The sequence below is a fragment of the Streptomyces sp. NPDC052225 genome (assembly GCF_040679615.1).
Taxonomy (GTDB): domain Bacteria; phylum Actinomycetota; class Actinomycetes; order Streptomycetales; family Streptomycetaceae; genus Streptomyces.
The window spans coordinates 1-57,671 of the sequence record NZ_JBFAVD010000031.1 but is presented as its reverse complement, the minus strand read 5'-3'; the positions used below and the strand labels follow the sequence as shown (position 1 = coordinate 57,671).

Below are 57,671 nucleotides of genomic sequence, written 5' to 3'. Positions count from 1 at the left end.
GATCAGACCCGCCCCGCCGAACATCTGCTGGAACACGGTGACGACCAGCACCCACGAGAAGAAGTGCGGCAGATACATGATCGCCTGGGACAGGGCCCGCACCCGCGGCCTGATGATGCTGTTGATGAGCAGCGCGAGCGCGATGGGGATCGGGAAGAACAGCAGCAGCTGGATGACGAACAGGACGAGCGTGTTCTGCAGCGCGTTCCAGAAGTCGGGGTCGTCGACCATCCGCTGGAACTGCTCGAACCCGACCATCGGCGAGTGCAGGATCGCCGTGACGCCGTTGGAGGAGACGTACGGGTTGTAGTCCTGGAACGCGACGACGTTGCCGATCAGCGGCAGGTAGTTGAAGAGGAGCAGCAGCCCGATCGCGGGCAGCGTCATCAGGACGAGGGTGCGGTCGCGGCGCAGCCGGATCCGCCGGTTGGTTCCGCCGTCACGCGTGGCCGGGCGGGCCTTGTCCTCCTTGCGGCGCGCCCGGCCACGGACGGCCTTCTCGGCGGTCCGGGGCGGTCGTTCGGCTTGCAGGGCCATCAGGCCGCGCTGCCGTTCTCGTCGAGGATCTTCTTGTACCAGTCGCGCAGCTTGTCGCCGCCGTGCGACTTCCAGTCACTGATCGCCTGCTGGACGTCGGAGAGCTTCTTGTTGCCGCGCACGAAGTCGTTCTCGAGCTGCTCGAACTTGTCCTCCAGGGTGGCGTACCGCGAGGGCTCGATGATCGTCATGCCGTAGAACGGCGTCTTCTTGACGAACACGCCCATCCGCTGCTGCCACTCGATCATGCCCTTGGTGACCTCCGGCAGGTCCGGGTAGGCGAAGAACGGCGCGGGACCGCCCAGCATCTGCCAGGCGCTCGTCACCTGGGCGTTCCCCTTCTCGGTCTTCTTCGGGACGCCGTCGGTGATGGTGTAGTGGACGCCCTCCTTGCCGTAGTACGTGAGCATGTGCTCCTTCGTGCCCACGGGCGCGGCCGAGTAGTTGGCCGCCGCCAGCGCGTTCTTCACGGTCTCCTTGGACGCGTCCTTGCGGATGAACGCCCACACGTTGGACGGCGTGCCCGCGTACAGCGTCGGGTCGCCGCCGTCCGCGCCGAAGATGTCCATGGCGGCCATCTCGAAGTCGGGGAACGCCTTGCTGCCCTGCATCTCGGCGGTCTTGCCGTACCAGTAGGCGATGTCGCCGTTGCACATCAGCACCTTGCCGCTGGTGAACCGGAGGAGGCCGTCACCGGTCTGCGCCTTGGCGTCGGGGTGCACGACACCGGCCGCGAACAGCTTGCGGGTCCACTCCAGGGCTTCCAGGTACTCGTCGGTCTCCAGGCGCTTGACGAGCTTGTCGCCCTCCAGCTTCCAGCCGAGCGCCTTCTCGCTGCCGCCGAGCGAACCGAAGAAGTTGAACGACGACCACTTCATGTCGTCGCAGCCGTACACCCCCGCCTTCTTGTCCGTCATCTCCTTGGCGAGGTCGAAGAACTCCTGCGGGGACTTGGGTACCTGGTACCCCTTCTTCTCGAAGAGGTCCTTGCGGTAGAAGGGCGCGATGTTCGGCAGATACGAGTACGGGTACGGGATGCCCCGCAGCTTCCCGCCGAAGATGCCGCGCCGCCAGGAGTCCGACGGCATCGCCGCGAGGTTCGGGTACGCCTTGACCTTGTCGCCCGCCACGTACGGGCCGAGGTCCAGCATCTTCGCGGCCAGCGCGGCGGGTATCTTCCCGGACAGCTCCCAGCCGGGGACGATCATCACGTCGGGCAGCGAGCTGGAGGCGAGCACCGCGCCGATCTTCTCGCCGTAGACCATGCCGTCCTGGTTCTGCCAGGTCACCTTGACGCCGCTGGCCTCGTTCATGGCCGTGTAGTACTCGCAGTCGGTCTTCGGCGGCGGCCCCCAGAACGGCGCCATGATCTTCACCTCGGCGCCGGTGCCCAGCTTCTTCGGCACGGACGTGGCGAGCTTGTCCAGGTCGACCTTGGCCGTGTAGCCGGCGCAGGAACCATTCTTCGGCGCGATGTCCGGGCTGACGATGTTGCGCGCGGCGAAGGTGGGCAGCAGCTTCTTCGCCGACTTCTCCGATGTGGTCCCCTCGCCCGAGTCGGTGCTCCCGCCGCACGCGGCGAGCAAGGGCATTCCGCCCGCCACGGCCGCGGCGGCGACAGCGGTGGAGGCGAGGAAGCTTCTGCGGCTGGGGGCGGAAGCGGAGGGCTGGTTCGGCGTCATTGCGGTAACCCTTCGGGGACTTCGCGTCGCGCAAATGTCGAAGCGCTTCGATGTTGCAGCGAGGTTAAGGGAGCGCTCCCATGCCCACAAGACTGGTGCACAGAATTCCTGAACGAGCTTTCGCTGCCGCCCACTTGACACCTGACAACCCGAGTACGGAGCATCGAAGCGCTTCGAAGACCTTCCGATCTCCATCGCCAAGGGACCCGCACGTGACCGAAAGACACCCGTTCCACCCCGACTCCGCACCGGCCGTGGACAAGCGCGTCGACGACCTTGTGGACCGGCTCACGCTCGACGAACGCATCGCGCTTCTGCACCAGTTCACCCCCGGCGTGAGCCGGGTCGGCCTCGCCGCGTTCCGCACCGGACAGGAGGCGCTGCACGGCGTCGCGTGGATGGGCAGGGCCACCGTGTTCCCGCAGGCCGTCGGGCTCGGCGCCACCTGGAACGAGGGCCTGGTGCGCCGCGTCGCGGATGCCGTCTCCGCCGAGGTCCGCGCGATGCGTGAGCACGACGACCGCGTCGGCCTCAACGTCTGGGCGCCGGTGGTCAACCTGCTCCGCAACCCCCTGTGGGGCCGCAACGAGGAGGGCTACTCCGAGGATCCGTACCTGACCGCCGCCATCGCCACCGCCTACACGCGCGGCCTGCGCGGCGACCACCCCACCTACTGGCGCACCGCCCCCGTCCTCAAGCACTGGCTCGCCCACAACAACGAGACCGCCCGGGACACGTCCAACTCCTCGGTGCGCCCGCGCGTCCTGCACGAGTACGACCTCAAGGCGTTCCGCACCCCGGTCGAGGCGGGCTCGGTGGCCGGCGTCATGCCCGCCTACAACCTGGTCAACGGCCGCCCCAACCACGTATCGCCGTATCTGCGCGAGCACCTGCGGACCTGGACCGCGCAGGAACTGCTCGTCTGCTCCGACGCGGGCGCGCCCAGCAACCTCGTCGACTCCGAGCACTACTTCGACACCCACGAGGAGGCCACCGCCGCCGCGATCGTCGCGGGCGTCGACAGCTTCACCGACCACGGCACCGACTCCACGGTCATGACCGGCCGGATCCGGCGCGCCCTCGACCAGGGGCTGCTCACCGAGTCCGACATCGACACCGCGGTGCGCCGCCAGCTCGACGTGCGGGCGCGGCTCGGCGAGTTCGAGGACGGGGACCCGTTCGCGGACGTCCGCGCCTTCGACACCGAGGAGCACCGCGCCCTCGCCCAGGAGGCCGCCGAGCAGGCGATCGTGCTCCTGAAGAACGACGGGCTGCTGCCGCTCGCCGACGACACCCGGATCGCCGTCGTCGGCCTGCTCGCCGACGAGTGCAAGTCCGACTGGTACAGCGGCACCTTCCTCCACCGCTCGACACCGCTCGACGGGCTGCGGGAGCGGTTCGCCGACGTGGTCCTCGCGGAGGGCGCCGACCGGGTCCGACTGCGGTGTGCGGACGGTGAGTTGACCGTCCCCGAGGCGCCCGCCGCCGCGGACGCGGAGCAGGACGGCGACGGTTCCGCCCTCGACCCGGCTCTCCTCGCCGGACGCACCGACCTGCCGCCGCTCACCGTCTCGCCCGACGCGGGCAGCGAACTGGCGCTCGTGGACTGGGGGAACGGGGCGCTCACCCTGCGCGCGCCCGACGGCCGCTACCTGTCCGTCGCCGAGGACGGCTACGTACGGGCGTCCGCCGAGCAGCCCGGGGGCTGGATCGTGCAGGAGACATTCGAGCTCGAGCCCCATGAAAGCGGTCACCTCCTCAAGCACACGGGTACGGGCCGGTATGTCGCAGTCGCCGCCGACGGCGTGAAGGTTGCCGACCAGGGCACGGAATTCTTCGTCGACTTCCTGGAGCGCGGCGAGGACGCCGTCGCGCGGGCCGCCGCCGACGCGGACGTGGTGATCGTCGTCGCGGGCAACGACCCGCACATCAACGGCCGCGAGACCGAGGACCGCACCACCCTCGAACTCCCGCCGCACCAGGACCGGTTGTGGCGCGCCGCCCGCGCCGTCAACCCGAACACCGCCCTCGCCCTCGTCTCCGCCTACCCGTACGCCGTCCCCGACGCGGACGCCGCCCTGCCCGCCCTGCTGTGGACCGCCCACGGCGGACAGGCCGCGGGCCGCGCGCTCGCCCGGGCCCTCGCCGGGGACATCAGCCCCGCCGGACGGCTCCCGCAGACCTGGTACGCCGCCGACGGCGACCTCGCCGACCTGCTCGACTACGACGTCATCGGCTCCCGGCAGACGTACCTCTACTTCGAGGGGGATCCGCTCTACCCGTTCGGACACGGCCTGTCCTACAGCGCGTTCACGTACGACGGCCTGTTCGTGCGGCGCGCCGACGACACCCTGGAGGTCACCTTCACGCTCACCAACACCGGAGCCCGCACCGCCGACGAGGTCCCGCAGCTCTACGTCCGCCCGGTCGGCATGTCCGTACCGCGCCCGCGCCGCCAGCTCGTCGCCCACCGCCGCACGACGCTCGCGCCCGGTGCCTCCGAGCGGGTCACCCTCACCGTGCCCGTCACCGACCTCGGCCACTGGGACGTCGCCCGCGAGCGGTGGAGCGTCGCCTCGGGGACGTACGACCTGCTCGTCGGCGCCTCCAGTACGGACATCCGCCTCACCACGTCGCTCACACTCGACGGCGACGATCCTGCCGCCCGACCGGTCCGCGAGCGGGGCCTGGAAGCGGCGTCCTACGACGAGCAGCACGGCACCGAGATCGTCGACCGCGCGAAGACCTCCGGCGACGCGGTGACCCGCCGCGCGGACGCCCCGTCCGCCGAACTCCTCTACCGCGCCTGCGACTTCGGCCCCGACGGCGTGAGCGGCGTACGCGCCGAGGTCGCGGGGGAAGGCGTCCTGGAGATCGGGGACGGGTGCACCCTCACCGTCCCGGCAACCGATGGCCCGTACACCTACGTCTCACTGGATGCCGACTTCACCGCGACCGGCGTGCAGGACCTGCGGGTCCGGCTGCGCGGCGCACTCCGCATCGCCCGGCTCACCTTCATCTCACGGGGGACCACCACATGAAGTTCACCGACGGTTTCTGGCTGATGCGCGAAGGGGTCCGCGCCGCCTACGCCACCGAGGTCCGCGACGTGCGGGCCGGCGAGGACCGGTTCACCGCCCATGCCGCCGTACGGCATGTGCGCGGCCGGGGCGACACCCTCAACTCCCCGCTGATCACGGTCGATTGCTTCTCGCCCGCCGAAGGCGTCATCGGCGTCCGCTTCACCCACCACGCGGGCAAGAAGCACCGCGGCCCCGACTTCGAGCTCGCGGCCGCCGACAGCGCGGCCCACGCGCGCGTCACCCGCGAAGGGACCGTCACCGAACTCACCACAGGACCGCTGAGCGTCCGCCTCGACACGGCGGGGGAGTGGGGCCTTGAGTTCCACGACACGGCAACGGGCCGCCGCCTCACCGCGGTGGAACGCAAGGGCACCGCCTTCGCCACCACGCCCGACGGCGCCCACCACATGATCGCCCAGCTCGCCCTCGGCGTCGGCGAGCACATCTACGGCCTCGGCGAACGCTTCACCCCGTTCGTCAAGAACGGCCAGACCGTCGACATCTGGCAGGCCGACGGCGGCACCAGCAGCGAACTCGCCTACAAGAACGTGCCGTTCCACCTCTCCTCGCGCGGCTACGGCGTCTTCGTCAACCACCCCGGCAAGGTCGCGTACGAGATCGGCTCGGAGTCCGTCGGGCAGCTCCAGTTCAGCGTCGAGGACCAGTCGGTCGAGTTCCACGTCGTCGCGGGCCCCACGCCGAAGGACGTGCTGCGCCGCTACACCGCGCTCACCGGCCGCCCGGCGCTCCCGCCCGCCTGGTCGTTCGGGCTGTGGCTGACGACGTCCTTCTGCACCGAGTACGACGAGGACACCGTCACCTCCTTCGTCGACGGGATGGCCGAACGCGCCATCCCGCTCTCCGTGTTCCACTTCGACTGCTTCTGGATGCGCGAGTACCAGTGGTCCGACTTCGCCTGGGACCCGGACGTCTTCCCCGACCCGGCGGGCATGCTCCGCCGCCTCAAGGCACGCGGCCTGCGCATCAGCATGTGGATCAACCCGTACATCGCGCAGAAGTCCCAACTCTTCGACGAAGCACGGGAACTGGGGTACCTGGTCCGCCGCCCCAACGGCGATGTGTGGCAGTGGGACCTGTGGCAGCCCGGCATGGCCCTGGTCGACTTCACCGACCCGGCCGCCCGCGACTGGTACGCGGGCAAGCTGCGCACCCTGCTCGACATGGGCGTCGACAGCTTCAAGACGGACTTCGGCGAACGGGTCCCCACCGACGTCGACTGGCACGACGGCTCCGACCCCGAGCGCATGCACAACTACTACACGCATCTGTACAACCGCACCGTCTTCGCACTCCTGGAGAAGGAGCGCGGCAGCGGCGAGGCCGTCGTCTTCGCGCGCTCCGCGACCGCGGGCGGCCAGCAGTTCCCGGTGCACTGGGGCGGCGACTGCTTCGCCTCGTTCACGGCGATGGCCGAGTCGCTGCGCGGCGGCCTGTCCCTCTCCCTGTCCGGATTCGGGTTCTGGTCGCACGACATCGGCGGCTTCGAGGGCACCCCCGACCCGGCCGTCTTCAAACGCTGGCTCGCCTTCGGCCTGCTCTCCTCGCACAGCCGTCTGCACGGCAACGTCTCGTACCGGGTGCCGTGGGAGTTCGGCGAGGAAGCCGTCGACGTGGCACGGCAGTTCACCCTCCTCAAGCACCGGCTCATGCCGTACCTGTACGGGGCCGCGGTCGAGGCGCACCGCACCGGCGTCCCCGTGATGCGCCCGATGCTGCTCGACTTCCCCGACGACCCGACGTGCCGCACGCTCGACCGCCAGTACATGCTCGGGCCCGACCTCCTCGTCGCCCCGGTCTTCACGGCGGACGGCGACGTCGAGTACTACCTGCCCGAGGGCACCTGGACGCACCTCCTCACGGGCGAGCAGGTGCGGGGTCCTGCCTGGCGCAGCGAGCGCCACGGCTTCGACAGCCTCCCCCTGTACGTCCGCGAAGGCGCGGTCCTGCCGCTCGGCGCGGACGACCAGCGCCCCGACGGCGACTGGCTCGACGGCCTCACCCTCCTCGTCGCCCCCGGCGCGGACGACGTGAGCGTGACGGTGCCGGGCCTCGACGGCAGCGCGGCCGCCACGTACCGGGTGCGGCGTGACGTGGACGACGGGACGCTGTCGGTCGAGGTGACCGGGAGCGAACGCCCTTACGAGCTGAGGGCGTTGTAGCTCGCCAGGTATCACGCGGAGGACGCCGCGGCGTCCTCCGCGCTCAGCCGGGGCCGCGCGCCGGCCGACCGCAGGCGCGCGGTCGGGGCCGGATCGGCGGGCCGTCGCGTGTGCCAGTCCGTCACCGCCTGGTACGCGGCCGCCACCTCAAGGAGCCGGTCCTCCTCGTACGGCTGACCCCCGAGGATCACGCCCGTGGGGATCCCGGCGGCGGAGAACCCGACGGGGAACGCGATCTCCGGAAGGCCGAGGATGTCGAAGGGGACGGGCCCGGCCTGCAAGAGCACGTCGCAGCGGGCCATGACCCCGTCGAGCACCTCCCGCAGCAGATGCGTCTTCGCCCGCTGCGCCGTGATCCACTCGTCGCCGGAGATCATCAGTCCTTGCAGCCAACTCAGCAGCGACACACCGAACTTGGCCGGGTCCTCGCGCAGCCAGTGGCGGAACGGCTCGGTGCGCTCCGAGAGCCGGGCCGCGTTGAACGCACCGGTGAGCAGCGCCCAGTCGTCGGGGTAGGTGACGTCGACCAGGGTCACACCGGAGATCCCGTCGAGCCGGTCGAGGAACGCCTTGCGCAGCCCCTGCGCGTCGCCCGTCAGGAAGTCGGCGGGCACCCCGATCCGGGTCGCCCGCCGCATCCGTACGGCACCGTCCCGCCCCACGACCGGCGTCGCCGCCCGGACGAGGTCCGGCACGGCGGGCAGCCCGAGCGTGCGCGGGTCCTGGGTGTCGGGGCCGGCCAGGACGGACAGCATCAGCGCGGCGTCCATCGCGTCGCGCGCGAGCGGCCCCGCGTGGTCACGGGTGAACGACAGCGGGATCACCCCGTGGATCGAGACGCGGCCCATGGTCGGCTTGAGCCCGGTGAGGTTCTGCTGGTTCGACGGCAGCACGATCGAACCGCCGGTCTGCGTCCCGATCGACGACACCGCGAGGCGCCCCGCGACCGCGCACGCGGGTCCGGTCGAGGAGCCGCCCGGATCGACCGAAGGGTCGTTCGGCGTCCAGGCGTTGACGGTGGTCACGGTGCCGTTCGGTGTCGTCGCGCGGGTCGTCGCAAGGGGCCCCATCTGCCCCTTGCCGAGGACGATGCCGCCCGCGGCCTTCAGCCGGGCCACGGCCGTCGCGTCGTGGTCGGGCACGAAGTCGTCGAAGATGTACGAGTTGCAGCGCGTCGGCACGCCGGCCGTGAAGTAGTTGTCCTTGACGCACAGCGGTATCCCGCGCAGCACACCCCGCGGCCCTTCGCCCCGGTCCGCCTTGCGCGCCGCGGCGAGCGCGGCGTCCGCGGTCACCTCCGCGTACGCCTGGTACGTCGCGTCGTAGCGTTCGATGCGCTCCAGATGGGCCTGGACCAGGTCGACGGCCGTCATCCTCCCGCGCCTGATGAGGACGGCGGCCTCGGCGAGGGTGGCTTCGGAGGGGTCGCTGCGGGCGGCGTCCCGGACGTCGACGTCCGGGAGTCTCGGCGCCGGCGAGGCCGAGGCCTGGGTGGCGGCGGCGACCGTGCCGGTGGTCACGGCAGCGGTTGCGGCTGCCGAACTGGCAAGAAACGTACGCCGGTTGAGCGCGCGGGCCGTGCTCATCGCTCACCGCCCCGCGCCTCGTCGATCGACGGATGGATGAGCGGCACCGCGCCTTGCTGGGCGTATGCGGGGCTCGACGCGGGCGGGGCCCACGAGGCCAGCGCCGCGGGCGTCGACGCCACGAACGAGCGCAGGGACGCGAGCACCTGCGCCCGCGTCGGCACCCCTGTCTCCGGGTCGGGCCGCTCCGGCAGCTTCTCCACGTCGAACCCGGCGAGAGCGAGCCGCGCCCGTATGTAGGCGTCCAGCTGCTCCTGGCTCAAGGGGTCCACACTCACGGCTCCTCCAAGATCGCTCACAGGTAGGCGGACTTCATCACCCGCACGTGAAGTTCCCGTTGAGCCCGTGCTTCACGGCGGTTACGCGCCCCGAGGTGTGGACGCGACAAGGAGGTAAGTAAGGTGAGCCTTACCTAATCAATCAAGGAGTGGAGATGGCCGAGATGTCTCACCCGGCGATGCCCGCGATGCCTGCGAAGCCCGCGGCGCCCACCGGCGCCGAGCGAGCGCGGACGATGCTCGCCGCCGCGGGCTCCGTCGCGCTCACGACGACCGCCGTCGACCACCGGCTCGACCAGGTCGTCGTGCACACCGTCGACGCCGCGTCCCGGCTCGTCCTGCTCGACCCGGCCGACGACCTGCTCACCGCCGAACTCGCCGCCGCGTCGCACGCGGGACTCGCCGCCTACGTGGAGGTCACCGACGTGGCGCCCGTCGCCGTACGGGACCGGGTGCGGGCCCGCCTCACGCTCAGCGGGCGGCTCACCGCGGCCGGGCCCGGCACGCTCGTCTTCCGGCCCGCGCAGGCGGCGATCTCCGAGGACGACAAGGTGCGCACCCTCGACGCCGCGGCCCTCGCCGCCGCCGCGCCCGACCCGCTCGCCGCGCACGAGGCGGAGATCCTCTGCCACCTCGACACGGGCCACGCCGACTTCCTCGTCGAACTCGCCGAGCTCCGCCACCCGCGGGCCCTGTCCGGCGTGGAGTACGTCCGCCCCGTCCTCCTCGACCGCAAGGGCATCGTGCTGCGCCTGGAGAAGAGGGACGCGCACGAGGACCTGCGCGTCCCGTTCCTCGCGGAGGCCCGCGCCCCGCACGAGGTGGGCCACCGCATCCAGGAACTCCTCGACCCGGCAGCCGCGCACACCCCCCACTGAGGTTTCCCGGCCATGACGACGACCCCCGGACCGCTGTACTCCCTCCGGGGGCGGTCGCGGTTCGGCCACCACCCGCAGCCCGGCCTCCTCGACCGGCGCCGCGAGCTGCTCCGGACGCCATCGGCACTGCGGGTGCAGTCGGCGTGCGTTGTCCATGGAGACCACCGTCAGGATGTGTAAAGGCTTGTAAAGGCGGTATTTGAGAAGGGGGTCCGAAAGGGTCCCTGCTTTCCCTTTCTGACGCTGTGTCATCACGCAGCGTGGCGGAAGCAACTCCTCCGTAGGTGTGATGCGTTGTACAGAGTGAATCTGAGAAATTGCTCAGGAGTGTGACGCCGGAGAGTCACCATGCGCTTGACTTGGTGCACCCCCAACTAGGAGTACTCATGCGACCGTTCGCCCTGAACTATGCCCGCCCCACGCGAGAGGCAGAGGTCAGCGCGGTGTACACATACGACTCCGCACTGCAATTGAACGTGCTGGCCGACGGCGCAGTGGCCGCACGTGACTACGCAGTGTTGCGAGAATGCGCTGCCACGACCTCCACCGCGGGTTCCAAAACCCATTTCGACGACTGAACGGCCGCTCGGAAATGACGGTGCTGATCCTGACGAGCGAACAGGATGTGACGGCCGACATGGCGGTCGTCGAATTGAACGCCGGGGGAATCCCCGTGCTCAGACTCGACCCGGCCGAACTCCCGGGCGGTGTCGGCGTGTCCGGCGAGTTCGCGCACGGCGCGTTCCACGGCCATCTCTCCGTGGGCGGCCGTGTCGTGAGCATGGGCGGACTGCGCTCCATCTGGGTGCGCCGCCCGGGCACGCCCGCGAGCCGGGCGGGCGCCGCCTCCGCCTGGCTCACCGAGGAGGCCACGCAGACGCTGTACGGAATGCTGCGCTGCACCGACGCGCGGTGGATGAACCACCCCGACGCCGCGCGCCAGGCCCGCCACAAACCCTGGCAGTTATGGCTGGCACGGGCCTGTGGGCTGCCCGTGCCCGCCACGCTGATCACCACGTTCCCGCGCGTCGCCCGGGAGTTCACCGAGCGCTTCCCCGACCTGGTCGTCAAGCCGGTCTCCGGAACCCACCCCGGGGACAACGGGCTTGCCGTGCCGACCACCCGGGTCCGCCCCGGTGAGGACTACCGCGACGTCGCGCATGGTCCGACACTGCTCCAGCGTCGCATCCGCAAGACCGCCGACATCCGGCTGACCTGTGTGGGCGAGCGGATGTTCGCGGCGCGCTCCGCGAGCGGGCAGGACGCCGACGACATCGACGACATCGACGGCGTCGACGGCATCGTGGATGTGCGCTTCAGCCCCACCGCGGGCCCCTGGCGCCCGGTGCCCGTCCCGCGCCGGATCGCCGATGCCGTCCACGCCTATCTCCTGCGGGCCCAACTGGCGTACGGCGCCTTCGACTTCGCCGAGGACAGCGACGGCATCTGGTGGTTCCTGGAGTGCAACCAGTCCGGCCAGTTCGGCTTCGTGGAGATCGAGACGGGGCAGCCCATCGGCCGCGCCGTGGCGCAGTGGCTCGCGGGAGAGCCGCTGGGCCCGCCGCTCGACCCGGGGGAGGAGGGTGAGCCGACGCTCTGCCCACCGCCTTGATCAGGGAGCGGCCGGCACGGTACGAGAGGGTGAAGCGTCCGCACGTCCGACTCGCCGAGGGAGCCCACCGTATGACCGCCGTCGCCACCACCCGGCAGGGAACCGTCCGCGGCCGCACCGAGGACGGGATCGCCGCCTTCCTCGGAGTGCCGTACGCCGCACCGCCGTTCGGCCCGCGCCGGTTCGCCGCGCCCGCCCCCGCGGAACCGTGGGCCGGGGAGCGGGACGCGACCGCGTACGGTCCTGCCGCGCCCAAGGCCCCGTACGCGCCGCCCTTCGACGCGCTCATCCCGGAGACGTCCGAAGCGGGCGAGGACTGCCTCAACCTCAACATCTGGACCCCGGAACCGGGCCCCGGCGCGGGGCTGCCCGTGATGGTGTGGCTGCACGGCGGCTCCTTCTCGAACGGCTCCGCGAACTCCTCGGGCTACCGGGGCGACGCCTTCGCCCGCGACGGCGTCGTCTTCGTCGGCGTCAACTACCGCCTGGGCACGGACGGTTTCCTGCATCTGCCGGGCGCGCCCGACAACCGCGGCCTGCTCGACCAGATCGCGGCGCTCACCTGGGTGCGGGACAACATCGCGGCGTTCGGCGGCGACCCCGACCGCGTCACCGTCTTCGGCGAGTCCGCCGGGGCCGTGGCGATCGGGCAGCTGCTCGCCGAGCCCCGCGCCCGCGGCCTGTTCCGCCGCGCCGTGCTCCAGAGCGGCGCCTGCCACCATTTCGTACGGCCCGAGACAGCGCGCAAGATCGGGGAGTCGATGGCGTCGCGGCTCGGCGTCCCGTACACGGCGGAGGCGTTCGCCGAGGTTGCGCTGCCGGAACTCATCGCGGCGCAGGACGCGTTGCGCGGCGACTTCGCGCGCCGGCCCGACCCGGCGGTGTGGGGCGACGCCGCGCTCAACGGGATGGTCTTCGAACCGGTCGCGGACGAACTCCGCCTGCCGGGCCCCGACCTCGGCGTCGACCTCCTCGTCGGCTCCAACCGTGAGGAGAACCTCCTGTACATGGTGCCCACGGGCCGGCTGCTCACGATCTCCGAGGGCCGTCTCGTCCGCGGCGCCCAGGCCTACGGCGCCGACCTCGACGGCTACCGAGCCCAGCGTCCCGGCGCGAGCCCCGGCGAGCTCCTCCAGGCGATCGTCACCGACTGGTTCTGGCGCATCCCGGCCATCCGCCTCGCCGAGTCCGTCCCCGGCAGCCATCTCTACGAATTCGCCTGGCGCTCCCCGCAGTTCGACGGCGAACTCGGCGCCTGCCACGCACTGGAACTCGGCTTCGTCTTCGACCGCGTCGACGACCCCGACTACCTGCCCATGACCGGCAAGGACGCCCCGTCCGACCTGGCCCGCACCATGCACGCCGCCTGGGTCTCCTTCGCGGAGACCGGCGACCCGGGCTGGCCCGCCTACGACCCGAAGGCCGACCGCGCGACGATGGTCTTCGACGCGCCGCACTGCGGTACGGAGTCGGACCCCCGAGCGGCCGAGCGGGAGTTGTGGACCGGGGTGCGATGACAGGCCCGACCGGAACACGGTCGCTGCCGCGCGGCGAGACCTGATCGGCGACTTCCGCGAGCACGCGGTCGGCCAACCACTTTCCCTGCGCCTGCGCCATTTCACGCCCGGCCCGGGCACGGGCGGCCGTTCCTCCAGCCGCGGGCCGGCCTCCGGGGCCGGGCCCGGACGTCCGCCGCCACACCGCGGCCATGAAGCCGCACAAGGCCCTGGGCCCGCCGCTCACCCCACCGACGGCGGCACACCCCTGGGGCCTGTCCGGCGGATCGGGTCGCATCACCGGCGGCCCGCGCTTCAGCGCTGGTGAGCGGTGTCCGGCACGCCGCAGGTCGGCCTGCCGGACGCCGCGAGGCCGTCCGTCGGACGACGGCGGGAGTTTGAAGACAGGCCCAAGCGCTGTCCGAGAGCTGCTGCCTCCGGACCGGCGGGTCCACCGCCCGCCCGAACCGGCCCCGGACGGTTCGGCTCGGGCGGGCCGGACCCCCTGACCGCCGGCGGCCGCCGTGGCGCGCGGCCGCCGCCCACATTTTGCTGGACTGTCACTTCCGCCCCCTTTTCCTCAGCCCCGTTCGTCTTGAACACTCCCGTTGCCCCTCTTCGTGGACCGATCACCACCGAGGCAACAGGAGACCCCCACACTCATGACCGAACTCAATCGGCGCCGCTTCCTCCAGATCGCCGGAGCCACCGCAGGGTTCACCGCCCTGTCCGGGTCCATCGACCGCGCCGCCGCCATCCCGGCGGCGCGCCGCAGCGGCACCGTCCAGGACATCGAGCACATCGTCGTGCTCATGCAGGAGAACCGATCCTTCGACCACTACTTCGGCTCCATGAAGGGGGTACGCGGATTCGGGGACCCCCGCCCCGTGACGCTGCCCAGCGGCAAGCCGGTGTGGAACCAGAGCAGCGCCGGCAAGGAGACCCTGCCCTACCACCCGGACGCCGACGACCTCGGCATGCAGTTCATCGCGGGTCTCGACCACGACTGGGCGGGCGGCCACAGCGCCTTCAACAACGGCAAGTACGACAACTGGATCCCCGCCAAGGGCCCCGGCACGATGGCGTACCTGACCCGGGACGACATCCCGTTCCACTACGCCCTCGCCGACAAGTTCACGGTCTGCGACGACTACCACTGCTCGTTCATCGGCGCGACCGACCCGAACCGCTACTACATGCTCTCCGGCTACGTCGGCAACGACGGCACCGGCGGCGGCCCCGTCCTCGGCAACCAGGAAGCGGGCTACGGCTGGACCACGTACGCCGAACGCCTGGAGAAGGCGGGCGTCTCCTGGAAGGTGTACCAGGACGTCGGCGACGGCCTCGACGCGGCCGGGGGCTGGGGCTGGATCAACGACGCCTACCGCGGCAACTACGGCGACAACTCGCTCCTCTACTTCAACACGTTCCGCAACGCCAAGCCCGGCGACGCCCTGTACGAGAAGGCCCGCACCGGCACCAACGCCAAGGCGGGCGACGGCTACTTCGACGTCCTGAAGGCCGACGTGAAGGCGGGCACGCTCCCGAAGATCTCCTGGATCGCCGCGCCCGAGGCGTTCTCCGAGCACCCCAACTGGCCCGCGAACTACGGCGCCTGGTACATCTCGCAGGTCCTCGACGCCCTCACCTCCAACCCCGAGGTGTGGAGCAGGACGGCCCTGTTCATCACGTACGACGAGAACGACGGCTACTTCGACCACGTCGTGCCGCCCTACCCGCCGGCCTCCGCGAGCCAGGGTCTGTCCACCGTCGACACCACCTCCGACTACTACAAGGGCAGCGCCTCCTACGCGGCAGGCCCCTACGGCCTCGGCCAGCGCGTCCCGATGATCGTGGTCTCCCCGTGGTCCACCGGCGGCTACGTCTGCTCGGAGACCTTCGACCACACCTCGATCCTGCGGTTCATGGAGAACCGGTTCGGGGTGAAGGAGACCAACATCTCGCCGTGGCGCCGCGCCATCTGCGGCGACCTGACCTCCGCCTTCGACTTCTCCCTCAAGGTCACGGACCCGGCGGACCTGCCCGACACCACGGCCTACCTGCCGCCGGACCGCGACCGCCACAGCAGTTACGTACCGAAGCCGCCGGCGCAAGGTGTGCTCCCCAAGCAGGAGGCAGGCTCGCGGCCGAGCCGCCCGCTCGCGTACGCGCCCTACGTGGACGGCCTCGCGGACGTCTCGACCGGCAAGTACAAGCTGACGTTCAGCGGCGGGGACCGGGCGGGCGCCGCCTTCCAGGTCCGCTCGCAGAGCCGCACCGACGGCCCCTGGACATACACCACCGAGGCCGCCAAGTCGCTCTCCGACAGCTGGAACTCGGTCTACTCGCAAGGGAGTTACGACCTCACGGTGCACGGCCCGAACGGCTTCCTGCGGGCCTTCAAGGGCAACAACAAGGCCGTCGGGCCCGAGGTCGTCGCACGGCACGACGCCGCGACCGGCAATCTGCTCCTGACCCTGAAGAACCCGACGACGGCCGATGTCCGCCTCACCGTCACCAACGCCTACGGCGGCCAGGCGCGGACGTACACGGTGAAGGCCGGCGCCACCGCCCAGCAGACGGTCGACCTGAGCGCCACCAAGCGCTGGTACGACGTGAAGATCGTCCTCGAGGGCGACGCCGGGTATCTGCGCCGCCTCGCCGGACACGTCGAGAACGGTCAGGCCGGCGTGAGCGACCCGGGCCTCGCGACCGTGTGAGCCGGAACGCCCCTCCGCCCCTGTGGGGGAGGAGGGGCGTACGTCACATCGTCGGGCCCGGGGGCATTCATGGGGCGCCGCGATAGTGTGCCCCGGTGACGACGCAATCGAACACTCCTGCCGGTTGGTACCCGGATCCGCAGGGGACGCCCCAGACGCTGCGGTGGTGGGACGGGTCCCAGTGGACCGAGCACACGCACGCCGGGCAGGCCCAGGCCCAGGCGCCCGCCGCGAACCAGGTGCCGCAGCAGCAGGCCCATCAGCCTCAGCAGGCGCACGCGATGCAGGCGCAGCAGCCGCAGGCCTACGGTGCTCAGCCCCAGCAGCCGCAGGCCTACGGTGCCCAGGCCCAGCAGCAGCACGACGCGGGGCGCGTCCAGCGCCAGGTGCAGCAGCAGGCGGGCGTCGCGCCCGCCGGGCAGGGCGGCGGCTCGCTGTTCACCGAGCCCGTCCTGGTGGTGAACCAGAAGGCCAAGCTGATCGAGCTGACGAACGAGTACAGCGTCATGGACCAGCACGGCAACGTGCTGGGCTCGGTCACCGAGATCGGTCAGAGCGCCATGAAGAAGGCGCTGCGCTTCGTCTCCAGCGTCGACCAGTTCCTCACCCACAAGCTGGAGATCCGCGACGCGTACGGCCAGCCGCAGCTGGTGCTCACGCGCCCCGCGAAGTTCATGAAGTCGCGGGTGATCGTGGAGCGCCCGGACGGTTCGCCGGTCGGCGAGATCGTCCAGCAGAACATGATCGGCAAGATCAACTTCGCGATGAACGTGAACGGCCAGCAGGTCGGCGCTATCAAGGCGGAGAACTGGCGGGCCTGGAACTTCGCGATCGTCGACCACAACGACCAGGAAGTCGCCCGCATCACGAAGACGTGGGAGGGACTCGCCAAGACGATGTTCACGACCGCGGACAACTACGTGCTCCAGATCCACTTCCAGCTCCCCGAGCCGCTGCTCAGTCTCGTCGTCGCGACGGCCCTGACGGTGGACACCGCCCTGAAGCAGGACTCGCGCGGCTTCGGATGACCGGCCCAGGGGCGGGCTCCACGGCCCGCCCCGCCCCGCGTCACCGGGCGGCCGGCTCGTCGACCCGCTGCGCCGCGGGCTGCGCCGCGACCCGGGTGACGAGCGCCCTGCGACCGGCCGGCACCAGCAGCGCGGCGAGCGCCGCGGCCAGGCACAGGCAGGCCAGCAGCGTGAAGCCGTGCGTGTACCCGGACTCGTACGGCAGTCCCGACGGCTGGAGGCTGCCGGTGACCAGGCTGGTCATCAGGGCCGCGCCGATGGAGCCGCCGATGGTGCGGATGTTGGCGTTCATGCCGGTGGCCGCTCCGGTCTGGGCCGCCGGGACGTTCTGCACGATCAGGTTGGCCATCGAGGCGAAGGCCAGGCCGATGCCGAGCCCGAACACCCCCGCCGCCACGGCGATCTGCCACTGCTGCGCGTGCCACAGGGCGAGGATCGCGCAGGACGCGGCGCCGAGCGCGGCGCCCGCGGTGAGCAGCGGCTTGGCGCCGACGACGGGTTCGATCCGGCCGCTGACGACACCGGCGGCGAACATGGCCACGAGCATCGGCAGCATGAGCAGACCGGCCCCGGTCACGCTCGAACCGAAGCCGTACCCGGCCGCGGACGGGGTTTGCAGGAAGGCCGGCAGGTAGGACCAGACCGCGTACATGCCCGCGCCGAACAGCAGCGCGGCGGTGTTGGTCGTCCACACGGCGGGCAGCCGCATCACGCGCAGATCGATGAGCGGGCTCTTCGCGCGGGCCTCGACGAGCGCCCACGCGCCGAACAGGACGACGGCCGCGATCAGCAGACCGATGACCTTCGCCGAACCCCAGCCCCAGGACGTGGCCTGGCTGAGCGGCAGCAGCAGCGCGACGAGCCAGCTGGACAGCAGCACCGCTCCGGCCCAGTTCACGTGCCCGGAACCGCGGTTGGGCGACTCGGGTACGTAGCGCAGGGCGATCAGCGCGGTCACCGCGACGACCGCTGTGGGCAGCCAGAACAGCCAGCGGTAGTCGAGCGCGCCGACGATGGGCCCCGCGGCCACGATGCCCACACCGCCACCGGCCGCGATCACCGCGGACAGGTTGCTGATGCTGGGGCTGACCCGGTGGCCGGGGAACTCGTCGCGGATGATCCCGAACGAGAGGGGGAACAGGGCGCCGCCGATGCCCTGGACGACCCGGGCCACGATGAGGACGCCGATGTTCGGGGCGAGTGCCGCGAGCAGACAGCCCACGGTGAGCGCGGCGAGCGCGCCGACCATGGTCCGCTTCTTGCCGACCAGGTCGCCGACCCGGCCGAGGATCGGGGTGAAGACGGACGCGGACAGCAGATACGCCGTCATGACCCAGGTCGAGGTGGCCTGGGAGGTGTGCAGGGCGTGCTGGATGGTGGGCAGTGCGGGGGCGACCAGCGACTGCATCATCGAGAACACGCCCGCTCCGGTGGCGAGCACCGCGAAGGTGAGGCGGTTGTTCCGGTTCAAGGGTTTCTCCCGGCAAGGGGGTGCGGCCCGCGGGCGTGCGCGGGCTGCGAGGATGAAGGGATGGGGGTGCCACTGCTAAAGTGGAGGGCACCCTCGACTTAAGGAACGATACCGGAGGCGCGCCTCCGGTTCAACCTCGTTCCGGCCTGAGGTGACGTGAGAGGGAGAGGCACGGTGGACGCATGACGACGGACAGGGAGCGCGTGGGCGGAGTCGTCGCCGCTCAGCGGCCGCGCCGCGCCGACGCCGCGCGGAATTTCGACGCTCTGCTCGCCGCCGCGCGCGAGGCCTTCACCACGAAGGGCTCCGACGCCTCGCTGGAGGACATCGCCCGGCAGGCCGGCGTCGGCATCGGCACCCTGTACCGCAACTTCCCGACGCGGCAGGACCTCTTCGAGACGGTCTACGCGGAAGAGGTCGACGCGCTGTGCCGGCTCGCGGACGAGCTCGTGGACGCCCGGCCGTGGGAGGGCCTCGCCACGTGGCTGCGCCGCTTCGTCGACTACACCGTCACCAAGCGCGCGATCCGGGACGCGCTGAGCGGGGAGTCGGACATCTTCGTCTCCTGCCGGCGCGCGATGCTCGACGCGGCGGAGCCGTTGCTGGTGCGGGCGCAGGAGGCAGGGGAGGTCCGCGGTGACCTGTCGTTCGACGACCTGTTGCGGATGGTGTCCGGGGTGACCGCGGCGGCGTACGTCGACGAGGCCCAGCGGGACCGGGTCCTCGGATTCGCCCTGGACGGCATCCGGCCCCGCTAAGAGGCGCCCTGAAGGGGCGCGGGGCTGTGCCGATCAGCGGCTCCGCCGTGCGGCCGCGCCCTGAAGGGGCGCGGGGAACTGCGCGACCAGCCACGACGGCGCCGCACCCGCCGATGAAGGCTGGGGCTCTACGGCGCGAAGGCCACGGGGCTCTGCCCCGGACCCCGCTCCTCAATCGCCGGAGGGGCTTGATGTGCGAAGGCCACGCGGCTCTGCCCCGAACCCCGCTCCTCAATCGCCGGAGGGGCTTGATGTGGCTGAGGGGCTTGATCGGGTCGGCCGGGGATCGACCTCGCGACCACCACCGTGGCCTGCGGCGCGGACGACGCGCGGGTCAGTACCACCACGCCCCGCGCCGCGAGCACCGCCCCGAAGCCCGCCAGGGCCAGGCCCGCGATGCCGCCCTGAAGTCGCTCGCCCAGCAGGGAGAGGCCGATGATGGCCGCCGCCACCGGGTTCGCCAGGGTCACCACCGCGAGCGGGGCCCCGAGCCCGCCCCGGTACGCGGTCTGCGACAGCAGCAACCCGCCCGCGGCGAACGCGGCGACGAGCAGCGCGACCACGACGACCCGCACGTCGAGCAGCGGCTCCGTGCGGTCGGTCGCCGCGACGGTCACGGTCTGGGTGAGCGCCGAGGCGACACCCGAGGCGAGGCCGGACGCGGTCGCGTGGCGCAGGCCGGGCTTGGCGCCGCGCCGGGCGAGCAGGCCGACCAGCGCGGCCGTCGCCCCGGCCACCGCGAGCGCCTCGGGCAGCGCGAGCGTGTCGTCGGGCGCCGGGCCCGACGCCGTGACGAGCAGTGCGGCCAGACCGGCCAGCGTCAGGGCCGTGCCCCGCCATTCGCCGACCGTCACATGCCGCCCGGCGATCCGCGCGCCCAGCGGCACCGCCGCGACGAGGGTGAGCGCGCCGAGCGGCTGCACCAGCGTGAGCGGGCCGTACTTGAGGGCGGCGACGTGCAGCAGTGCCGCCGACGCGTTCAGTCCGACCGACCACCACCAGGCACCGGTGCCGAGCAGCCGCCACAGGCCCGCCCCGGCGCCGGCGGTGCGCGCGGCGAGACGTTCCTGGGCGACCGCGGCGGCGGCGTAGGCCACGGCGGAGACGAGGGAGAGGGCGACGGCGACCAGCGTGGCACTCATCGGCCGGCCCCGGTCGACACGAGCTGCGGCGCGGGGGCGACGGAGGTGACGGACGTCGAGCCCGGGGTCGGCGAGACCTGCACCGGGATCCGGATCGGCATCCGGTCAAGGACGTCGGACGCGGACAGGGAGTCCGGCGGCGTGCGCAGCGACGGCGCGGGCGACCACGGCGCCGGCGTCGGCGGAGTGTGCGCGACGGCGGGTGCGATCGCGTGGTCGGGGATCGGCAGCAGGTGCCGCCGGATGCCCGTGCCGCCGCCCACGGCCTGCGGCATGCGGATCACCGCGAGGGCGATGCCGAGCAGTGCCGTCGCCACGATCGCGTCGAGCCAGTAGTGGTTCGCCGTGCCGACGACGACGAGCAGCGTGACCAGCGGGTGCAGCAGCCACAGCCAGCGCCACCGGGACCGGGTGGCGACGATCAGGCCGATCGCGACCATCAGGGCCCAGCCGAAGTGCAGCGAGGGCATCGCCGCGAACTGGTTGGCCATCGTGTCGGTGTCGGGCTTCGCCGCGTACACCGACGGGCCGTAGACCTGCGCGGTGTCGACGAGGTGCGCGGCCGACAGCATCCGCGGCGGTGCGAGCGGGAACGACAGGTGCAGCACGAGCGCCGCCGCCGTCAGGACGGCGAGCACCCGCCGCGTCCACACGTAGTGGCGCGGGCGGCGCAAATACAGGAAGACGAGCAGGGCGAGCGTGGCCGGGAAGTGCACGGTCGCGTAATAGGTGTTCGCGATGTGCACCAGGGTGTCGCTGTGCAGCAGCGCGCTCTGGACCGCGCCCTCGCCGGGCAGGTCGACGGCGCGCTCGAAGCTCCACACGTGGTCGGCGTTGCGGAACGCCTCGCCGGTGTGGCCGTTGGCCAGTTGTCGGCCGAACTTGTAGACGAGGAAGAGTCCTACGACCAGCAGGAGCTCCCGGACCAGTGGCGGTCGGGCAGCGCGACTGTCCGGCTCAGGTTCGGCAGGCTCGAACAGGGAATTCATCCCCGGGCCCCTTTTCGTGACGACTGGGTGGTGCGTGGTGGTACCTGGTGCAACGGGTGCGCTTGTGGCGCGGCGATATGCGTGTTCCGACGTACGGAATGCCGCTCATCGATACGCCAGTGTACCGAAACGCTGGCGTACCGGTACACTGGCGTATCGATAGGGGATGTGATCTCATCGACACACACCATCGAGCGAGGAGCGCAGAGTCATGACGACGCGAGAACAGGCCACCGCGACAGCGACGACCACCTCGCGCCGATCCAAGATCTCGCCCGAGCGGGCGCAGGAGCTCTACGACGCCGTCCTGGAGCAGTTGCGTACGAACGGCTACGAGGCGCTCACCATGGAGGGCGTCGCCGCGCACGCCAGTTGCAGCAAGTCCACGCTCTACCGGCAGTGGAAGACGAAGCCGCAGATGGTGGCGGCCGCGCTGCTGGCCGGCCGCTGCGTGAAGTTCTTCTCGGCCGACACGGGTACCCTCGCAGGGGACCTGGTCGCCGCCGCGCGGAACGCGGGGGCGCAGGCCAAGCGGGACACCTCGCTCATCCAGGCCCTCGGCCACGCCGTCCTCCAGGACGCCGAGCTGAAGTGCGCACTGCGAGGGGCCCTGGTCGACCCGGAGATCGCGTCGATCAACGCGATGGTCGAGCGGGCCGTGGCGCGCGGCGAGATCGCCGCGGACCATCCGGCCCTGCCCTATCTGGCCGCGCAGCTCTTCGGAGTCATGCGCAGCCGCCCCGTCCTGGAAGGGTGTGACGCCGACGTGGACTACCTGGTCCGATTCGTCGAGAACGTCCTGATCCCGGGACTCGGCCTGACCCTCCCCGATCAGGCCACATGAACGGTTGACCGCCGGCCGCAGGGATGACCGGCCGGCGGTCTGCCCGCGCCGCACCGTGGGGACGGGGGCGGCGCGCACCCCCGGCCGGGCGGGTTCCTCACTGAGCGGAGAGGAACCCGCCCGGCCCTTTGCGTCCCGAGTGCGTCAGACGTCCTCGCCGTCGCCGCCGCCCATGACCACCTTGGACTTCTTGATCCCCTTGACGAGCTTGTCGATCGCCGAGTCGTCGGGACCCGCCGCCTTCTCCTTCGCGGTGCGCGGGATGTCGACGCCGATGCGCACGACGACCAGCGTCTTCGGGTCGTCCGGCGCCGGGAAGGCCACGGACTCCACCCACGCGTCGATCGACGACTTGGTGTCCACGTTCCAGCGGACGCGGTAGCCCTTCTGCCCCGCGACCGTCACCTTCTCCGACAGGAGCTCCTCGTGGGTGACGATCCCGCCGTAGACCTTGCCGCCGTAGGACGCCTTGGCGTTCTTGGCGATGTCCTCCTCCGCCGCCGCCTGGGCCGTCGTCGCGTTGAGCTTCAGGTCCTTCGCCGACGAGGTCGACGCGCCGCCCTTGACACAGGTCTGCGCCGTGTCGTCCGGGCACTTGTACGGCCCGGTCTGCACGCCGGCGACGCCCGCGCCGTCGTTCCCGGTCCAGTCGTCGAGGACGGGCAGCGCGACACCGTTGGTGACATCGGTGGCGTAGCCCTTGTCGAGCGGGGCCCGCGGCGACTGCGGTGTCTCGGGGGACGCGCTGCCGCCGCCCGGACCGCCGCCTCCCCCGGGGCCGCCCGGCAGCGGCGACTTCGACGCGGAGCCCACCTGGTCGCTCTTTCCGCCGTCGTCCCCGGCGGTGAGCGCGTACACGCCGCCGGCGATCCCGGCGAGCACCGCCACGGCGACGCCCACCGCGATGGCGATCCGTGCGCGGCTGCGCGGCTTCGGCGGCAACTGGCCCGGATAGCCCGGGTAGTTGGGGTATGCCGGATACATCCCGGGTATGGCCTGCTGCTGTGCGAGGGGAGCCGGGCCCACCCCGGGTGCGGCCGGTGGGGTCTGCGGAGCCGGCGGGGTCTGCGGGACCTGCGGTGGCGGGGTCGTGGCCGGACGGGTCTGGTCCGTCCACCGGCTGCCGTCCCACCAGCGTTCGGTGCGGGGGCCGTCCGGGACCTGGCCGGGGTCGGGATACCAGGCTGCGGGAGTCTGCGACGTCATGAGCGTCACAGTATGAGGCGACCCTGAAAGGGACATGAGAGGGTCCGGTCGACGGACGGGATCGTTATCTGCGCCCGGAGCCCGGTGAACTGAGCCCGGGGCCCACAGGGCCGATCAAATCCCACCGGCTCCGAAGACCCGCCACCGCGGCGGGCGCCCGCGCATTACCCTCATGACCAGTACGCCCAAGTGCTGATCGGGGCACGGGGGATCGACACCGGGAGGGTGCGGGATGACACAGGGACGGCACGCCGACGCCGCCTCTTCCGGCCCGCTGCTGTGGGAGCGGGAAACCGAACTCGACGTCGCGGCAAGGGCCCTTGAGGACCTGTGCGGGGACTCCGCGTCCTCCGGCAGCCTCGTCGTCTACAAGGGAGAGGCGGGCATCGGCAAGACCGCCCTGCTCTCCCGGGTGCACGACATGGCCAGGGGCCGCGCCACCGTCTGGTCCGCGCGCGGCGGCGAGACGGTCACCTCCGTCCCCTTCAACGTCGTACGGGGACTGCTCCAGCCCGCCCTGCTCGCGCTCTCCGAGGACGAGGCGCGCGAGTACTTCGGCGACTGGTACGACATCGCGGGCCCCGCCCTCGGGATAGCCGAGCCCACCGGGCGTCAGGCCGACCCGCAGGGCGTGCGCGACGGACTCGTCGCCGCGGTGTCCCGACTGGCCAGGCTGCACTGGCCGTTGGTGCTGCTGATCGACGACGCGCACTGGGCCGACCTGGAGACCCTGGAGTGGCTCGCCGCGTTCGCCGAGCGCCTCGACGACCTGCCGGTGCTCGTCGTCGTCGCCCAGCGCGACCCCGAGGACGCGCAGGCGGCCGCCTGTCTGGACGCCGTGGCCGCCGCCGCCCGGCCCGGCGCCGCCAAGCTGCGCGAGCTGACCCCCGATGCCACCGCGGGCCTGACCCGCGCCACGCTCGGCGACCACGCCGACGACCCGTTCTGCCGCGAGGTCTGGGCGGTGACCGGCGGAAACCCGTACGAGACCGTCGAGTTGCTCGCCAAGGTGCAGGACAGCGACCTCGCGCCGGAGGAGGAATCCGCGAGCCGGCTGCGCGGCCTGAACCGGTCGGCGCGCGGCCGCGGACTCGTCGCCCGCCTCGAAGGACTCGGCACCGAAGCCACCCGGTTCGCCTGGGCGGCTGCCATCCTCGGCACCCGTATCGAGCCGGGACTCGCCGCCCTGCTCGCCGGCATGAACCCGGAGCAGGCGGGCCGCTGCGCCGAGCGGCTGCGCGCCGCCCGCATCCTCACCGACGTCACGTACGGCACCGCGGACACCCTGGAGTTCGTGCACCCGCTGATCGCCTCCGCCGTCTACGACGCGATCCCGCCGGCCACCCGCACCGCCATGCACGGCCAGGCCGCGTGGGCGGTCACCGCCTCCGGGCACGGGCCCGCCGCGGCCTCCCGGCACCTGCTCGAGGTGCACCCGGACGACGATCCCGAACTCGTCGAGCAGATGCGCGCCGCCGCGAGCGAGCACCTCGCCGTCGGCGCCCCCGACGCCGCCCGCCGCTGTCTGGAGCGCGCGCTCGCCGAGCCGCCGCTGCCCGAGGTGCGCCCGCACGTCCTGTACGAACTGGGCTGCGCCACGCTGCTCACCTCGCCCGTCACCACCATCAAGCACCTGGACGCCGCCCTCGACACGACACCGGGGCTCGACGGCGACCAGCGCGTCGACGCCGTCTGCCGGCTCTCCCAGGCCCTCGTCCACAACGACCAGCTGGAGGAGGCGCTGCGGCTCATCGACACCGAGGCCGAGCGGCTCGAACCGGGACCCGCGCGGCTGCGCCTCCAGGCCATGCACTTCATGTGGGAGGGCATCCACGCGGGCGAGGAGGACTCCCCGGGCCGCTCGCGGAACCTGGCGACGATCGCCGACCAGCTCGCGGGCCGCGACAACCCCGAGCGCGTCCTGCTGATCCTGCGCGCCTTCGACGCGATGACCCGCGGGGAGAACGCGGAGGAGGTCGTCGAGCGCTGCGACCGCGCCCTCGTCAACGGCCGCCTCGCACCCGGGCTCGGCTGGACCGATCCCGAGTGGGGCTTCGAGGTCCTCGCCATGCTCGGCAGCGCCTACCTCTTCGCCGACCGGCTCGACCGCGCCGAGTCCCTGTTCACCGAGGCCGTGCGCGAGTACGAGACGGCCGGCTGGAGCGGCGGCCACCTCGCCATCGCCCATGCCTTCGTGGGATACGTCCATCGCAGGCGCGGCCGCCTCACCGATGCCGAAGCGTTCCTGCGCGAGTCCCTGCGCCTCGCCGACCGTGTCGGACGCGGCCTGCCCATGCACTGGGACGCGGCGTGCATGCTCATCGACACGCTCCTCGCCCGCGGCAAGGCGGGCGAGGCACAGGAGATCGCCGACCGCTACGCCTTCGGCCCGCCCTACCCGTCGACGATCGTGCTGCCCGACGCGCACGCCGTCCGCGGCCGGCTGCTCCTGGCCACCGGCCGGGTGGAGGACGGGGTCAACGAACTGGAGAGCGCGGCCAAGGCGGCCATCGCCCGCGGCGGCCACAACACGATCATGGCACCGTGGGCCCTCGACCTGGCCCGCGCGCTCGCCCTCACCGACCCGCGGCGCGCGGCCGAACTCGTCGCGGAGGCCCGTACCCAGGCCGAGCGCTTCGGCACGGACACGGCGATCGGCGAAGCGCTGCGCTGTGCCGCCGCGTTGGAGACCGGGCAGAAGCAACTCACCCTGTACGCGAAGGCGGTGACGTACCTCGAAGCCTCGCCCTGCGCCTACGAGCACGCGCTGGCCCGCGTCGAGTACGGCATGGCCGCCCGCTCCCTCACGGAGCTCAACCGCGGTCTGACGCTGGCCCGTTCCTGCGGGGCCGACGGCCTCGCGGCGCGGGCCCGGGACGTCCTGGAGACGGGCCGCGGCCTGCGCTAACCGGCGGTGAGCAGCCGGTCGAGGACGGCGTCGAGACGGGCCTGCGTCGCGCGGTCGTACGTCCCCGCGTGCGCCTGCGCAGGACGTGTCCCGTCGTAGAAGCGCCCCGTCGACTCGGCGCCCGCCGCTCCGGTGGCCAGGGCGATGACGCCCGTCGCGCCGTCGGCGACGCTCGTCCAGGGGTCGATCCCGGCCTCGCGCACCATCCCGGTGTCCATGTACGTCGCCGGGTGGATGACGTTCACCGTGACCCCGGTGCCGGCCAGCTCCCGGGAGAGGGAGAACGTGTGGGCGGCGAAGGCGAACTTGGCGCGGCAGTAGGCGTCCGTACCGGAGTAGCCGTGCGCGAAGTCCAGGTCGTCGAAGTCGAGCGGTGCCTGGCCGAGCGAGCCGCAATTCACGATGCGCGAAGGGGAGTTGGCGCGCAGGACGGGCAGCAGGGCGCGGGTGAGCGCGACGGGCGCCAGCAGGTTCACGGCGAGCCGCAGCTCGTGCCCGTCGGCGCTCAGCTCGCGGCCGGATCCCGCGGGCCCGGCGCCGACCCCGGCGTTGTTGACGAGGACGTCGAGTTCCGGATGCGCGGCGGCGACGCGTGCGCCGAGGTCGCGGACCTGGCCGAGGGAGGCGAGATCGGCGACGAACCCCTCGGCGCGCCCCTCGGCCCGCAGCTCGTCGACGAGGGCGTCGGTCCGTGCCTTGTCCCGCCCGTGCGCGAGGACGACATGTCCCGCGCGCACGCACGCGAAGGCGAGGTACCGGCCGAGGCCGGACGTGGCACCGGTGATCAGAAGTGTGGCCATGCGGCCAGGCTAGGCACGGGACGGGGGCGGGAACCAGAGCCGGCGGATCCTACGTCCCGCAGGGTCACCCGGGCGCCTGGAAAGGTCACCCGATGCCTTCGTCCGCGAGCACCCGCTGGGCCGCCGCGAACGCCGAGTTGGCCGCCGGGACGCCCACGTACACCGCGCACTGTTGCAGGACGGCGCCGATCTCGTCGGGGGTGAGACCGTTGCGCAGCGCGGCGCGCACATGCATCGCCAGTTCGTCGAGATGGCCGTGGGCGACCAGCGCGGTCATGGTGACCATGCTGCGCTCGCGGCGGGTCAGGGTCTCGTCGGTCCAGATCTCGCCCCACGCGTAGCGCGAGATGAAGTCCTGGAACCCTGCCGTGAACGGGGTCTGCCGCGCCTGCGCCCGGTCGACGTGCGCGTCACCGAGCACCTGCCTGCGCACCTCCATGCCGCGCCTGGCGCCCGCCCCGAAGTGCGTGCGCAGCAGCCCGACGACGGCCTCGGGGCGCTCGGCGACGGCCAGGTGCGAGGCGCGGGACAGTTCGGCGAGTTCGGCGCCCGGCACCGCGTCGGCGATCTCCCGCAGGTGCGCCGGCGGCGTCGCGGGATCGTCCCGCCCTGCGACCAGCAGCGTCGGCACACGGATCTCGCCGAGCCGGTCCCGCAGGTCGAACGCGGCGAGGGCGTCGCAGCACGCCGCGTACGCCTCGGGGTCCGCGTCCCGGTTGTCCCGCACGAGCCGTTCGTCGCGGAACGCCGGCGTGAACCAGCGCGCGGGCGCGGTGTCGGCGACCCCCGCCGTGCCCTCCTTGCGCACCAGCGCGGCCCGCTCCTCCCAGGCTCGGGAGCCTCCGAAGTGCGCGGACGAGCACAGCACGGCGAGGCGGCCGACCCGGTCGGGGTGGTGCACGGCGAGGTGCAGTCCGACGGCGCCGCCCAGGGAGACGCCCGCGTAGCCGAACCGCTCGATGCCGAGGTCGTCCGCGAGGGCGAGCACGAGGTCGGCGAGGTCGGCGACGGTGGCCCCGGCCGCGATCAGCCCGGCCGCGGATCCGCCGTGCCCGGGCAGGTCCCAGCGGACCACGCGGTGGGCGACGGACAACTCGGGGGCGACCCGGTCCCACAGGGCGAGCGAGGTCCCGAGGGAGGGGCCGAGGAGCAGCGGGGGAGCGGTCGGGGAACCTTCGGCGGTGTGGTGGAGGGTCTCGGTCATGGGTGGGCTCCAGGAGGGTGGGGTGGGGTGTCGACTGCGGGGACGGGGGCGGGGGCGGGTGCGGGTCCGGTGGGGGCTGGTCGCGCAGTTCCCCGCGCCCCTAAAGGCGAGCGGCTCCGCCGCGGGGCGCGACCAGCCACGACGAAAGCCGCACCCGACTCACCCCCGCTCGAGCGCCCGGTCGACGAGCGCCCCCGCCGCACCCACGTACCGCTCGGGATCGGTCAGGCGCCCCACGTCGACATCCTTCAGACGAGGCTCCCGGGCCAGTACGGCCTCCAGGGGAACCGCCTCCGCGCGGGCCCGCCGATCCGCCTCGGCCAGCAATTCCTTCGCGGCGCCGCGCCCGAGCAGCCCCGACAGCTCCGCCGACAGCCGCTCGGAGACGATCGCCCCGCCGGTCAGGGACAGGTGCGCGCGCATCACGTCGGCGCGCACCACGAGCCCCTCGGTCAGTTCGGCGGTGTCCCGCGCCGCCCCGCCGACGACCCGCAACAGCTCCCGCAGGGTGGCCCATTCGGCATGCCACGCCCCGGCCGGGCGTTCGTCCTCGGCCGCCATCGAGCCGTACAGCGTCGCCGCGAGCCCGGGTGCCCGCCGTGCCGCCGCCGCGATCAGGGTCGAGCGGACCGGGTTCGCCTTGTGCGGCATCGCGGACGAACCGCCGCCCGCCCCCTCGGCCAGCTCCCCGGTCTCGGTACGGGACAGGACCAGCACATCGGCGGCCACCTTGCCGAGCGCGCCCGCCGTGAACGCCAGTGCTCCCGCCAGATCGGCCACCGGCGCCCGCAGTACGTGCCACGGCAACTCCGGTGCAGAGAGGCCCAGTTCCCTCGCGTAGGCCTCGACCAGTGCGAGCGGATCGCCCGCGCCGTACGCCTCGAACGCCGCCAACGTGCCCGCGGCGCCGCCCAGTTGGACCGGCAGAGCCTCGCGCACGGACCGCAGCCGGTCCCGCGCGTCGAGGACCAGCGACCGCCACCCGGCCGCCTTGAGCCCGAACGTCGTCGGCACCGCGTGCTGCGTGAGCGTACGACCGGGCATGACCGTGTCCCGGTGCGCCGAGGCGAGCCGTGCCAGCACCCCTTCCGTACGGGCCAGTTCCGCCACGACCGCATCCAGGCTGCGCGCGGCCACCAGCATCAGCGCCGAGTCGAGGATGTCCTGACTCGTCGCGCCCCGGTGCACGTACGGCCCGTGCTCCGCGCCCGCCGCCGCCGTCAGGTCGGCGACGAGCGGGATCACCGGGTTGCCCCCGGCGCGGGCCCGGCGTGCGAGGTCCCGTACGTCGAAGGGTGACGCGACCGCCGCGGCGGTCACCGCGTCGGCGGCCTCCGCCGGGGCGAGGCCGAGGGTGGACTGCGCCCGCGTCAGGCCCGCCTCCGCTTCCAACAAGGCCTGGAGGAAAGCCTCTTCGGACGTGGTGCGCTCGGTGGGTGCGTCCTCGGTGCCGGGGTCGAACAGGGTCACGTGAACTCCAGGAAGACCGTCTCGCCCTCGCCCTGAAGGCGGATGTCGAAACGGTACGTGCCGTCCGGCTGCCGCCGCGCGATCAGCGTGTCGCGCCGCGCCGGGTCGAGCCCCGCGAGCAGCGGGTCGGCGGCGAGTGCCGCGTCGTCGCCCGCGAAGTAGATCCGCGTGAAGAGATGGACGAGCAGCCCGCGCGCGAACACGCACACGCTCAGGTACGGCGCGCTCGACCCGCGCGCCCCGGGCCGCAGCGTCCGCGCGTACCAGTGCCCGTTGGCGTCGGTCTGGATGCGGCCCCAGCCGGTGAACTCCACGCCGTTGCGCCCGAGATAGCCGCCCGTCGCCGGGTCCCGCCGGATCGAACCGTCGACCTGCGGCAGATTGCCCTCCGGGTCGGCGCCCCACAGCTCCAGGAATGCGTCCGGCAGCGGGTTGCCCTCACCGTCGTACACGTATCCCTGGACGGTGACGGTGTCCGGGTGGCCGACGGGTGCGATGTCGGCGCCGCCGGGGAACGGCAGCGCGTACCCGTAGAACGGGCCGACCGTGTGCGAAGGGGTGGGGAGCACGGCGTCCGGGTTGCTCGTGTCGATCTTCGTCATGGTGGTCGCTCAGCGCCCTTCTTCGATCCAGGTGGCCTGCGGTCCGTCGAGCACGATGTCCCAGTGGTAGCCCATCGAGAACTCGGGCACCGACTGGCTGTGGTCGTACGTCGCGACGAGCCGCTGACGGGCCGCGTCGTCGGTCACGGACTGGATGATCGGGTCGTACGGGAACAGCGGGTCGCTCGGGAAGTACATCTGCGTCACGAGCCGCTGCGTGAACGCCGAGCCGAACATCGAGAAGTGGATGTGCGCCGGCCGCCAGGCGTTCACGTGGTTGCGCCACGGATACGGGCCCGGCTGGATGGTGGTGAAGTGGTAGCGGCCCTGATCGTCCGTCAGCATCCGCCCCACACCGGTGAAGTTGGGGTCCAGCGGGGCGTCGTGCTGCTCGCGCTGATGGGCGTAGCGGCCCGCCGAGTTGGCCTGCCAGATCTCCACGAGCTGGCCGCGCACCGGGCGGCCGTGGCGGTCGAGGAGACGGCCCGAGACGGTGATGCGCTCGCCGATCGGCTCGCCGTTGTGCTGCCGCGTGAGGTCGTTGTCGATCTCGGTGATGTTGCGCTCGCCGAAGGCGGGGGAGCCCAGCTCCACCAGCTCCGGGTCCTTGGAGACGTCGATGTTCACCGGCGGCTGCTTCGGGTGGCGCAGCGTCGAGGAGCGGTAGGGCGCGTAGTCGCGGCGCGGGTGGTGCTCGACGGGCGCGCCGCCGGCGACGCGCTTCTCGTACGCGGCGTGCTCGGCCGCTATCTCCGCGTCGATGTCGTGCTGGGTGAGCGTCATGGGGCTTCCTTCTTCGGCCGGGCTCTCGTCCTTGCCCAGCGCACTATTACTCAGCGCACTGAGCATTTCTGGAGCTCCGCTCACCGTGCCATCGGGGCCGTGAACCGTCAAGGGTGGACAGGTGGGTGAAGGCTTCCGCTCGACAGGCGGCCACCCGGTACCGGAGTATTGCTCAGTGCACCCGCACATCTGCACCCGCACATCTGCATCCGCAGACACGCACACCGAGTGGAGGACCGCGATGGCCGCGGTGGATCTGACCACCCATCCCGGGCATCTCGCCCGGCGGCTCCAACAGGCGCACTACCTGCTGTGGAACGCGATGGTCTCGGAGGAGATCACGTCACCGCAGTTCGCGGTCCTGAACGCGCTCGTCGCCGAGCCGGGCCTCGACCAGCGCACGGTCGGCGAGCGCGTCGGCCTGGACCGCTCGACGATCGCCGAGGTGGTCAGCCGGCTCACCCGGCGCGACCTCCTCGACAAGGTCCGCGACCCGCAGGACGGCCGCCGCTGGCTGCTGCGGACGACGCCGGAGGGCGCGCGCACCCACAAGAAGCTGACCGTGCGCACCGCCCGCATGAACCAGGTCTTCCTGGCGCCCCTGGATGCGGGTGAGCAGCAGGTCTTCTTCGACCTGATCCAGCGGGTCTGCGACGCGGCGGAAGGGCTGCGCAACCCGCAGGAGGCCGCTCCCGCGCAGGCCGTCACGCCTTCGTGAAGACCACCCACACAGGGCCAGGCGCGAAGGGCAGGGGTTCGCCGTCGGGCGTCGTGAACGTCGTGCCGTCCTCGGCGGTCGCCCGCTCCCACCGCGCGTCGTAGGCCCGCCCGTCGCGCAGTACGAGCGCCTTTCCCTTGCCGACCGTGCGCGACAGCGGCGTCGTGCTGCCGAACTTGTCGTGGAAGCGGGACGGCCGGATGTCGACGTACTGGACGACGGCTGTCGCCGCGGTGAGCCTGGTCCCGCTGGAGGTGACGGCCGGGCTCCCGTCCATGCTGATCTCCCAACGGCCTTTCCCCGCAGCCCAGTTGAAGGTGAAGCGGGCCGCGGGGAAGCGCACGGTGCGCTCCGTCTCGGGTCGGCCGCCGGCCGGGACGCGGGCCGCGAAGCGGAACCCGGCCGCCGTCCCCGCGTTCGTCCCCGACGTCGTACGGCCCAGCTTGCGCGGCCGCAGGAAGAGGTTGTGCGGCGCGGGCCTGTCGCTTCCGCGGACGTACGCGCCGCTCGCCTCGCCCGGCGACCTCGCACGCAGCGGCGCCGCGTCGATCAGCGGGAGCAGCTTGCCCTGCGCGCCGGAGAACGCGAGCGTCGGCCGGTCGAACTGGGCGAGGAGCTCCAGATCGGTCTCGCGGGCGCTGCGCACCGGGCCCACCACGTCGGGCAGACGTGAGCCGAAGACCGCCATCAGCCGGCTCAGGCCGCCCTCGACCTGTTCCGCGTAGACGAGGTCCGCGTCCTGGAGCCCGGTCTGCGGCCGGGCCGCCCCCACGTTGTCGATCTTCACGGCGAGCAGCGCCGCGCCCCGGGCGGTCGGCGAGGCGGACCCGTTCCCGTCCGGGGGCAGCCCCGTCGTGCACGCCGCACCCGCGACCCCGAGCAGCCCGACGACGAACGCGCGCCTACGTATCCCGTCCACGGCCCAGACATACCCGTACGGGGCCCGCGCTCATCCCCGTACGAGCGTCTAACGCAGGACGTCCGCGAGGTCGAACTTCACCGGCTCGTCCAGCTGCGCGTACGTACAGCTCTTCGGCGTGCGGTCCGGGCGCCAGCGGCGGAAGCGTGCCGTGTGCCGGAAGCGGGCCCCGTTCTCCATGTGCTCGTACGCCACCTCGGCGACCCGCTCCGGGCGCAGCGCCACCCAGGAGAGGTCCTTCTTTCCGGTCCAGCGGCTGGTCGCGCCCGGCATCCGGGACGCCGCCTGCGCCGCCTCGTCGGCCCACGCCGCCCAGGGGTGACCCTCCGGGGACTCCATGCGCAGCGGCTCCAGCTCGTCGATCAGCTCCGCGCGCCGCTTCATGGTGAACGCCGCGCAGACCCCGACGTGCTGGAGGGTGCCCGCGTCGTCGTACAGGCCGAGCAGGAGTGAGCCGACGACCGGGCCGCTCTTGTGGAAGCGGTACCCGGCGACCACGCAGTCCGCCGTCCGCTCGTGCTTGATCTTGAACATCAGGCGCTCGTCCTGCCGGTAGCGCAGATCGAGCGGCTTGGCGACGACCCCGTCCAGGCCCGCGCCCTCGTACTGCTCGAACCAGCGCCCCGCCAGCTCGGCGTCCGTCGTCGCCGGGGCCAGGTGCAGCGGCGCCGAGGCGGTGGCCAGGGCCTCCTCCAGGCGCCGTCTGCGCTCGGTCAGCGGTGCGTCCACCAGCGACTCGTCGCCGAGCGCCAGGACGTCGAAGGCGACGAAGGAGGCCGGCGTGCGCTCGGCGAGCGTGCGCACCCGGGAGTCCGCGGGGTGGATCCGCTCGGTCAGCGCGTCGAAGTCGAGCCGCCCGTCCCGCGCGATCACGATCTCCCCGTCCAGCACGCACCGCTCGGGCAGCCGTTCGGCGAGCGCGCCGACCAGTTCGGGAAAGTACCTGGTCAGCGACTTGGTGGTGCGGCTGGTGAGCTCGATCTCCGGGCCGTCGCGGAAGACGATCGCGCGGAACCCGTCCCACTTCGCCTCGTAGTGCATACCGGCGGGGATCCTGGCGGCGGACTTGGCGAGCATCGGCTTGACCGGCGGCATCACGGGAAGATCCATGCACCGATTCTGACCTCTATGTACGGAGGACGCCCGGTATGCGGTGTACGTTCCTTCGGCCTAGCGTGGACCCATGGGCAGCAAGGGCGCGGCGGTGGAGCTGATGGCGGGCGGACGGCCGGTGCGGCTGTCCAGCCCCGACAAGGTGTACTTCCCGGACGACGGCACGAGCGGATACACGAAGCTGGACGTGGCGAACTACTTCCTCGCGGTCGGCGACGGCATCCTGCGCGCCCTGCGGGACCGGCCCACGACCCTGGAGCGCTACCCCGAGGGCGTCACCGGCGAGTCCTTCTACCAGAAGCGGGCCCCGAAGAACCTACCCGACTGGATCCCCACCGCCACCATCACGTTCCCCTCGGGACGCACCGCCGACGAGATGTGCCCCACCGAGGTCGCCGCCGTGCTGTGGGCCGCCCAGTACGGCACCCTCACCTTCCACCCGTGGCCGGTGCGCCGTGACGACCCCGACCACCCGGACGAACTCCGTATCGACCTCGACCCGCAGCCCGGCACCGAGTACGGCGACGCCGTGCGCGCCGCCCACGAACTGCGCGCCGTACTCCACGAGTTCGGCGGTCTGCGGGGCTGGCCCAAGACCTCCGGCGGGCGCGGACTGCACGTGTTCGTGCCCATCGAACCGCGCTGGACGTTCGTCGAGGTGCGCCGCGCCGCGATCGCCTGCGGGCGCGAACTGGAGCGCCGTATGCCGGAGTCGGTCACCACGGCCTGGTGGAAGGAGGAGCGCGGCGAGCGCATCTTCGTCGACTTCAATCAGACCGCCCGCGACCGTACGATCGCCTCCGCCTACTCGGTCCGCGCCCGCCCCGGCGCGCCCGTCTCCGCCCCGCTCACCTGGGACGAAGTCGGGGACGCGCGGCCCCGCGACTTCACCGTCGGCTCCATGCCCAAGCGCTACGCCGACGTGGGCGATGTGCACGCCGCCATGGACCAGGAGCGCCACAGCCTCGACGCGCTCCTGGAACTCGCCGACCGCGACGAGAAGGACCGGGGCCTGGGCGACCTGCCGTACCCGCCGGAGTATCCGAAGATGCCGGGCGAACCCAAGCGGGTACAGCCGAGCCGGGCCAGGCACGACGACTAGAACCTCTGCCGACCTAATCCGTGAAGCGGGTCAGGATGCCGCCGAGCGACTCGAAGCCGGTGGTGCTCGGGCCCCAGTTCTTCCCGTCCCACCACTTGTGCCAGAGCGCCGAGTCCGTGCCGCGGACGAACACGTCGAGCCGGTTCTGCTCCCAGGACACGGCCGTCGGCGAGCTGGTGCAGATCCCGCCGAGCGACTCCCAGCCCTTGGTGCTCGGGCCCCAGGCCTTGCCGTCCCACCATTTGTGGTGGAGCGCCGAGTCCGAGCCGACCGTGAACAGGTCGAGCCGGTCCGGGCTCCAGGACACCGCGGCGGGGGTGCGCTCACAGATTCCGCCGAGCGATTCCCAGCCCTTGACGCTCGGTCCCCAGGAACTCCCGTCCCACCATTTGTGGTAGAGCGCGGAATCGGTGCCGACCACGAAAAGATCGAGCCGGTTCTGCCCCCAGGACACCGCGACGGGTTCGCTCATGCAGATTCCGCCGAGCGATTCCCAGCCCTGGACGCTGGGGCCCCAGGATTTTCCGTCCCACCATTTGTGGTAGAGCGCCGAGTCCGTGCCGATCACAAAGAGATCGAGCCGGTTCGCGCCCCACGAGACGGCTTTCGGTTTGGTCATGCAGATTCCGCCGAGGGATTCGAATCCCTTGACGCTGGGGCCCCACGCCTTTCCGTCCCACCATTTGTGGTACGTGGCCGAATCCGTCCCGATGACGAAGACGTCGAGCCGGTCGGGCCCCCAGGACACGACTTCGGGCGCGCTGGTGCAGATCCCGCCGAGCGACTCCCAGCCCTGGACGCTGGGTCCCCAGGAACTCCCGTCCCACCACTTGTGGTAGAGCGCCGAGTCGGTGCCGGTCACGAACGCGTCGAGCCGGTCGTGGGCCCAGGCGAGGGTCGTCGGCGGGCTCATGCAGATTCCGCCGAGCGACTCCCAGTTCTGCACGCTGGGGCCCCACGCCTTGCCGTTCCACCACTTGTGGAACATCGCCGAGTCGGTGCCGATCCCGAACACGTCGAGCCGCTCCGACTCCCACGACACCACGGGCCCGGACGCCGGCGAGGGACCGTACATCGCGTGCACGGCGGCGACGTCGTCGCTGCTCAGACCGGTGCGCTGGCCGATGCTGACGCCCTGCACCGTCGGCACGATGGTGTCCTGGCCGTTCTTCGAGAAGGCGTCCCGCGGGTAGTGCATGATCGAGCCGTAGTCGTACGCGCCGACGTCGTCCCCGTCACTGATGTGCTGGTCGAAGTTGTGCTCGAAGCCGGACGTGATGTTGGCCCACACGATCGTCACGAACTGGTCCCGGTCCTCGCGGCTCTGCTCGTGCCACAGACCGACCGCGTGCCCGATCTCGTGGATGGCGTTGCCCGTCGAGCAGCCGGAGCCCAGCGTGATCGACTGCGCGCCGCCCTGCCGGCCCACGAACGACGAGCAGCCGCCGCCCGGCACGAACCGGACGAAGTCGGGGAACTGCGCGGAGTTGGCGGAGGTGCGCTGCACGAAGCGGATCCGGGTGCGGGAGTGCCAGTGCGCGATCGCGTCCGTGACCCGCTGCTGGTTGGGCAGGCTCGCGTCGATCTCGAACGGCACGAGGCCGCTCGGCCATCGGAACTGCTGCCCCGTGATCACGACGGCCGATTCCGGGAGCTTTCCCTCCGACTCGGCCTTCAATTCCTGTGTGTGGCGCTCCACTTCGGCGACCGTGCCGAGCACGATGTCGCCCTCGAGCATCGCGAGCCCGTCGATCTCCACGTACTGGACCGGCTTGACCTGGAAACTGACGCCGTCGATCAGACCGGTTTTCACCTCGCGCGACGAACGGAATTCCCCGTGACCTTCACCGTGTCCCTCGCCATGAACACGAGTCTCGGAAGCAGGCATGATTCTGTTCCCCCTGGCCTTTAGGCTTCCCGCCCCTTCGTCAGGGGCGCTATTTTGCGGAACGTAGTGGGGGTACCACCTACCAACAAGGGGCTGTGCGAGCGTATGCGCAACGTAGAAATCGCTGTCCGTCTCGCGCCGGGTGTCCGGCCGCCGGACACGCCTGTGACCCTGCGCGTGCAGATCGAGGAGATCACCGCCGCCGACGCGGCGGCCCACGTCGTCTCCCGCACCTCTGCGCCGGACGTCGACCTCGGCGCCGCCGCGCAGGTGACACTGGAGGTGCCGGAGCCCGATCCGCGGGCGCGCTACACGGTGCGGGTGCACGCGGACGTCGACGGCTCGGGCAGCGTCGCGCCCGAGGACTTCGTGTCCCAACAGAGCAACCCCGTACTCACCCAGGGGAGTTCGGACTCCGTGGACGTGGAAGTGCGGCCCGCCCGCTGAACGCGAACGAGCCGCACGACCACCTGCCGAGATCGGTTACAGCTCCCGGATCCGGATGTCGCGGTACGAGATGACGTCCGTGGTGCTGTGCACCTGGAGCCCGATGTAGCCGGAGGCGTAGCGCCGGCCGTCGGTGCCCGGGTCGTCCGAGCGCGGCGGCTCGAAGACCTGGCCCGCCGTGTTGTCGAACTCGTTGATCAGCACGCCGTTGCGGTAGATCGAGTAGTGCTGGTCCACCACCTTGATCTCGTAGTCGTTCCACGTGCCCTTCTGGGTGACGCCCGCGCCCGCGAGACCCACCCGGTCGAAGCCGTAGATCGAACCGGTCTTGTACATGTCGCCGTCGGGCTTGTCGAGCACCTGCACCTCGTGCCCGTACTTGATGGCGACCCACTCCGGGCGCGGCTCCTCGGGGTTGTCGTGGACCCACGGGAAGCGCACGAACACGCCGCCGTTGGCGTTGCCGGTGCCCGGGGCGTCGTCCCGCCACTGGAGCTTCAGCGAGAAGTCGCCGTACTTGCGGGTCGGCAGCCACAGCATGCCCATGCCGGAGACGGCCGGGTCGCTGGTGATCGCGCCGTCGCCGCTCAGCTGGAACCTGCCGCCGCCGACCTGCTCCCACTTCGCGAACGACTCCGGGGTGCCGTCCATGATCTTGCGGTAGCCCTCGGTCTGTCCGGGCTTGCCGATCCCGGACTGCTTGGCGGCGCGGTTGATCTTGTTGTACTCGCGCTGGTCGATGACGCCTTCCTTGAGCAGCGCGTCCGTGACCGTCTTCACGTGCTTGAGGAAGAGGGCCTGGGACGTCCACTCCTTCTCGTCCTCGATCAACTCGTTGATCCGGCACCGGTTGTCGGTGACCCGGTTCGGGATGCCCGTGTCGACCGTACCGACGAAGACCGTCAACCGCTCGTCGTACTCGGGGCAGTTGGGGGCAGGCACCCCGCCGCCCGAAGCGACCGCGAAGACGAACGTCTGCGCCGTCGAGGCGTTCCCGGCCTTGTCGCTCGCCCGGTACGCCACCGAGTGCGCGCCCACGCGGTCGACCACCACCGGTGCGGTGTAGGCGAGATACGGGCCGCCGTCGAGGGAGTACTCGACCTTGTCGACGCCCGACATGTCGTCCGTCGCCGTCAGTGTGAGCTTCGCGTTCCCGATGTACGCGCCGTCGGAGTTCTTGTCGCCGTCCACCGTCAGGGAGACCGTCGGCGGCGTCTTGTCCTCGACGGGCGGGGCGACGACCGCGAACGTGACGGTCTTCTCGGCGGCCTGGTTCCCGGCCTTGTCCGTCGCCCGATAGCGCACGGTGTACGTGCCCGGGTCGTGGAACATCACCGGCGCGGTGTACGCCTTCCAGGCACCGTCCGAACCAACCGCGTACTCAAGGGAGTTGACGCCCGATCCGGTGTCCGACGCGGTCACGGTGACGGTCGCCATCCCGACGTACGCGCCGTCCGCGTTCTTCTCGCCGCTGACCGTCGCCGACGTCTCCGGCGGCGTCGTGTCGTCCGTCGGCGGCGCGACCACGGTGAAGTCGAGCGACTTCTCGGCGGACGTGTTCCCCGCCTTGTCGGTCGCCTTGTACGTCACCTTGTGCGCACCGACCTGGTCGACGACCACCGGCGTCGTGTACGGCGTGTAGCCGCCGCCGTCCAGGGCGTACTCGATCCGGTCGACGCCCGAACCGGCGTCCGTCGCGGAGACCGTCACCGACGCCGAACCCACAAAGGCGCCGTCGGAGTTGGTCTGCCCCTCCGCCTTCGCCGAGGTCTCCGGAGCGGTCGTGTCGTCCCCGGCGCCGTCGGTCACGACGAGGATGCCCTGCATGCCCTCGTGGCCGGGGATCGAGCAGTGGTAGCGGTAGCGGCCGGGCGAGAGCGTCACCTCGACCGAGTGCTTGCCGCCCTCCGCGTCGAACGGGTTGGCCAGGATGTTCAGCGGGACGTCGTTGTTGTACTCGGGGTCCGACACGTCGAACGTCAACGTGTGCGGCATCCCCGTGGTGTTGCCCGTCGCCGCGCTGTTCTCGAAGACGATCGTGGTCTGTCCGGCGACGGCCGTCGCCGGCGCCGACGCGTACTTGGTGATGTCGTCGCCGGCCGTCCAGGTGAGGACCTGCGCGGCGGCCGCGCCGGGGGCCGGGGCCGCGGTCGCCGTGGGCAGCGCGCCGAGCCCCACGACCATCAGGAGCGCGCCGAGCAGCGCGGTCAGGAATCTTCGGTGCTTTCTCATGGTTGCGCCTTCCTGGCCAGCTGATCGGCCGCCGGGGTCGCCTCGCCACCGGTGTACGTCACCTTCCACAGCGCCGACTTGGCGTCCGAGGTGAAGAAGCCGCGCCCGTAGTCGAGGACGTACAGCGCGCCGTCAGGACCGAACTTCCAGTCCATGAGGTTCTTGATGCCGTCGTTCCCGATCGGGACGATCTTCTTCAGGGACTCGGAGTGCACCGGGAGCGATCCGCCGCCGTGCGTCGCCGGGTCGGTGAGCACCGCGTTGCGCGGCTGGTCGGAGTCGTAGAAGTCACCGACGAACCACTTGCCGTCCCAGTAGCTCGGCCACTTGTCGGCGTTCGGGATCGCCGCGTCGTACCGGTAGACGGGACCGTCCATCGCGGCCTGCCCGCCGCCCTTGAGCCACGGCAGGAGGTACGTCGCCTCCTCCTTCTTGTACGAGGGGACGCCGTTCGCGTCGCGCGGATAGTCCGGGGCGCCGCCCTGCGGCGAGTACCAGATGTTGTTCCCGGTGACCGGCGGCAGGTTGACGAGACCGTCGTTGTTCGGCGACTCGTTCTTCGGGTGGTCGCAGTCGTACCAGCCCAGCGGCTTGGTCGGGTCCGGCAGATTGCGGTCGCGGTAGGGCTGCTTGTTGCCCATGCAGTACGGCCAGCCGCGGTTGGACGCCTTGGTGATGACGGCGAACGTGTCGTACTTCGCGGGACCCCACGTCGTCGAGGGCTCACCGGCGTCGGGACCGACCCAGCCCGCGTACAGCGTGTCGGTCTTCTTGTCGATGGAGATCCGCGCGGGGTTCCTGACGCCCATCACATAGATCTCGCCGCGCGTCTTGCCGCCGCCCTCGGCGGTCTCCTTGCCGGTGAACAGGTTCCCCTCCGGCAGGGTGTACGTCCCGTCGGCCTCCGGGTGGATGCGCAGGATCTTGCCGTTGAGGTTGTTGGTGTTGCCGGCGGTGCGGCGCGCGTCGGCGAACGAGACGCCCTTGTAGTTCGGCTCCGGGTTGTTGCCCGAGTAACCGTCGCTGAACCGCGAGGAGTTGTTGTCACCCGTCGCGATGTACAGGTTGCCCTTGGAGTCCCAGGCCATCCCGCCGCCCGCGTGGCAGCAACTGTGCACCTGCACCGGCCACTTGAGCAGCACCTTCTCGCTGCTCATGTCCAGCTTGTTCGTGGCGAGGTCGAGGGTGAAGCGCGAGACGCGCCGCTCCGCCATCTGCTTGTCGCGGTCGAGCTGCGAGTGCGGCGTGTAGTGCAGATACACCCACCCGTTCTGCTCGAACTTCGGGTCGAGCTCGATCCCGAGCAGTCCCTCCTCGACCTTGACGAGTTCGTCGCCGCCGCCCTTGTTGCCGAAGACGGTGAGCCCGCCGGCCAGGGTGACCTTCTTGGTCTTCGGGTCGTAGACGTGGATCTCGCCCGTGCCTTTGCCGATGTCGGGGTTGTTCCAGTCGGTGATCACCGGCTGCGAGGAGTCCGCGCCGCCGCGCCCGATGTAGAGGACGCGTCCGTCGGGCGCGGTCACCAGGCCGTGCGGCTCGCCGATCTGGTCGTTCTGCCCCGGCTGGTTGGGCTGGGTGAGCCGCTCCGCCTTGTAGTGGGAGTTGATCGCGGCCTTGCAGTCGGCCCGCACGATCCGGGACGTCCACAGCAGCGCGCCGCGCAGGTGATCGCGGAAGTCCACCTCGTCGTAACTGGCGACGGTCCCGCCCATCCCGGTGTAGAAGGACCGGCCGCCGTCGTAGTCCCGGCACCAACTCACCGGGTGGTCCCAGCCGTTGGCGCTCTCGCCCGGCTTGTACGTCGACTCGCGCACCCGGGCCACGGTGTGCACGTCGCCGGACGGGTTCTTCACCCAGTTCAGCCACCGGTCGGGCCGCTTCCACTGGACCGGCAGGTTCTTGGTCGCCGGGTTCTGCCGGTCGCCGACCTCGACGGTCGCGCGCTGCACGGCCGTTGGTGACGAGCCGGCGGGCCGGGCGCCCACCAGTCCCGTGAACCAGTCGGAGTACGGCTCGGCGCGCGCCGCGTCATGGATGCCGACGAACCCGCCACCGGCCTCCATGTACGTCTCGAGCCCCGCCTCCTGGTCGGGGTCGAGGACGTCCCCGCCTCCGGTGAGGAAGACGACCGAGTTGAACCGCCCCAGCTTGGTGGCGTTGGTGAAGACGGAGGCGTCGTCGGTCGCCTCGATCTTGAACCGCTGGCCGGCGGGCCCGGAGAGCCCGATCTTCTCTATGGCCTCGATCCCCGCGTTGACCAGGGGCGACTCGTCGCCGCCCGCGGCGGACCCGTAGAACACCAGGACCTTGACGTTGGCGCCGCCGGGCGGCGACGGCAGGGACATCGTTGTCATCCCGGGTTCCGGAGCCGGCCGGGCGCTCGCGGCGGGGCCGCTCAACAGGCCCGCGGCGACCGCGCCGGTGGCGATCCCCACCGCCCAGGTTCTCGTGCGTCTGCGTCTGCTCGCTCTGAACTCTCGTACGGGCAACGGCTTTTGATGCGGTAAGGGCCGCATGTGTTCACCCACCCCTCGTCGGACACAGCAACAGCGCGGACGAAGCTAGACCTCTTTTCACGACTCGCCAATACCTATGACCGCAATGGCACGAACTTTGTCCTGAGTGTGGATAAACGAAGATCAGGTGGTTACGGTGCTCCCTGGTTCCGGAATGTCCTTACAAGGGTGGGGAGTTGACCGTGACGGAGAAGGACGGGCAGGCGCTCAGTCGTCGCATGCTCATCGGCGGTGCGGTGGCGGCGACGGCGGGGGTGACATCGTTGTCGATCGGGGCCACGGCCTCGCCGGCGAACGGTGCCGAGACCCCACCGCGCACCGCGCCCGCGGGCGGCGAGGTCAGACGGATCAAGCTGTACGCGGAGAAGCTCGCGGACGGACAGCTCGGCTACGGCTTCGAGAAGGGCAAGGCGTCGATCCCGGGCCCGCTGATCGAACTCAACGAGGGCGACACCCTGCACATCGAGTTCGAGAACCTCACGGACGTCGACGCGAGCCTGCACGTGCACGGCATGGACTACGAGATCTCCAGCGACGGTACGCGGATGAACCGCAGCCACGTCGAACCCGGCGGCACCCGCACCTACACCTGGCGCACCCACGCGCCGGGCCGTCGCAAGGACGGCACCTGGCGGGCGGGCACGGCGGGCTACTGGCACTACCACGACCATGTCGTCGGCACCGACCACGGCACCGGCGGCATCAGGAAGGGCCTGTACGGGCCGGTCATCGTGCGCCGCAAGGGCGACATCCTGCCCGACCCCGGCAAGACGTTCACGATCGTCTTCAACGACATGACCATCAACAACAAGGCGGCGCACGAGGCGCCCACCTTCGAGGCGACGGTCGGCGACCGGGTCGAGATCGTCATGATCACGCACGGCGAGTACTACCACACGTTCCATATGCACGGTCATCGCTGGGCGGACAACCGCACGGGCATGCTCACCGGCCCCGACGACCCCACCCAGGTCCTCGACAACAAGATCGTCGGCCCGGCCGACTCGTTCGGGTTCCAGATCGTCGCGGGGGAGGGGGTGGGCGCCGGGGCGTGGATGTACCACTGCCATGTCCAGAGCCACTCGGACATGGGGATGGCGGGGCTCTTCCTGGTGAAGAAGGCGGACGGGTCGATCCCGCCGTACGACGCCCCGCATCACTGAGTGCTGTCGTCGAGGTGCGGCGCCGTCACCCGGCCCGATGGGTCACCCGGCCGGCGACGACCGTCAACCGCACGCCCACGTCGGGGAGTTCGGTGGCGGGCGCGGTGACCGGGTCCGCCGCGAACGCCGTGAGGTCGGCGCGGTACCCGACGGCGATCCGGCCGCTCACCCGCTCCTCGCCGGCCACGTACGCGGCGTTCACCGTCATGGCGCGCAACGCCTCCAGGCCGGTGAGCGCCTGCTCGGGGCCGTGCGGCGGCAGGGTCAGATCCCGTGCGGGACGGCGGTGGCGGGCGCCCGCCATGACGCCGAGCGGCGGGTACGGGGCGATGGGCCAGTCCGAGCCCAGCACGACCGTCGCCCCGGCGTCCCACAGGTCGCGGCAGCGCCAGGCCCGCCCGGCACGCTCCTCGCCGAGCCGCCGCGACCAGTTGTCGGTGTGGTCGGCGCGGGTGAAGTCGCAGCAGTGGGTGGGCTGCATGGAGGCGACGACGCCGAGTTCGGCGAAGCGGGCCACCGTGTCGTCGGGGACCGTCTCGATGTGCTCGACGCGGTGGCGTACGCCGTCCCCGCCGCCCTGGGCCCGCGCCTTCGCCACCGCGTCCAGGGCGTGGCGTACGGCGGCGTCACCGATGGCGTGCGTGGCCGTCGGTACACCGGCGCGGTGCAGCTCGCCGATGACGTGCGTGTACGCGTCCGGGTCCGGCCAGAACGCGTGCGTGGACTGTCCGTTGCGGTCGGGCCGCTCCAGCCATGCCGTGCCGTTGTCGATGGTGCCGTCCATGAAGAGCTTGACCCCGGCGACGCGCCACAACTGGCCGCCGGTGCCCTGGAGTTGGATGAGCTCGCGCAGTGCGTCGGCGTCGGCGCCGGGCTGACACCAGGGTGCGACGCGCAGCCGCAGCGGCAGGTCACCGGCCGCGTCCAACTCCTCGTAGAGCGAGAGGCTTTCACCGTTGGCGTCCATGGCGTGCCCGCCGGTGAGCCCGGCCGCGGCCATGCCGCGCAGCGCACGCGCGAGACGATCCCTGCGCTCGGCGCGGGTGGGCTGCGGTGCGGCCCGCTCGACGAGTTCGCAGGCGGCGTCCTCGAGAAGCAGCCCGGTGGGACGGCCCCGCTCGTCGCACACGATCTCGGCGGCCTGGTCGAAGGTGCGGGGCCCGTCGATCCCGGCGAGCTCCAGTGCACGGGGACTCGCCAGCATCGAGTGGGCGTCGAAGAGCTGGAGCAGCGCGGGGACGTCGTCGAGGACGGGGGCGAGGGCGGCGGCCGAGACCGGGGTGTCCCCGAACACGTTCGGATCGAGCCCCCACGCGTGCAGCCACGCCCCGGGTGCGAGGCCCTCCTTGTGCCGGGCGAGCGCGGCCCGTACGTCGTTCAGGTCGGCGCAGCCGGAGAGGTCGAGGCCGTGGGTGAGTTCGGCGCCGGAGACGGGGTGCAGATGACCGTCGACGAGACCCGGGGTGACGACGGCGCCCGCCAGGTCGACGACGGTGGTGTCCGCCCCCGCCAGGGCCCGGATCGCGCGGTCGTCGCCGAGCGCGGTGATGTGTCCGGCGGACGCGGCGAGGGCGGTGTGCGGCAGGAAGCCGCCGGTGGCGGGGTCGAGGAGGCGGGCGGAGTGGAGGACGAGGTCGGGGTGGTGCGGCATGGGGACTCCTGGCGTACGGCGGCGTGCGGGTAGGTCGAGCGCTGGGGGGGGGAGGTCTTATGCGTTGTCCCCGGGTGCGAGCCCGTCGGGGTCCAAGTCCCCCTCGGGGGCCAACGCCTCCTCGGTGTCCAACGCCCCCTCGCCGAGCCCGAGTTCACGCTCCGCGATGGTGAACGGCATCCGGGCGACGGCCACCGGCAGCTCCTCCTGGTCGGCTCCGGCGTCCGCGCCGAGCCCGTCAAGGACGACGAGGATCATCTGGGCGCAGACCTGAGGGTGCGCCGTGCGGAACTCGCCGCGCCGCACGCCCTCGGCGATCAGGGCGGTCAGCCGGTCGCGCCAGGCGGCCTCCTGCTCGGTGACCCGGGCGCCCAGGGCAGGCCGGTAGCGGCGCAGATGGCGGGCGTTGATCCACAGTCGGCTGATGTCGTCCCACGCGGGTCCCGACGTCCGCCCGAGGAAGGCGGCGAGCCGCTCGACGGACGTGCTGTCCGGCTCGGGCTCCGCCGGGATCAGCGCGTCGAGTTCGGCGGTGGCCGCGCTCCCGAAGGCCTCGGCCACCAGCTCCTCCGCGGACGGGAAGTAGTGGCTGACGAGCCCCGGCCGGACATCCAGCTCCTCGCCGATCCGCCGCAGTGTGATGCACTCCAGACCTTCGGAAAGCGCAATCTCGGCGGCCTTCTCAACGATTTCCGCACGTCTGGCGGCCGGAGATTTTCGGATTCGCTTGCGCTGAACGCTTGACGACATGCCCGTCACGTTATTGAGTGTGCGACCAATAAGCAAGCACCCGGGTCACCCCCACCTCTGAACCGACCATGACCAGCGCCCCGGAGGGCCCCATGGCATCCACGCTTCCCGACCCGTGCCCGGACACCGACGGCGCCGCCGCTCCGCCCGCGCAGCGGCCGGCCGCCCGTATCGAGGCCCACGGCATCGACCACATCCCCGATGCCGAACGGCACGGCCGGGCACGGGAGTTGTTCTCCGTCTGGGCCGCGGCGAACGTCAACTACCTGAGCCTGGTGGTCGGCGGCGCCCTGATCCTGATGGGTCTCACCCTGTGGCAGGCCTTCGCCGTCCTCGTCGTCGGCAACCTGTTCTGGACGCTCACCGGCCTGCTCGCCGTCTCGGGCCCGGCGGCGGGCGCGCCCAGCGAGGTCGTCACGCGCGCCCTCTACGGCGTCATCGGCAACCGTGTGAACAACGCCGTCACCGGCTGGATGATCTCCGTCTGCTACTTCGCCCTGAACCTGTCGGCGGCGGCCGTGGCCGCGTTCTCCTTGGTGGAAAAGGTAGGCATCACCGCGACCACGCCGGTCAAAGTCATCGTCATCATCGCCATAGCCGCCCTCACCCTCACCATCAGCGTCTACGGCCACGGCGTGATCATGCGCCTCTACCTCCCGATCACCCTCGCCCTGGCGGCCGCGTTCGCGTTCGTCGCCGTTGTCGTCATCCAGCACGCGGACTTCACCTACGTCCCTGAACACCCCCTCACCGGAACCGACTTGTGGGCGACGGTCCTCGCCGGGATCACCCTGATCGCCTCGGGCCCGCTCTCGTACACCACCAGCGCGGACTTCTCCCGCTACCTGCCGCGCACGACGCCGAAGCGGGCGGTGCTCGGCTGGACCGCGCTCGGCGGGTTCCTGCCGAGCATGGTCGTGTGCTCGCTCGGGATGCTGGCGGCGACCGCCGTCGACATGACGGAACCGCAGTCGGCGCTGGAGACGATCCTGCCCGCCTGGTTCACCCCGGTCTTCCTCCTGGCCCTGGTCCTCGGCACGATCGCCATCAACGCCCTGACCGCGTACAGCGCCGGCCTCGCCCTCCAGGCCGTCGGCCTGCGCATCCGCCGCTCGGTCAGCGTCCTCTTCGACGGCACGGCGGCGGTCGCCCTCACCCTCTACGGCCTCCTCGCGTCGAGCTTCCTCGACACGGTCAGCAACGTCCTCCAGCTCACCGTCGTCCTGCTCGGCCCCAGCACGGCGATCTACGCCACCGACATCATCCTGCGCCGTGCCCACTACGACGGCCCGTCCCTCACGGACGAGACTCCGGGCAGCCCGTTCTGGTACCGCGCGGGCGTCAACTGGGTCGGCGCGTGCGCCTTGTCGGCAGGTGCGGCACTCTCCGCGCTGTGCGTGAACACCCTGTACTACACGGGTCCGCTGGCGACGGCCCTGGACGGCGTCGACGTGGCGCTGCCGGTGGGGATGGTGGTGTCGGCGGTGGTGTACGCGGTGGGGATGCGGCGGGCGGTGGGGGTGAGGGCCTGAGGGGCGTGTGATGGTCCGGGCTCGACCGCCGACCCCATATGTACGCCCACCCCCGCCGGGGTGTAGACCATCGGTAACACCTGTACGCGCCACCGAGTGCGCGCGTCACCGTGCCACCGAGGGAGCCGAGTTGAGCAAGCACCGTACGTACGACTACGTCATCGTCGGGGCCGGGTCCGCCGGGTGTGTGCTCGCCGGGCGGCTGTCGGAGGATGCGGGGGTGACGGTCGCGCTCGTCGAGTCCGGGCCGCGGGACCGCAAGACCGAGATCCGGATACCCGCCGCGTTCCCGAAGCTGTTCAAGACGGCGTACGACTGGGACTACGCCACGGACAAGCAACCAGCGCTTGACGGACGGGAGTTGTACTGGCCGCGGGGGCACATGCTCGGCGGGTGTTCGTCGATCAACGCCATGATGTGGGTGCGCGGGCACCGTGACGACTACGACGGCTGGGGCGAGGCCGCCGGGGACGCGTGGGCGTACGACGAGTTCGTGCGGTACTTCCGGCGGGCCGAGCGGTGGGGCGGGGAGCGCGGGGAGAAGTCCGTGTACGGGACGCTCGGGCCGCTGCACATCTCGCCGCCGCGCGCGGCGAACCCCACGACACACGCGTTCCTCGACGCCTGCCGCGCCCAAGGACTGCGGGACCTCGGGGAGTTGAACCAGGACGACCACAGCGGCTTCGCGCTCACCCCGGTCAACCAGTACCGCGGCCGCCGCTGGAGCGCCGCCGACGGCTACCTCAAGCCCGCCGCACGCCGCCCCAACCTCGACATCTACACCGGCGCCCGCGTCACCCGCATCGATTTCGACGGCACCCGCGCCGCAGGAGTGGTGGCCGAGGGCGTCTCCGTCGGGACCCTGCGCGCCCGTCGCGAGGTCATTCTCGCCGCAGGCGCCATCGGGTCGCCGCAGCTGTTGCAGCAGGCGGGCATCGGAGACCCGGAGACGCTCGCAGCCGCCGGGATCGAGATCCGGGTCGCCTCGCCGGACGTCGGCCGGCACCTCCAGGACCACCTGTCCTACGCCGTCACTGTGCGCTGCCCGCGTCCGGTCTCGCTGACCGGTGCCGACACCCCCGCCAACATCGCCCGCTTCCTGCTCGGCGGCCGCGGCCCGCTCACCTCGAACGTCGGGGAGGCCGTCGCCTTCCTCAAGACGCGGCCCGAACTCGCCGCCCCCGACATCGAGTTGGTGTACGCGCCGGTGCCGTTCGTGAACCACGGGCTGACCCCGCCCACCGAACACGGCCTCACCCTCGGCGTCATCCTGCTCCAGCCCGGCAGCGAGGGCCGCATCACGCCGACGGGCCCCGGCGGGCGTCCTCGTATCGATCCCGGCTATCTGGCCGACGAGACCGATCTGCGCACCCTCGTCGCCGGTGTGCGCCGCGCCGAGGAACTCCTCGCCGACCCGGCGCTGCGCCCACTGCACTCGGAACCCATGGCCGGATACCCGGGCGTCGTCGACGACGAGACGCTGATGCGGTCGATCCGGGCCGGCGCCGAGACCCTCTACCACCCCGTCGGCACCTGCCGGATGGGCGCCGACGCCGGCTCCGTCACCGACCCGGCGCTCCGGGTGCGCGGCACACAGGCGCTGCGCGTCGTCGACGCCTCCGTCATGCCGCGCATCACCCGCGGCCACACCCACGCGCCGACGGTCGCCCTCGCGGAGAAGGCGGTGGAACTCATCCGCGAGGACGCCGTCAAGTAGCCCGCCGAGTAGCGGAGTTACGAGCCCACGCTCACCGTGAAGCGGCGCGGGTTCCCGTCGTGCGCCGCTCCCGACACGTCCGGCTGCCCGTCGGGGCGCACGTCGTCGTACGGGAAGGCGTACCCGATGGGCGAGTTGGCGTGCACGATCCGCGACCAGTGGTTCGTCGTCGCGTCCGTGTAGTAGTCGGCGGTCGTCGTGCCGTTCGGCTGCTCGGGGTGGGTCAGCATGATGCTGCGGTTGAATCCGGCGGCGAGCCGGGCAAGGAGGCCCTTCTTGTCGTCGGAGTCGCCCGGGTTGTTGGTGAACGGCCCGTGGTTGCAGGTGAAGATGTCCTTCGACACCGGCTTGCTGAACGTGTGCCCGCCGGTGAAGGTGAGCGTGTCGCCGCTGACCCGCCCCGTGAACACGCCGCGTCCGCCCTGGAGGTCGATCTTCAGGTCGGTGGTGGCGTACTTGCTCCACACCTGGTCGATGTACGAGGTCCAGACGTCCCGGAACGGCATCTGGTCGGGCCGGTCGAAGTACGGCGCCATGAGGTTCTGCGGCGAGATCGCGCGCAGCACCTTCCCGTCGTCGCCCTTGATGACGAGCTGGTCCCAGGGCTGCCCGTCCTTCGCGGCCTGCGCGACGAGATCCGCGGCGATCTTGTCGACCGCGCCGTCGGGCAGCGGCGCGACGGTGTGCGTGGCGTCGCCCTCCAGGGTCAGCCCGATGGGCAGGGCCGTCACCAGGTCGACGTAGCTGATGTTCGCGTACAACTGGTCGGAGTTGAAGGTGAATTCGGCGAACGACCACGTCTTGCCGTAGTTCGGGTCGGCCTTGGTGGCGAAGGCGGGCTCGACCAGGGAGGGGCCCGGGTTGAGGAAGAAGTCCAGCGTGTCGTCGCGGACGAAGTAGACGCGGGCGCCGTACATCTGAGGCAGCGTCACCACCTTCGGCGCGGACCCGGCCGCGCCCAGCGGGATGGCGCAGTCGACGGGCAGCGGGGTCTGCGGGGCGCTCGGCGATTCGGGCCGGTAGACGCTGCCGTCGGAGCGCAGCAGCACCCAGTTGCCGGTCGCCTGCTCGTGCCCGGTGACGTACGCGCGGACGGTCCCGCTCAACGACTTGTTCTCCAGGGCCAGTTCACAGGTGGCGGGCGCCGCCCCCGCCGTCCAGGACGGAACGGTCAGCGAGGCGGCGGCAGTTGCGACGGTCGCTCCGGTCCCGGCCAGAAACATTCTGCGAGATATCACGATCGGCACTCCTGAAAGTGGGGGTGTGTGGGGGAGCCCCACTGTGGCGAGAGTGACCAGGAGCGTCAAGACTTATGACAGGGAGCGCTCCCAGACATTTCTTATGTTCAAGAATTGAATGGTGAAGGGGCGGCGACCCTGGTCTGGACCTGCCCTGGTCAGGGCGGTGCGAGGGCGATTGTCAGTGCCCGGTGCAAGACTCGGCAGTCCAGGAAGCAGTCCGGGAAATCGATCCCTCGACGAGGAGGCCACGACCATGATCACCACGGATTTCGTGAACGGCGCGCCGAACTGGCTGGACCTCGGCACCCCCGACATGGACGGAGCGATCTCCTTCTACGGAGGTCTCTTCGGCTGGCAGTTCCAGTCGGCAGGACCGGAGGCCGGTGGGTACGGAATGTTCCAGATCGACGGGAAGACCGTGGCGGGCGCCATGACCGTCACCGCCGAGCAGGGTGAGCCGGCCTGGAGCGTCTACTTCCAGAGCGCCGACGCCGACGCCACGGCGAAGGCCGTCGAGCAGGGCGGCGGCACGGTGCAGCTCCAGCCCATGGACGTCTTCGACCTGGGGCGGATGGCGATCCTGGCCGACCCGGCGGGAGCGTCCTTCGGCATCTGGCAGCCGGGCCGGAACAAGGGCCTGGACCACGTGACGGAGGACGGTGGGCTGAACTGGGTGGAGCTGTACGTCCCCGACGTCTCCGCCGCCAAGGAGTTCTACGGCTCGGTCTTCGGCTGGGGCGCCTTCGACGTGGAGTTCCCGGGCGGCACGTACACGTCGGTCAACCCGGCGGGCACGGATGAGAACGGCATGTTCGGAGGCGTCGTGCCGCTGACCATGGATCCGGTGGAGGAGTCTGCGGGCGCGCACTGGGTGCCGTACATCCACGTTCCGGACGTGGACGCCGTGGCGGACCGGACGCAGGAGCTGGGCGGGACGGTGAGGTCGGCGCCGGTGAGCATCCCCGGGGTCGGGCGGATCGCGAAGCTGGCGGATCCGTACGGGGCCGGGTTTGCCGTGATCAAGGGGGATCCGGATCAGCAGTGATTCATGGCCGGGCCTTGTGGGTGCTGAGGTCGCGGGGCTCCGCCCCGGACCCCGCTCCTCAGTCGCCGGAGGGGCTTGATGGGTCACGGCCGTTGATTGAGCGTTGATCGAACGTTTTTCGTCCGGCGGCATGCTCATCGGCATGCACGCGAACACGACCCTCACACCTGCCGGCCCCACCTGGCAGGAACAGGCCCTGTGCGCCCAGACCGGCGGCGACTTCTTCTTTCCCGAGCCGGGCAGTTCCGTACGCGAGGCGAAGCTGATCTGCCGGATGTGCGACATCCGGCAGATCTGCCTCGAGTACGCGCTGACCCACGACGAGCGCTTCGGCGTCTGGGGCGGCCTCTCCGAGAAGGAGCGCCACCACCTCAGGCGTACGTGACCACGATCTCCCGGGTCCCGGCGGGGACATGGACGTCGTCGCCGAACGCGGAGACGTCCACCTGCCGCCCGTCCGCGACCGCGGAGAGCACCGGTCCGAACCGGCACGGGTAGACGAACCGCGCCCCGTCCGGAGCGGCCCCGATCCGGACCGTCACCGTGCGCGCCCCGGCGTCGTGCGTGAGCCGGTACCCGAAGGGCCGGCCGAACAGGGTCGGGGCGTCCTCCACCGCGACCGACTCACCGTCCGGCACCCAGTGCGGACGGACCCCGGGCGCGATGTACAGATGCGGATCGCGGTCCTCGTCCGCCTCGAAGAAGAGGATGTCGCGGACGAGGAGGAGGTACTCGGCGGCCGCCCAGCCGTGCGGGATGTCACCCATGTACCAGTGCCGGTCCGGGACCTCGTGGAAGTCGGAGGCGATCGGGAAGGCGTGCTGCTCGTTCCACGCGCCGAGCGCCACCGCCCGGTCCTGCGTCCGGGGGAACCCCGCGCCGCCGACCCAGCCGAGGAGGGTGTCGGCGCGCTCCGGGTCGCCCGCCAGCAGGTAGGCGTGCGCCAGCTGCATGGTCAGATACGGGCCGTACGCGTTCCACGCCGCCTCGTGCCGGAAGCCACCGGTCACGAAGTGCGCGTACATCGTGTCCAGCGTGCACCGCGCGGCCCGGTCCACGTCGTCGCCCAGCTTGCTGCCCATGTGCAGCCGCAGCGGATGGAAGTACGCCGCGGCGCCGATCATCGTCGAGTCCAGGCGCCCCACGTCGCCGGGGCCCGTCGGAATGAACGTCTCCCAGGCCCCGCGCCGCGCCTGCTCCCCGAGCACCCACCGCACCGACGCCGCGGTGGCGGACTTCAGGTCGTCGAAGGCGCCCCAGAGCTCGGACACCTCGGGGGCGCCGATCCGTTCCGCGAGCCGCGCCGCCTCGTAGAGCCCGGCGAGACCCCACAGGTCGTCCCAGTAGTGCGGCTTGTCGCGCTCACCGAGATGCTCGGCGCTCCACCCGCTGTGCAGCAGCCCGTACCCGTCCCGGTTGTCCCGCAGCCAGCGCGCCCCGTCCACGACGTAGGGCTGGTACATCTTCGCGCCGAACGCCGCGGCCGGGCCGCGCGTGCGGTCGAAGCGGCCGAGGGCCCACAGCGCCTGCCCGTTGCTGTCCCACTCCCGGTCGTCCTTCTCGTGCGGGCCGCCGTAGAACCCGTACTCGGCGCACGGCCCGATCCGCCCGCCGCCCCGGTTGAACTTCAGCGGATAGTGCGTCCCCAGCTGATGTTCCGCGAGGGCGGAGTCACCGACCAGCGAACACGCCGTCGCCTCCACCGACGAGTCCCTGATCCAGAACGAGTCGTACACCGTCGGGCCAGGGTGGATCTCCCCGAGGTCGGAGAGGATGAGCAACTGCGAGCGCGCCTGGCGGAACATGTCCGTCAAGTGGGCGACGGGGCGAGGAAGTTCGGGCTGCACGCCCTGGCGGGTCAGCTTGTCCGTCCAGAACTCCCGGTTGGCCGACTCCAGTTCGGCGGCCGGTGTCGCCCGCAGCTCGGCCAGATCGTCGGCGCCCGCGTACAGATCGACGGGCAGCCGGACGTCGACCTCGGTCAGCTCGTCCTCGGCGACCCGGTACGGCCAGGTGAACACGGCGCTGCACAAGCCGGCCACCTGGTCCTGCGCCTCGGCCGAACCGTTGAGCTTGCCGCCCATCACCAGGTCGCGGAACGGGCTGTGGTGCACGTACGTGTCCGGGTCGTCGCTGAACTCCGGGTTGCCGTACACCCCGTACTGCTCGGGCGCCGTGTCGAAGACCGGACCCCAGCCGCTGTTGGTCTCCACCCGCTGCTCGGCCGGCAGATACCGCAAGAACGTCAGGCGCCGGTCGGTGATCTCGCGTCCGTTGCGGTCGTGCCGCTGGAAGCCGCTCGGCCCCGCCGCGAGCACCGCCGCGCACAGCAGCCCTTCGCGCGGCTGCCCCGTCGCCGACCCCACGGTCACCCGGGTGACGACGGCGTCCCGCTGCCGCGCCCCGACCGGCACCGCGAACGTCCGCTGCACGAACTCGACCCCGTCCGCCGTACGGAACGTGGTCAGCGCCACCGGCAGATGCGGCGCCTCCATCCGCTGCTCGACCGTCCCGCCGTCCGTGAGCTGCGGCAGATGCAGCGCGCCCGTCGCCGGGTCGAACAGGAAGAACGACAGGCAGTACTTGTCGTAGACCGGCTCGATCTCGCCGGCCTGCCCGATCAGCGACTCCTGCCGGTGGTCCTTCACCCCGACCATGCCCCAGTACCGGTACAGCGCGTTCGAGGCGAACGCCCCCTCCTTCGAGTCGTACGTCCCCGCGTCGAAGTCGTCGCTCCACCGCCGGAACGCCTGCTGCGCCCACCACGGCACGGGATACGGCACCTGGGCCCGCCCGGCCCAGCTGCGCCACATGACCTCGTAGAACATCCACTCGTGCGTCTGCGCCATGGAGTTCACCCCCTGTGCGCACCGTCGCACCAGGACGCCGACCCCGCCAGAGGAACGGCCGGACCCCATATTCGCTGGGCCGCACGGCCCGGCACAGGCACACTTCTCCCATGTCCGACCCGCGCACCACCCGCGCCACCCGCCTGCTCACCGACCTCGACGACCTCGCCCACCCACAGCGCACCCGGCGCATCGCCCGGTACGCCGAGGAGCTGACCGACTGCGGTGAACTCGCGGCCGTCATCGACGAGTTGGACGGCGGCGGCCCGTACGAGCGCGGTGTCGCCGTACTCCTCGCCTGCGCCGGCGGCGACAGCGCGCGGGTCGCCGGACGGCTCGCCGACCCGGACTCGTTCGTCCGCGGGCACGCGCTGCGCGCGGCGAAAGGGCTCGGCATCCCGGACTCCGCGTTCGAGGACGCGCTGCGCGACGCGCCGGCCGCCGTGCGCGGCCGGATCCTGCGCGTGATCGTCACCGACGGCCGCGCCGCACTCGCCGACCGGCTCGTCGACGGCGTGCGCGCCGCGTGGGGCGACACCGAGGCGGCGCGCCTGCTGCCCGGTTGCTCCCCGCGGACCGTCGCCCGGCTGCTTCCCGAGCTCTTCGCGGCCGTACCGGGGTGGACCGGGCTCGCCAAGCGCCACCCCGACGCCGTCCTCGACGTGGCGGAGCGGGAGCTCGCCGCCCTGCCCGCGGCCGCCCGCGACGGCTGGTGGTTCCACCACGGCCGGGCCCTGGCCGCCGTCGCTCCGGCAGCGCCGCCGCGCGTCCTCGACCTGCTCGACGCCCACCCGCCGCTGCGCTTCCCCCTGTCGCTGACAGACGCGCTCGCCGTGCTGGCGAAGGCCGACCCGGCCCGCGTCCTCGGGTACCTCGCCGGGCCCTGGCGGCAGAGCCTGAGCGGCCGGCTCACCCCGGCCGTCCTGCGCGCCCTCGCCCGCAGCCGCACCCCCGAACTCGCCGCGTACGCCCGCCTCGCCGCCGAGCAGCCCCGCGAACTGGCCGCCCTGCTGGCCGCGCAGGCCCCGGCCGACCGCCCGGCCACGTACGAGACGGCCGTGGCGGGACGCGGCGCCGCTCACCACGGCGTCGACCCGCTCGTGCTCGATGAACTCCCGCGCCGGTACGTCACCGACGTGGCCCGCCGCGCGGCGGACGCGGCCCGCACGCGCGGCGCCGCCTGGAGCACCGTGCTCTACAGTGCCTCCTACCTGCCGCCCGCCGAGATCCGCGAGGGGCTCCTCGACGCGACACGGCGCCCCGACGCCGAGGACCGGGCGTTCGCCTGGCAGCAGTACGTACGCAACGCGGCCCGCACCCGGGAGCCCGCACAACTCGGCGAAGTGGCGGGCGAGTTGGCCCGTAGGCTGCGCAACGAACAGGACCCGGTCCGCAGCCGGGCCCTGCGCGCCCTCGCCGACGACGTACGCCCCGACCTGTGGCCCCTCGACTGCCTGCCGGACCTGAGCCGGATCGCCAGGGACGCCATCGAGGCCCGCGACAGCTCCTACGACTCCCGCGCCGCGCTCACCCGCCTCGCCCTCGGCATCCTGCGCGCCCACGCGGCCGGCCAGAACCCCGAGCCCGTCGCATGGGCACTCGACACCCTCGTCGCCCTGCACGGCCACACCGGAGCCGTCGACCTCGGCCGGCTCGACCGGACCCTGCGCCGCGGCCAGGAGCACCAGGTCTACGCGGCCCTGCGCCCCCGGATCGAGGCCGAGGCGCGGGACCACGACTACCGGCTGCTCCTCAACCTGGCCCGTGCCCTCGGCCGCCGTGCCGCAGGCCTGCCGGAACTCCAGGCCCGGCTGCGCACCGCCGCCGAACACCCGGCGTCCTCGACGGCCAGGGAGGCGATCCGGCTCTGGCTCGAACCCCGGGCGACCCGCGCCGAACGCGTCGAAGAGGTCCTGCACGTGGAGCCTTCGGCGGTCGAACTCCCTTACGTGGCGGATGTGCTGGCCCACCACCGCACCGACCTGCTGGATCCCTTCCTCACCGGGCGGCCGCCGTACGGACGGTTCCTCACGGGCAAGGGGCCGTGGGCGTTCCCGGTGGGCGGACCGGCCGTCCGGCGCTGGCTGCCCCGCCAACAGCAGGCGTACCTGCGGCAGTTGGAGCGCATCGCCGACGACACCGGACTCGACACCTGGCGCCGCGCCGCAGCGATCCGGTCCGCCGCGTCCGTGCCCGAGGGCGGTCTCGATCTCGTACGCCGATGGGTCCAGGGACCCGACGTCGCCCTCGCCGAGGCGGCCCTCGGCGCGCTCGGCCGCACCGGCGAGGACCTCCCGCTGCTGCTCGGCCACGCGGGCGGCGACCGGGCCCGCGTCGCCGTGTACGCCGCGACCCAGGCCACCCGTCACGTCAGCCCGTCCCAACTGGGGCCGCTGCTCACCGAGTTGCTCACCGGTCCCGGCAAGAAGGTCACCAGCCGCAAAGAGGCGGCACGCCTCGCCGCGACCCGGCTGCCCGCGCCGGTGGCCGCGCCTCTGCTGGCCCGCGCGTTCGCCGCGCCGGACGCCCACCGCGACGTACGCGCCGCCTGTGTCGCCTTCGCCGCGTACGGGCTGCTCGGTGAGGACGCCGCCTGGGAGATCCTCGCCGCGGCGGCCACCGACAGCGAACCCGTGCTGCGCAGGGCGGCGCTGCGCCTGTCCCCGCTCGACCTCGCGCCCGAGCGCCGCGTCCGCTACGCCGGGCTGGTCGCCGCCGTCGCCGACACGGACGACGACGAACTCGCCGCGCTCGCCCTCGCCGAACTCGCGTCCTGGTCCCCGTGGACACCCGAGGCGCCCGAGCTCCTGGCCCGGGCCCTCACCGACGTCGGACGCCCCGCCGCGGCCCGGTGGCACGCGGCGGCGGTCGGCCTGGTCTCGGCCGCGACCCGGACGGACACCGGGACGGACACGCTGTGTGCCGCACTGACCACGCTCATCGGCCACGGGGCCGCGCCGGACGCGGGGGAGAAGTGGGACCGGCCCGCGTACCGGCGCGTCGAGTACGTCGCCGGGCTGCTGTCCGCGCACGCGCCGTGGGAACGCACCCACCGCCCCGTGGCCCGCGCGGTGGGCCGGCTGCTCGCGCGGCACGACCCGTTCGTCGCCCGGGCCTGCGAGATCCTCGTCGGCGCGGTCGACCTCACCGAACCGGGGCTGCGGGAACTGGCCGCCCTGCACGCCGACCGCCCCGCGCTCGCCGCCCGCGGCGCGGACCGCCTGCGCGAGCGGCTCCGCCGGGAGGGCGGGTCGGGCGCGGAGCGGGACGCTCTGGCCGGGGCGCTCGCCGCGAGCGGGGCGTACGCGGAGGGGATGTTCGCGTGGGCGGTGACGGTGGCCTCCGGCGAGCGCGCGTCCTGGCCCGAGCGGTGGCGTACCCGCCTGCGGGAGTTGCGAGGGCACCCGTGCCCCGACGTCCGCGACGCTGCGTCGCAGGTCAGTACAGCGCCCCGCTAGGGGCGCGGGGAACTGCGCGACCAGCCACAGAAATGCCGCAGTCGCGTCTGCTCGTTACGTGAGCAGACGCGAC

The 57,671-nt window shown here is 71.7% G+C and carries 42 protein-coding genes (1 of these 42 running past the window's edge); 20 read left to right on the top strand and 22 right to left on the bottom strand.

Annotated features, from left to right (window positions below):
- Both AB0L37_RS32925 and AB0L37_RS32920 read right to left on the bottom strand, forming a co-directional pair.
- Positions 1 to 537 carry the 5' portion of an ABC transporter permease subunit gene (locus AB0L37_RS32925; protein ID WP_365513816.1) on the bottom strand. 492 nt of this gene lie to the left of the window's left edge, so the window shows 537 of its 1,029 coding nt (coding positions 1–537); its start codon is at positions 535 to 537; its stop codon lies beyond the left edge, outside the window.
- Positions 537 to 2,219 carry an extracellular solute-binding protein gene (locus AB0L37_RS32920; protein WP_365513813.1) on the bottom strand — a complete coding sequence of 561 codons (1,683 nt, stop codon included), beginning with the start codon at positions 2,217 to 2,219 and terminating at the stop codon, positions 537 to 539. The genes AB0L37_RS32925 and AB0L37_RS32920 overlap by 1 nt, the downstream gene beginning before the upstream one ends.
- A gap of 212 nt (positions 2,220 to 2,431) precedes the next feature.
- Between AB0L37_RS32920 and AB0L37_RS32915 the strand changes: the two genes are divergently transcribed.
- The gene (locus AB0L37_RS32915; RefSeq protein WP_365513811.1) at positions 2,432 to 5,260 is read left to right on the top strand and encodes a glycoside hydrolase family 3 C-terminal domain-containing protein; all 2,829 of its coding nucleotides are present in this window, start codon (positions 2,432 to 2,434) and stop codon (positions 5,258 to 5,260) included.
- Positions 5,257 to 7,482 carry an alpha-xylosidase gene (gene yicI / locus AB0L37_RS32910; RefSeq protein WP_365513809.1) on the top strand — a complete coding sequence of 742 codons (2,226 nt, stop codon included), beginning with the start codon at positions 5,257 to 5,259 and terminating at the stop codon, positions 7,480 to 7,482. Before AB0L37_RS32915 ends, yicI begins: the two co-directional genes overlap by 4 nt.
- A gap of 11 nt (positions 7,483 to 7,493) precedes the next feature.
- Here the strand turns inward: yicI and AB0L37_RS32905 are convergent, their stop codons facing one another.
- Positions 7,494 to 9,068, bottom strand: a complete 1,575-nt coding sequence (locus AB0L37_RS32905; RefSeq protein WP_365513806.1) for an amidase — start codon at positions 9,066 to 9,068, stop codon at positions 7,494 to 7,496.
- Positions 9,065 to 9,346, bottom strand: a complete 282-nt coding sequence (locus AB0L37_RS32900; protein WP_365513804.1) for a hypothetical protein — start codon at positions 9,344 to 9,346, stop codon at positions 9,065 to 9,067. The genes AB0L37_RS32905 and AB0L37_RS32900 overlap by 4 nt, the downstream gene beginning before the upstream one ends.
- A gap of 155 nt (positions 9,347 to 9,501) precedes the next feature.
- Here AB0L37_RS32900 and AB0L37_RS32895 point away from each other — a divergent pair, with 155 nt between their 5' ends.
- From AB0L37_RS32895 to AB0L37_RS32870, 6 genes are all read left to right on the top strand, one after another.
- The gene (locus AB0L37_RS32895) at positions 9,502 to 10,224 is read left to right on the top strand and encodes a DUF2470 domain-containing protein (protein ID WP_365513801.1); all 723 of its coding nucleotides are present in this window, start codon (positions 9,502 to 9,504) and stop codon (positions 10,222 to 10,224) included.
- A gap of 386 nt (positions 10,225 to 10,610) precedes the next feature.
- Positions 10,611 to 10,802, top strand: coding sequence for a putative ATP-grasp-modified RiPP (tgmA, locus tag AB0L37_RS32890; RefSeq protein ID WP_365513798.1), 192 nt, complete (start codon positions 10,611 to 10,613; stop codon positions 10,800 to 10,802).
- 14 nt (positions 10,803 to 10,816) lie between these two features.
- On the top strand, positions 10,817 to 11,836 hold the full coding sequence (gene tgmB, locus AB0L37_RS32885; RefSeq protein WP_365513796.1) for an ATP-grasp ribosomal peptide maturase: 1,020 nt from the start codon (positions 10,817 to 10,819) through the stop codon (positions 11,834 to 11,836).
- A 71-nt stretch (positions 11,837 to 11,907) separates the two neighbouring features.
- A complete protein-coding gene (locus AB0L37_RS32880) occupies positions 11,908 to 13,353 on the top strand; it encodes a carboxylesterase family protein (protein WP_365513793.1) in 1,446 nt (481 codons plus the stop codon).
- Between the two features lie 641 nt (positions 13,354 to 13,994).
- Positions 13,995 to 16,052 carry a phosphocholine-specific phospholipase C gene (locus tag AB0L37_RS32875; protein ID WP_365513790.1) on the top strand — a complete coding sequence of 686 codons (2,058 nt, stop codon included), beginning with the start codon at positions 13,995 to 13,997 and terminating at the stop codon, positions 16,050 to 16,052.
- A 95-nt stretch (positions 16,053 to 16,147) separates the two neighbouring features.
- Complete coding sequence (locus tag AB0L37_RS32870; protein ID WP_365513787.1) at positions 16,148 to 17,080, top strand: phospholipid scramblase-related protein; 933 nt, start codon at positions 16,148 to 16,150, stop codon at positions 17,078 to 17,080.
- A gap of 40 nt (positions 17,081 to 17,120) precedes the next feature.
- On the opposite strand, the gene AB0L37_RS32865 is transcribed toward AB0L37_RS32870, so the two are convergent.
- Complete coding sequence (locus AB0L37_RS32865; RefSeq protein ID WP_365513784.1) at positions 17,121 to 18,551, bottom strand: MFS transporter; 1,431 nt, start codon at positions 18,549 to 18,551, stop codon at positions 17,121 to 17,123.
- Between the two features lie 182 nt (positions 18,552 to 18,733).
- Between AB0L37_RS32865 and AB0L37_RS32860 the strand changes: the two genes are divergently transcribed.
- Positions 18,734 to 19,309: a helix-turn-helix domain-containing protein gene (locus tag AB0L37_RS32860; protein ID WP_365513781.1), complete on the top strand. Its 576-nt coding sequence runs from the start codon at positions 18,734 to 18,736 to the stop codon at positions 19,307 to 19,309.
- Positions 19,310 to 19,437: 128 nt separating this feature from the next.
- Here AB0L37_RS32860 and AB0L37_RS32855 read toward each other — a convergent pair whose 3' ends face one another.
- Together AB0L37_RS32855 and AB0L37_RS32850 are read right to left on the bottom strand one after the other, a co-directional pair.
- On the bottom strand, positions 19,438 to 20,451 hold the full coding sequence (locus tag AB0L37_RS32855; RefSeq protein ID WP_365513778.1) for a hypothetical protein: 1,014 nt from the start codon (positions 20,449 to 20,451) through the stop codon (positions 19,438 to 19,440).
- Positions 20,448 to 21,440 (bottom strand): phosphatase PAP2 family protein, encoded by a 993-nt coding sequence (locus tag AB0L37_RS32850; RefSeq protein ID WP_365513776.1) that lies wholly within the window; start codon positions 21,438 to 21,440, stop codon positions 20,448 to 20,450. Before AB0L37_RS32850 ends, AB0L37_RS32855 begins: the two co-directional genes overlap by 4 nt.
- Before the next feature lie 211 nt (positions 21,441 to 21,651).
- Between AB0L37_RS32850 and AB0L37_RS32845 the strand changes: the two genes are divergently transcribed.
- Complete coding sequence (locus AB0L37_RS32845; RefSeq protein WP_365513773.1) at positions 21,652 to 22,284, top strand: TetR/AcrR family transcriptional regulator; 633 nt, start codon at positions 21,652 to 21,654, stop codon at positions 22,282 to 22,284.
- 144 nt (positions 22,285 to 22,428) lie between these two features.
- Here AB0L37_RS32845 and AB0L37_RS32840 read toward each other — a convergent pair whose 3' ends face one another.
- Positions 22,429 to 23,490, bottom strand: a complete 1,062-nt coding sequence (locus tag AB0L37_RS32840) for a DUF2510 domain-containing protein (protein ID WP_365513770.1) — start codon at positions 23,488 to 23,490, stop codon at positions 22,429 to 22,431.
- A 232-nt stretch (positions 23,491 to 23,722) separates the two neighbouring features.
- On the opposite strand from AB0L37_RS32840, the gene AB0L37_RS32835 reads away from it, so the two are divergent.
- Positions 23,723 to 26,398, top strand: a complete 2,676-nt coding sequence (locus tag AB0L37_RS32835) for an AAA family ATPase (protein WP_365513768.1) — start codon at positions 23,723 to 23,725, stop codon at positions 26,396 to 26,398.
- Here the strand turns inward: AB0L37_RS32835 and AB0L37_RS32830 are convergent.
- From AB0L37_RS32830 to pcaH, 5 genes are all read right to left on the bottom strand, one after another.
- A complete protein-coding gene (locus AB0L37_RS32830) occupies positions 26,395 to 27,198 on the bottom strand; it encodes an SDR family NAD(P)-dependent oxidoreductase (protein ID WP_365513767.1) in 804 nt (267 codons plus the stop codon). The two genes, AB0L37_RS32835 and AB0L37_RS32830, sit on opposite strands and share 4 nt — an antisense overlap.
- Before the next feature lie 85 nt (positions 27,199 to 27,283).
- Positions 27,284 to 28,402, bottom strand: coding sequence for a 3-oxoadipate enol-lactonase (pcaD, locus tag AB0L37_RS32825; RefSeq protein ID WP_365513765.1), 1,119 nt, complete (start codon positions 28,400 to 28,402; stop codon positions 27,284 to 27,286).
- A gap of 159 nt (positions 28,403 to 28,561) precedes the next feature.
- Positions 28,562 to 29,872: a 3-carboxy-cis,cis-muconate cycloisomerase gene (gene pcaB, locus AB0L37_RS32820; protein ID WP_365513762.1), complete on the bottom strand. Its 1,311-nt coding sequence runs from the start codon at positions 29,870 to 29,872 to the stop codon at positions 28,562 to 28,564.
- A complete protein-coding gene (pcaG, locus tag AB0L37_RS32815) occupies positions 29,869 to 30,474 on the bottom strand; it encodes a protocatechuate 3,4-dioxygenase subunit alpha (RefSeq protein ID WP_365513759.1) in 606 nt (201 codons plus the stop codon). Before pcaG ends, pcaB begins: the two co-directional genes overlap by 4 nt.
- 9 nt (positions 30,475 to 30,483) lie before the next feature.
- Complete coding sequence (gene pcaH, locus AB0L37_RS32810; protein WP_365513857.1) at positions 30,484 to 31,257, bottom strand: protocatechuate 3,4-dioxygenase subunit beta; 774 nt, start codon at positions 31,255 to 31,257, stop codon at positions 30,484 to 30,486.
- Positions 31,258 to 31,498: 241 nt separating this feature from the next.
- Between pcaH and AB0L37_RS32805 the strand changes: the two genes are divergently transcribed.
- Entirely contained in the window at positions 31,499 to 31,975 is a 477-nt protein-coding gene (locus tag AB0L37_RS32805; protein ID WP_365513756.1) for a MarR family transcriptional regulator, read from the top strand.
- Here AB0L37_RS32805 and AB0L37_RS32800 read toward each other — a convergent pair.
- Both AB0L37_RS32800 and AB0L37_RS32795 read right to left on the bottom strand, forming a co-directional pair.
- Positions 31,962 to 32,822, bottom strand: a complete 861-nt coding sequence (locus tag AB0L37_RS32800; RefSeq protein WP_365513854.1) for a DUF3048 domain-containing protein — start codon at positions 32,820 to 32,822, stop codon at positions 31,962 to 31,964. The genes AB0L37_RS32805 and AB0L37_RS32800 overlap by 14 nt on opposite strands.
- A 120-nt stretch (positions 32,823 to 32,942) precedes the next feature.
- Complete coding sequence (locus tag AB0L37_RS32795) at positions 32,943 to 34,004, bottom strand: ATP-dependent DNA ligase (RefSeq protein WP_365513754.1); 1,062 nt, start codon at positions 34,002 to 34,004, stop codon at positions 32,943 to 32,945.
- A gap of 73 nt (positions 34,005 to 34,077) precedes the next feature.
- Here AB0L37_RS32795 and ligD point away from each other — a divergent pair, with 73 nt between their 5' ends.
- Entirely contained in the window at positions 34,078 to 35,109 is a 1,032-nt protein-coding gene (gene ligD / locus AB0L37_RS32790; protein WP_365513752.1) for a non-homologous end-joining DNA ligase, read from the top strand.
- Between the two features lie 13 nt (positions 35,110 to 35,122).
- On the opposite strand, the gene legP is transcribed toward ligD, so the two are convergent.
- On the bottom strand, positions 35,123 to 36,922 hold the full coding sequence (legP, locus tag AB0L37_RS32785) for a Dot/Icm T4SS effector Zinc-dependent metalloprotease LegP (RefSeq protein ID WP_365513749.1): 1,800 nt from the start codon (positions 36,920 to 36,922) through the stop codon (positions 35,123 to 35,125).
- Positions 36,923 to 37,102: 180 nt separating this feature from the next.
- Between legP and AB0L37_RS32780 the strand changes: the two genes are divergently transcribed.
- Positions 37,103 to 37,444 (top strand): YbaY family lipoprotein, encoded by a 342-nt coding sequence (locus AB0L37_RS32780; RefSeq protein WP_365513747.1) that lies wholly within the window; start codon positions 37,103 to 37,105, stop codon positions 37,442 to 37,444.
- Positions 37,445 to 37,480: 36 nt separating this feature from the next.
- Here the strand turns inward: AB0L37_RS32780 and AB0L37_RS32775 are convergent, their stop codons facing one another.
- Positions 37,481 to 39,676: a family 16 glycoside hydrolase gene (locus AB0L37_RS32775; protein WP_365513744.1), complete on the bottom strand. Its 2,196-nt coding sequence runs from the start codon at positions 39,674 to 39,676 to the stop codon at positions 37,481 to 37,483.
- Positions 39,673 to 42,105, bottom strand: coding sequence for a ThuA domain-containing protein (locus AB0L37_RS32770; RefSeq protein ID WP_365513851.1), 2,433 nt, complete (start codon positions 42,103 to 42,105; stop codon positions 39,673 to 39,675). Before AB0L37_RS32770 ends, AB0L37_RS32775 begins: the two co-directional genes overlap by 4 nt.
- A gap of 305 nt (positions 42,106 to 42,410) precedes the next feature.
- Here AB0L37_RS32770 and AB0L37_RS32765 point away from each other — a divergent pair, with 305 nt between their 5' ends.
- Complete coding sequence (locus AB0L37_RS32765) at positions 42,411 to 43,355, top strand: multicopper oxidase domain-containing protein (RefSeq protein ID WP_365513848.1); 945 nt, start codon at positions 42,411 to 42,413, stop codon at positions 43,353 to 43,355.
- Positions 43,356 to 43,380: 25 nt separating this feature from the next.
- Here the strand turns inward: AB0L37_RS32765 and AB0L37_RS32760 are convergent, their stop codons facing one another.
- Positions 43,381 to 45,006: an amidohydrolase gene (locus tag AB0L37_RS32760; protein ID WP_365513741.1), complete on the bottom strand. Its 1,626-nt coding sequence runs from the start codon at positions 45,004 to 45,006 to the stop codon at positions 43,381 to 43,383.
- 57 nt (positions 45,007 to 45,063) lie between these two features.
- Positions 45,064 to 45,756 (bottom strand): TetR family transcriptional regulator C-terminal domain-containing protein, encoded by a 693-nt coding sequence (locus AB0L37_RS32755; RefSeq protein WP_365513738.1) that lies wholly within the window; start codon positions 45,754 to 45,756, stop codon positions 45,064 to 45,066.
- 92 nt (positions 45,757 to 45,848) lie between these two features.
- Between AB0L37_RS32755 and AB0L37_RS32750 the strand changes: the two genes are divergently transcribed.
- Both AB0L37_RS32750 and AB0L37_RS32745 read left to right on the top strand, forming a co-directional pair.
- Positions 45,849 to 47,288 (top strand): cytosine permease, encoded by a 1,440-nt coding sequence (locus AB0L37_RS32750; RefSeq protein ID WP_365513735.1) that lies wholly within the window; start codon positions 45,849 to 45,851, stop codon positions 47,286 to 47,288.
- 130 nt (positions 47,289 to 47,418) lie between these two features.
- Positions 47,419 to 49,005 carry a GMC family oxidoreductase N-terminal domain-containing protein gene (locus AB0L37_RS32745; protein ID WP_365513732.1) on the top strand — a complete coding sequence of 529 codons (1,587 nt, stop codon included), beginning with the start codon at positions 47,419 to 47,421 and terminating at the stop codon, positions 49,003 to 49,005.
- Between the two features lie 17 nt (positions 49,006 to 49,022).
- Here the strand turns inward: AB0L37_RS32745 and AB0L37_RS32740 are convergent, their stop codons facing one another.
- Positions 49,023 to 50,243, bottom strand: coding sequence for a glycoside hydrolase family 64 protein (locus tag AB0L37_RS32740; RefSeq protein ID WP_365513729.1), 1,221 nt, complete (start codon positions 50,241 to 50,243; stop codon positions 49,023 to 49,025).
- A 256-nt stretch (positions 50,244 to 50,499) separates the two neighbouring features.
- Between AB0L37_RS32740 and AB0L37_RS32735 the strand changes: the two genes are divergently transcribed.
- Together AB0L37_RS32735 and AB0L37_RS32730 are read left to right on the top strand one after the other, a co-directional pair.
- A complete protein-coding gene (locus AB0L37_RS32735; RefSeq protein ID WP_365513726.1) occupies positions 50,500 to 51,291 on the top strand; it encodes a VOC family protein in 792 nt (263 codons plus the stop codon).
- A 142-nt stretch (positions 51,292 to 51,433) separates the two neighbouring features.
- The gene (locus AB0L37_RS32730) at positions 51,434 to 51,676 is read left to right on the top strand and encodes a WhiB family transcriptional regulator (protein WP_365513724.1); all 243 of its coding nucleotides are present in this window, start codon (positions 51,434 to 51,436) and stop codon (positions 51,674 to 51,676) included.
- On the opposite strand, the gene AB0L37_RS32725 is transcribed toward AB0L37_RS32730, so the two are convergent.
- The gene (locus AB0L37_RS32725; protein ID WP_365513721.1) at positions 51,663 to 54,140 is read right to left on the bottom strand and encodes a hypothetical protein; all 2,478 of its coding nucleotides are present in this window, start codon (positions 54,138 to 54,140) and stop codon (positions 51,663 to 51,665) included. The two genes, AB0L37_RS32730 and AB0L37_RS32725, sit on opposite strands and share 14 nt — an antisense overlap.
- Before the next feature lie 110 nt (positions 54,141 to 54,250).
- On the opposite strand from AB0L37_RS32725, the gene AB0L37_RS32720 reads away from it, so the two are divergent.
- On the top strand, positions 54,251 to 57,598 hold the full coding sequence (locus tag AB0L37_RS32720; RefSeq protein ID WP_365513718.1) for a hypothetical protein: 3,348 nt from the start codon (positions 54,251 to 54,253) through the stop codon (positions 57,596 to 57,598).
- The last annotated feature ends 73 nt before the right edge of the window (positions 57,599 to 57,671 follow it).

What these genes read in the sequence shown, in the direction of transcription:
- AB0L37_RS32920 (WP_365513813.1), bottom strand. Translation starts at nt 2,219, where the DNA reads ATGACGCCGAACCAGCCCTCCGCTTCCGCCCCCAGCCGCAGAAGCTTC.
- yicI (WP_365513809.1), top strand. Translation starts at nt 5,257, where the DNA reads ATGAAGTTCACCGACGGTTTCTGGCTGATGCGCGAAGGGGTCCGCGCC.
- AB0L37_RS32905 (WP_365513806.1), bottom strand. Translation starts at nt 9,068, where the DNA reads ATGAGCACGGCCCGCGCGCTCAACCGGCGTACGTTTCTTGCCAGTTCG.
- AB0L37_RS32895 (WP_365513801.1), top strand. Translation starts at nt 9,502, where the DNA reads ATGGCCGAGATGTCTCACCCGGCGATGCCCGCGATGCCTGCGAAGCCC.
- tgmA (WP_365513798.1), top strand. Translation starts at nt 10,611, where the DNA reads ATGCGACCGTTCGCCCTGAACTATGCCCGCCCCACGCGAGAGGCAGAG.
- tgmB (WP_365513796.1), top strand. Translation starts at nt 10,817, where the DNA reads ATGACGGTGCTGATCCTGACGAGCGAACAGGATGTGACGGCCGACATG.
- AB0L37_RS32880 (WP_365513793.1), top strand. Translation starts at nt 11,908, where the DNA reads ATGACCGCCGTCGCCACCACCCGGCAGGGAACCGTCCGCGGCCGCACC.
- AB0L37_RS32875 (WP_365513790.1), top strand. Translation starts at nt 13,995, where the DNA reads ATGACCGAACTCAATCGGCGCCGCTTCCTCCAGATCGCCGGAGCCACC.
- AB0L37_RS32860 (WP_365513781.1), top strand. Translation starts at nt 18,734, where the DNA reads ATGACGACGGACAGGGAGCGCGTGGGCGGAGTCGTCGCCGCTCAGCGG.
- AB0L37_RS32855 (WP_365513778.1), bottom strand. Translation starts at nt 20,451, where the DNA reads ATGAGTGCCACGCTGGTCGCCGTCGCCCTCTCCCTCGTCTCCGCCGTG.
- AB0L37_RS32850 (WP_365513776.1), bottom strand. Translation starts at nt 21,440, where the DNA reads ATGAATTCCCTGTTCGAGCCTGCCGAACCTGAGCCGGACAGTCGCGCT.
- AB0L37_RS32845 (WP_365513773.1), top strand. Translation starts at nt 21,652, where the DNA reads ATGACGACGCGAGAACAGGCCACCGCGACAGCGACGACCACCTCGCGC.
- AB0L37_RS32840 (WP_365513770.1), bottom strand. Translation starts at nt 23,490, where the DNA reads ATGACGTCGCAGACTCCCGCAGCCTGGTATCCCGACCCCGGCCAGGTC.
- AB0L37_RS32835 (WP_365513768.1), top strand. Translation starts at nt 23,723, where the DNA reads ATGACACAGGGACGGCACGCCGACGCCGCCTCTTCCGGCCCGCTGCTG.
- AB0L37_RS32830 (WP_365513767.1), bottom strand. Translation starts at nt 27,198, where the DNA reads ATGGCCACACTTCTGATCACCGGTGCCACGTCCGGCCTCGGCCGGTAC.
- pcaD (WP_365513765.1), bottom strand. Translation starts at nt 28,402, where the DNA reads ATGACCGAGACCCTCCACCACACCGCCGAAGGTTCCCCGACCGCTCCC.
- pcaG (WP_365513759.1), bottom strand. Translation starts at nt 30,474, where the DNA reads ATGACGAAGATCGACACGAGCAACCCGGACGCCGTGCTCCCCACCCCT.
- pcaH (WP_365513857.1), bottom strand. Translation starts at nt 31,257, where the DNA reads ATGACGCTCACCCAGCACGACATCGACGCGGAGATAGCGGCCGAGCAC.
- AB0L37_RS32805 (WP_365513756.1), top strand. Translation starts at nt 31,499, where the DNA reads ATGGCCGCGGTGGATCTGACCACCCATCCCGGGCATCTCGCCCGGCGG.
- AB0L37_RS32795 (WP_365513754.1), bottom strand. Translation starts at nt 34,004, where the DNA reads ATGGATCTTCCCGTGATGCCGCCGGTCAAGCCGATGCTCGCCAAGTCC.
- ligD (WP_365513752.1), top strand. Translation starts at nt 34,078, where the DNA reads ATGGGCAGCAAGGGCGCGGCGGTGGAGCTGATGGCGGGCGGACGGCCG.
- AB0L37_RS32780 (WP_365513747.1), top strand. Translation starts at nt 37,103, where the DNA reads ATGCGCAACGTAGAAATCGCTGTCCGTCTCGCGCCGGGTGTCCGGCCG.
- AB0L37_RS32775 (WP_365513744.1), bottom strand. Translation starts at nt 39,676, where the DNA reads ATGAGAAAGCACCGAAGATTCCTGACCGCGCTGCTCGGCGCGCTCCTG.
- AB0L37_RS32765 (WP_365513848.1), top strand. Translation starts at nt 42,411, where the DNA reads ATGCTCATCGGCGGTGCGGTGGCGGCGACGGCGGGGGTGACATCGTTG.
- AB0L37_RS32760 (WP_365513741.1), bottom strand. Translation starts at nt 45,006, where the DNA reads ATGCCGCACCACCCCGACCTCGTCCTCCACTCCGCCCGCCTCCTCGAC.
- AB0L37_RS32755 (WP_365513738.1), bottom strand. Translation starts at nt 45,756, where the DNA reads ATGTCGTCAAGCGTTCAGCGCAAGCGAATCCGAAAATCTCCGGCCGCC.
- AB0L37_RS32750 (WP_365513735.1), top strand. Translation starts at nt 45,849, where the DNA reads ATGGCATCCACGCTTCCCGACCCGTGCCCGGACACCGACGGCGCCGCC.
- AB0L37_RS32735 (WP_365513726.1), top strand. Translation starts at nt 50,500, where the DNA reads ATGATCACCACGGATTTCGTGAACGGCGCGCCGAACTGGCTGGACCTC.
- AB0L37_RS32730 (WP_365513724.1), top strand. Translation starts at nt 51,434, where the DNA reads ATGCACGCGAACACGACCCTCACACCTGCCGGCCCCACCTGGCAGGAA.
- AB0L37_RS32725 (WP_365513721.1), bottom strand. Translation starts at nt 54,140, where the DNA reads ATGGCGCAGACGCACGAGTGGATGTTCTACGAGGTCATGTGGCGCAGC.
- AB0L37_RS32720 (WP_365513718.1), top strand. Translation starts at nt 54,251, where the DNA reads ATGTCCGACCCGCGCACCACCCGCGCCACCCGCCTGCTCACCGACCTC.